Source organism: Nonomuraea harbinensis (assembly GCF_019396385.1).
Lineage (GTDB): Bacteria > Actinomycetota > Actinomycetes > Streptosporangiales > Streptosporangiaceae > Nonomuraea > Nonomuraea ferruginea.
The window spans coordinates 1-56,175 of sequence record NZ_JAHKRN010000028.1 but is presented as its reverse complement, the minus strand read 5'-3'; the positions used below and the strand labels follow the sequence as shown (position 1 = coordinate 56,175).

The 56,175-nt window shown below is 70.5% G+C and carries 54 protein-coding genes, 1 tRNA gene and 1 pseudogene (1 of these 56 only partly in view); 24 read left to right on the top strand and 32 right to left on the bottom strand.

What is annotated here, in order from left to right; genetic code table 11:
• Positions 1-7: the 5' end (the start) of an HAD family hydrolase gene (locus tag KME79_RS26490; RefSeq protein WP_219546800.1), read on the bottom strand. The gene continues 725 nt to the left of window position 1, outside the view; the window shows 7 of its 732 coding nt (coding positions 1-7); its start codon is at positions 5-7; the stop codon falls past the left edge of the window.
• A 15-nt stretch (positions 8-22) separates the two neighbouring features.
• Positions 23-142, bottom strand: a complete 120-nt coding sequence (locus KME79_RS26485) for a DLW-39 family protein (RefSeq protein ID WP_013130296.1) — start codon at positions 140-142, stop codon at positions 23-25.
• Positions 143-424: 282 nt separating this feature from the next.
• Between KME79_RS26485 and KME79_RS26480 the strand changes: the two genes are divergently transcribed.
• The 3 genes from KME79_RS26480 to KME79_RS26470 are packed head-to-tail and all read left to right on the top strand — an operon-like array spanning position 425 to position 3,794.
• Positions 425-637, top strand: coding sequence for a heavy-metal-associated domain-containing protein (locus KME79_RS26480; protein WP_148035899.1), 213 nt, complete (start codon positions 425-427; stop codon positions 635-637).
• Positions 634-1,572: a DUF8832 domain-containing protein gene (locus KME79_RS26475; protein ID WP_219546799.1), complete on the top strand. Its 939-nt coding sequence runs from the start codon at positions 634-636 to the stop codon at positions 1,570-1,572. The genes KME79_RS26480 and KME79_RS26475 overlap by 4 nt, the downstream gene beginning before the upstream one ends.
• A gap of 20 nt (positions 1,573-1,592) precedes the next feature.
• Positions 1,593-3,794, top strand: coding sequence for a heavy metal translocating P-type ATPase (locus tag KME79_RS26470; protein WP_219546798.1), 2,202 nt, complete (start codon positions 1,593-1,595; stop codon positions 3,792-3,794).
• A 51-nt stretch (positions 3,795-3,845) separates the two neighbouring features.
• Here the strand turns inward: KME79_RS26470 and KME79_RS26465 are convergent, their stop codons facing one another.
• Together KME79_RS26465 and KME79_RS26460 are read right to left on the bottom strand one after the other, a co-directional pair.
• Complete coding sequence (locus KME79_RS26465) at positions 3,846-4,367, bottom strand: universal stress protein (RefSeq protein WP_148035902.1); 522 nt, start codon at positions 4,365-4,367, stop codon at positions 3,846-3,848.
• A 74-nt stretch (positions 4,368-4,441) separates the two neighbouring features.
• Entirely contained in the window at positions 4,442-5,125 is a 684-nt protein-coding gene (locus tag KME79_RS26460) for a hypothetical protein (RefSeq protein ID WP_219546797.1), read from the bottom strand.
• An 86-nt stretch (positions 5,126-5,211) separates the two neighbouring features.
• Between KME79_RS26460 and KME79_RS26455 the strand changes: the two genes are divergently transcribed.
• The 3 genes from KME79_RS26455 to KME79_RS26445 are packed head-to-tail and all read left to right on the top strand — an operon-like array spanning position 5,212 to position 7,564.
• Positions 5,212-5,763 carry an MFS transporter gene (locus KME79_RS26455; RefSeq protein ID WP_219546796.1) on the top strand — a complete coding sequence of 184 codons (552 nt, stop codon included), beginning with the start codon at positions 5,212-5,214 and terminating at the stop codon, positions 5,761-5,763.
• 59 nt (positions 5,764-5,822) lie between these two features.
• Entirely contained in the window at positions 5,823-6,341 is a 519-nt protein-coding gene (locus KME79_RS26450) for a copper chaperone PCu(A)C (protein ID WP_219546795.1), read from the top strand.
• Positions 6,341-7,564 carry a Dyp-type peroxidase gene (locus KME79_RS26445; RefSeq protein ID WP_219546794.1) on the top strand — a complete coding sequence of 408 codons (1,224 nt, stop codon included), beginning with the start codon at positions 6,341-6,343 and terminating at the stop codon, positions 7,562-7,564. Before KME79_RS26450 ends, KME79_RS26445 begins: the two co-directional genes overlap by 1 nt.
• 56 nt (positions 7,565-7,620) lie before the next feature.
• On the opposite strand, the gene KME79_RS26440 is transcribed toward KME79_RS26445, so the two are convergent.
• Genes KME79_RS26440 through KME79_RS26425 form a run of 4 tightly spaced genes read right to left on the bottom strand, consistent with a single transcriptional unit; the run spans position 7,621 to position 11,112 of the window.
• The gene (locus tag KME79_RS26440) at positions 7,621-8,874 is read right to left on the bottom strand and encodes an ABC transporter permease (protein WP_219546793.1); all 1,254 of its coding nucleotides are present in this window, start codon (positions 8,872-8,874) and stop codon (positions 7,621-7,623) included.
• Complete coding sequence (locus KME79_RS26435) at positions 8,874-9,545, bottom strand: ABC transporter ATP-binding protein (protein ID WP_219546792.1); 672 nt, start codon at positions 9,543-9,545, stop codon at positions 8,874-8,876. The genes KME79_RS26440 and KME79_RS26435 overlap by 1 nt, the downstream gene beginning before the upstream one ends.
• Positions 9,542-10,642, bottom strand: a complete 1,101-nt coding sequence (locus KME79_RS26430; RefSeq protein WP_219546791.1) for an efflux RND transporter periplasmic adaptor subunit — start codon at positions 10,640-10,642, stop codon at positions 9,542-9,544. The genes KME79_RS26435 and KME79_RS26430 overlap by 4 nt, the downstream gene beginning before the upstream one ends.
• Positions 10,642-11,112 carry a hypothetical protein gene (locus KME79_RS26425; RefSeq protein ID WP_219546790.1) on the bottom strand — a complete coding sequence of 157 codons (471 nt, stop codon included), beginning with the start codon at positions 11,110-11,112 and terminating at the stop codon, positions 10,642-10,644. The genes KME79_RS26430 and KME79_RS26425 overlap by 1 nt, the downstream gene beginning before the upstream one ends.
• A 128-nt stretch (positions 11,113-11,240) precedes the next feature.
• Here KME79_RS26425 and KME79_RS26420 point away from each other — a divergent pair, with 128 nt between their 5' ends.
• The 4 genes from KME79_RS26420 (at position 11,241) to KME79_RS26405 (ending at position 14,657) form a co-directional block, all read left to right on the top strand.
• Entirely contained in the window at positions 11,241-11,897 is a 657-nt protein-coding gene (locus tag KME79_RS26420; RefSeq protein ID WP_219546789.1) for a response regulator transcription factor, read from the top strand.
• On the top strand, positions 11,894-13,081 hold the full coding sequence (locus tag KME79_RS26415; RefSeq protein WP_219546788.1) for a sensor histidine kinase: 1,188 nt from the start codon (positions 11,894-11,896) through the stop codon (positions 13,079-13,081). Before KME79_RS26420 ends, KME79_RS26415 begins: the two co-directional genes overlap by 4 nt.
• A gap of 281 nt (positions 13,082-13,362) precedes the next feature.
• Positions 13,363-14,370, top strand: a complete 1,008-nt coding sequence (locus tag KME79_RS26410) for a methyltransferase (RefSeq protein WP_219546787.1) — start codon at positions 13,363-13,365, stop codon at positions 14,368-14,370.
• Positions 14,371-14,417: 47 nt separating this feature from the next.
• Entirely contained in the window at positions 14,418-14,657 is a 240-nt protein-coding gene (locus KME79_RS26405; RefSeq protein WP_219546786.1) for a hypothetical protein, read from the top strand.
• On the opposite strand, the gene KME79_RS26400 is transcribed toward KME79_RS26405, so the two are convergent.
• Genes KME79_RS26400 through KME79_RS26385 form a run of 4 tightly spaced genes read right to left on the bottom strand, consistent with a single transcriptional unit; the run spans position 14,639 to position 17,866 of the window.
• On the bottom strand, positions 14,639-15,337 hold the full coding sequence (locus KME79_RS26400; protein ID WP_219546785.1) for a CPBP family intramembrane glutamic endopeptidase: 699 nt from the start codon (positions 15,335-15,337) through the stop codon (positions 14,639-14,641). The two genes, KME79_RS26405 and KME79_RS26400, sit on opposite strands and share 19 nt — an antisense overlap.
• A gap of 23 nt (positions 15,338-15,360) precedes the next feature.
• Entirely contained in the window at positions 15,361-16,362 is a 1,002-nt protein-coding gene (locus tag KME79_RS26395; RefSeq protein ID WP_219546784.1) for a glycoside hydrolase family 113 protein, read from the bottom strand.
• Positions 16,355-16,969 carry a TetR/AcrR family transcriptional regulator gene (locus KME79_RS26390; RefSeq protein ID WP_219546783.1) on the bottom strand — a complete coding sequence of 205 codons (615 nt, stop codon included), beginning with the start codon at positions 16,967-16,969 and terminating at the stop codon, positions 16,355-16,357. The genes KME79_RS26395 and KME79_RS26390 overlap by 8 nt, the downstream gene beginning before the upstream one ends.
• 27 nt (positions 16,970-16,996) lie before the next feature.
• Positions 16,997-17,866, bottom strand: coding sequence for a fumarylacetoacetate hydrolase family protein (locus tag KME79_RS26385; RefSeq protein WP_219546782.1), 870 nt, complete (start codon positions 17,864-17,866; stop codon positions 16,997-16,999).
• Positions 17,867-18,039: 173 nt separating this feature from the next.
• Between KME79_RS26385 and KME79_RS26380 the strand changes: the two genes are divergently transcribed.
• Positions 18,040-19,644 carry an RICIN domain-containing protein gene (locus tag KME79_RS26380; RefSeq protein ID WP_372452471.1) on the top strand — a complete coding sequence of 535 codons (1,605 nt, stop codon included), beginning with the start codon at positions 18,040-18,042 and terminating at the stop codon, positions 19,642-19,644.
• A 40-nt stretch (positions 19,645-19,684) separates the two neighbouring features.
• On the opposite strand, the gene KME79_RS26375 is transcribed toward KME79_RS26380, so the two are convergent.
• The gene (locus KME79_RS26375; RefSeq protein ID WP_219546781.1) at positions 19,685-20,773 is read right to left on the bottom strand and encodes a hypothetical protein; all 1,089 of its coding nucleotides are present in this window, start codon (positions 20,771-20,773) and stop codon (positions 19,685-19,687) included.
• Positions 20,774-21,158: 385 nt separating this feature from the next.
• On the opposite strand from KME79_RS26375, the gene KME79_RS26370 reads away from it, so the two are divergent.
• Positions 21,159-21,698 carry a dihydrofolate reductase family protein gene (locus tag KME79_RS26370; RefSeq protein WP_219546780.1) on the top strand — a complete coding sequence of 180 codons (540 nt, stop codon included), beginning with the start codon at positions 21,159-21,161 and terminating at the stop codon, positions 21,696-21,698.
• Positions 21,699-21,707: 9 nt separating this feature from the next.
• Here the strand turns inward: KME79_RS26370 and KME79_RS26365 are convergent, their stop codons facing one another.
• The 3 genes from KME79_RS26365 to KME79_RS26355 form a co-directional block, all read right to left on the bottom strand.
• Positions 21,708-22,280, bottom strand: coding sequence for an ABC transporter permease (locus KME79_RS26365; RefSeq protein WP_219546779.1), 573 nt, complete (start codon positions 22,278-22,280; stop codon positions 21,708-21,710).
• Complete coding sequence (locus tag KME79_RS26360; protein ID WP_219546778.1) at positions 22,277-23,563, bottom strand: ABC transporter ATP-binding protein; 1,287 nt, start codon at positions 23,561-23,563, stop codon at positions 22,277-22,279. Before KME79_RS26360 ends, KME79_RS26365 begins: the two co-directional genes overlap by 4 nt.
• A gap of 66 nt (positions 23,564-23,629) precedes the next feature.
• Positions 23,630-24,604, bottom strand: coding sequence for a helix-turn-helix transcriptional regulator (locus KME79_RS26355; RefSeq protein WP_219546777.1), 975 nt, complete (start codon positions 24,602-24,604; stop codon positions 23,630-23,632).
• A 111-nt stretch (positions 24,605-24,715) separates the two neighbouring features.
• Between KME79_RS26355 and KME79_RS26350 the strand changes: the two genes are divergently transcribed.
• Entirely contained in the window at positions 24,716-25,111 is a 396-nt protein-coding gene (locus KME79_RS26350) for a RidA family protein (RefSeq protein WP_148037189.1), read from the top strand.
• Positions 25,112-25,317: 206 nt separating this feature from the next.
• Here the strand turns inward: KME79_RS26350 and KME79_RS26345 are convergent.
• The 9 genes from KME79_RS26345 to dnaA all read right to left on the bottom strand — a co-directional run bounded on the left by KME79_RS26345 (position 25,318) and on the right by dnaA (position 37,140).
• Positions 25,318-25,391: transfer RNA gene (locus tag KME79_RS26345), tRNA-Ile, on the bottom strand.
• A gap of 126 nt (positions 25,392-25,517) precedes the next feature.
• On the bottom strand, positions 25,518-26,222 hold the full coding sequence (locus KME79_RS26340) for a DUF3566 domain-containing protein (RefSeq protein ID WP_148035922.1): 705 nt from the start codon (positions 26,220-26,222) through the stop codon (positions 25,518-25,520).
• Positions 26,223-26,225: 3 nt separating this feature from the next.
• A complete protein-coding gene (gene gyrA / locus KME79_RS26335; protein ID WP_219546776.1) occupies positions 26,226-28,727 on the bottom strand; it encodes a DNA gyrase subunit A in 2,502 nt (833 codons plus the stop codon).
• 36 nt (positions 28,728-28,763) lie between these two features.
• Complete coding sequence (gyrB, locus tag KME79_RS26330; protein ID WP_219546775.1) at positions 28,764-30,707, bottom strand: DNA topoisomerase (ATP-hydrolyzing) subunit B; 1,944 nt, start codon at positions 30,705-30,707, stop codon at positions 28,764-28,766.
• A gap of 390 nt (positions 30,708-31,097) precedes the next feature.
• Positions 31,098-31,598 carry a DciA family protein gene (locus tag KME79_RS26325; protein WP_261808987.1) on the bottom strand — a complete coding sequence of 167 codons (501 nt, stop codon included), beginning with the start codon at positions 31,596-31,598 and terminating at the stop codon, positions 31,098-31,100.
• The gene (gene recF / locus KME79_RS26320) at positions 31,588-32,820 is read right to left on the bottom strand and encodes a DNA replication/repair protein RecF (protein WP_148035925.1); all 1,233 of its coding nucleotides are present in this window, start codon (positions 32,818-32,820) and stop codon (positions 31,588-31,590) included. The genes KME79_RS26325 and recF overlap by 11 nt, the downstream gene beginning before the upstream one ends.
• 62 nt (positions 32,821-32,882) lie before the next feature.
• Positions 32,883-33,833 (bottom strand): phosphogluconate dehydrogenase (NAD(+)-dependent, decarboxylating), encoded by a 951-nt coding sequence (gnd, locus tag KME79_RS26315; RefSeq protein ID WP_148035926.1) that lies wholly within the window; start codon positions 33,831-33,833, stop codon positions 32,883-32,885.
• Positions 33,834-33,882: 49 nt separating this feature from the next.
• Positions 33,883-35,022 (bottom strand): DNA polymerase III subunit beta, encoded by a 1,140-nt coding sequence (gene dnaN / locus KME79_RS26310; protein WP_148035927.1) that lies wholly within the window; start codon positions 35,020-35,022, stop codon positions 33,883-33,885.
• Positions 35,023-35,544: 522 nt separating this feature from the next.
• Positions 35,545-37,140 (bottom strand): chromosomal replication initiator protein DnaA, encoded by a 1,596-nt coding sequence (dnaA, locus tag KME79_RS26305; RefSeq protein WP_148035928.1) that lies wholly within the window; start codon positions 37,138-37,140, stop codon positions 35,545-35,547.
• A 446-nt stretch (positions 37,141-37,586) separates the two neighbouring features.
• On the opposite strand from dnaA, the gene rpmH reads away from it, so the two are divergent.
• The 8 genes from rpmH (at position 37,587) to KME79_RS26265 (ending at position 43,140) form a co-directional block, all read left to right on the top strand.
• A complete protein-coding gene (gene rpmH, locus KME79_RS26300; protein WP_020547366.1) occupies positions 37,587-37,724 on the top strand; it encodes a 50S ribosomal protein L34 in 138 nt (45 codons plus the stop codon).
• A 63-nt stretch (positions 37,725-37,787) separates the two neighbouring features.
• Positions 37,788-38,153 carry a ribonuclease P protein component gene (gene rnpA / locus KME79_RS26295; protein WP_148035929.1) on the top strand — a complete coding sequence of 122 codons (366 nt, stop codon included), beginning with the start codon at positions 37,788-37,790 and terminating at the stop codon, positions 38,151-38,153.
• Positions 38,150-38,428, top strand: coding sequence for a membrane protein insertion efficiency factor YidD (gene yidD, locus KME79_RS26290; protein ID WP_148035930.1), 279 nt, complete (start codon positions 38,150-38,152; stop codon positions 38,426-38,428). Before rnpA ends, yidD begins: the two co-directional genes overlap by 4 nt.
• 4 nt (positions 38,429-38,432) lie before the next feature.
• Positions 38,433-39,383, top strand: a complete 951-nt coding sequence (gene yidC / locus KME79_RS26285) for a membrane protein insertase YidC (RefSeq protein ID WP_219546774.1) — start codon at positions 38,433-38,435, stop codon at positions 39,381-39,383.
• A gap of 20 nt (positions 39,384-39,403) precedes the next feature.
• On the top strand, positions 39,404-39,892 hold the full coding sequence (locus tag KME79_RS26280; RefSeq protein ID WP_148035932.1) for a Jag family protein: 489 nt from the start codon (positions 39,404-39,406) through the stop codon (positions 39,890-39,892).
• 250 nt (positions 39,893-40,142) lie between these two features.
• Complete coding sequence (gene rsmG, locus KME79_RS26275) at positions 40,143-40,835, top strand: 16S rRNA (guanine(527)-N(7))-methyltransferase RsmG (protein ID WP_148035933.1); 693 nt, start codon at positions 40,143-40,145, stop codon at positions 40,833-40,835.
• A 136-nt stretch (positions 40,836-40,971) separates the two neighbouring features.
• A complete protein-coding gene (locus KME79_RS26270; protein ID WP_219546773.1) occupies positions 40,972-41,904 on the top strand; it encodes a ParA family protein in 933 nt (310 codons plus the stop codon).
• Between the two features lie 270 nt (positions 41,905-42,174).
• Positions 42,175-43,140 (top strand): ParB/RepB/Spo0J family partition protein, encoded by a 966-nt coding sequence (locus KME79_RS26265; protein ID WP_219546772.1) that lies wholly within the window; start codon positions 42,175-42,177, stop codon positions 43,138-43,140.
• Between the two features lie 301 nt (positions 43,141-43,441).
• Here the strand turns inward: KME79_RS26265 and KME79_RS26260 are convergent, their stop codons facing one another.
• The 3 genes from KME79_RS26260 to KME79_RS26250 all read right to left on the bottom strand — a co-directional run bounded on the left by KME79_RS26260 (position 43,442) and on the right by KME79_RS26250 (position 48,479).
• Positions 43,442-44,485 carry a threonine aldolase family protein gene (locus KME79_RS26260; protein WP_219546771.1) on the bottom strand — a complete coding sequence of 348 codons (1,044 nt, stop codon included), beginning with the start codon at positions 44,483-44,485 and terminating at the stop codon, positions 43,442-43,444.
• 1,649 nt (positions 44,486-46,134) lie between these two features.
• Complete coding sequence (locus tag KME79_RS26255; protein WP_148035936.1) at positions 46,135-47,106, bottom strand: D-alanine--D-alanine ligase family protein; 972 nt, start codon at positions 47,104-47,106, stop codon at positions 46,135-46,137.
• 140 nt (positions 47,107-47,246) lie between these two features.
• Positions 47,247-48,479: an aminotransferase-like domain-containing protein gene (locus KME79_RS26250; protein ID WP_246640482.1), complete on the bottom strand. Its 1,233-nt coding sequence runs from the start codon at positions 48,477-48,479 to the stop codon at positions 47,247-47,249.
• Between the two features lie 267 nt (positions 48,480-48,746).
• Between KME79_RS26250 and KME79_RS26245 the strand changes: the two genes are divergently transcribed.
• Positions 48,747-49,364, top strand: a complete 618-nt coding sequence (locus tag KME79_RS26245) for a GNAT family N-acetyltransferase (protein WP_148035938.1) — start codon at positions 48,747-48,749, stop codon at positions 49,362-49,364.
• 36 nt (positions 49,365-49,400) lie between these two features.
• On the opposite strand, the gene KME79_RS26240 is transcribed toward KME79_RS26245, so the two are convergent.
• Complete coding sequence (locus KME79_RS26240; RefSeq protein WP_219546770.1) at positions 49,401-50,342, bottom strand: LysR family transcriptional regulator; 942 nt, start codon at positions 50,340-50,342, stop codon at positions 49,401-49,403.
• 100 nt (positions 50,343-50,442) lie between these two features.
• On the opposite strand from KME79_RS26240, the gene dnaE reads away from it, so the two are divergent.
• On the top strand, positions 50,443-53,967 hold the full coding sequence (gene dnaE, locus KME79_RS26235; protein ID WP_308249059.1) for a DNA polymerase III subunit alpha: 3,525 nt from the start codon (positions 50,443-50,445) through the stop codon (positions 53,965-53,967).
• Positions 53,964-54,251, top strand: coding sequence for a DUF6300 family protein (locus tag KME79_RS26230; RefSeq protein WP_148035941.1), 288 nt, complete (start codon positions 53,964-53,966; stop codon positions 54,249-54,251). Before dnaE ends, KME79_RS26230 begins: the two co-directional genes overlap by 4 nt.
• A gap of 48 nt (positions 54,252-54,299) precedes the next feature.
• Here KME79_RS26230 and trxA read toward each other — a convergent pair whose 3' ends face one another.
• From trxA to KME79_RS26215, 3 genes and pseudogenes are all read right to left on the bottom strand, one after another.
• On the bottom strand, positions 54,300-54,614 hold the full coding sequence (gene trxA, locus KME79_RS26225) for a thioredoxin (protein ID WP_148035942.1): 315 nt from the start codon (positions 54,612-54,614) through the stop codon (positions 54,300-54,302).
• A gap of 12 nt (positions 54,615-54,626) precedes the next feature.
• Positions 54,627-55,559: a thioredoxin-disulfide reductase gene (gene trxB / locus KME79_RS26220; RefSeq protein ID WP_148035943.1), complete on the bottom strand. Its 933-nt coding sequence runs from the start codon at positions 55,557-55,559 to the stop codon at positions 54,627-54,629.
• 125 nt (positions 55,560-55,684) lie between these two features.
• Positions 55,685-56,175: pseudogene (locus KME79_RS26215) on the bottom strand (hypothetical protein); the annotation flags it as partial.

Sequence of the window (56,175 nt, the reverse complement as noted above, 5' to 3'; positions counted from 1 at the left end):
CACTCATCGCCTCGCCGGTCGGTTAGTTCTCGCTACCGGTCGCCTCGGTCCAGAGATCGAGCTCTGCCCGATCGGCCTGCACCTTGCGCCAGATCAGCAACCCCCCAAGGGCGACCAGCGCCAGAACAAGCAGCTTCTTCACTGTGTGACCCCACTTCTTCGACGGTCTCGCCCGCTGGGCAAGACCCAACGGATGCTTTGCAGCCTAGCAAGGGATGGCGGCGGTCCCCGTGTTTGCGCGGACCAGATGTCGGATTGTTCAAGGAACACGCGGCGCCGAGGATTGACATACCCCCTAGCCGTATATATCGTCCTCCGCATACCCCCTCCAGGTATGCACAGCCAGGGTCACGACATACCCTAGGGGGGTACGGTGTTAGACTCGATACAAGGCATCACGTACGAGCATATGAAGGAGCATGCGATGAGCACCGCCACCTACACCGTCAAGGGCATGACCTGCGGCCACTGCGTGAGTTCCGTCAAGGAGGAGGTCGGCGAGGTGGCCGGCGTGACCTCCGTCGACGTGGACCTCAAGAGCGGCCGGTTGACCGTGGTCAGCGACGGTCCTGTCAATGAGGCGGAGATCAGCGGCGCGGTCAAGGAGGCCGGCTACGAACTGGTGGGGGTGTCATGAGAACGGCAGGCCGGTTGGGCCTCTACGGCGCCGGGCTCGCGGTGGTCTTCGCCGCGGCGCTGGGCGCCGGGAGCGCGGCGGGCCAGATCGGGCCCGCCCCCGGCCCGACCGGCCGTACGGCGGAGCAGGTGAAGCAGGGAGAGACGGCCATGGACCACGGAACGGGTGAGCAGGCCGAGGACGGCAGCACCGACAGCGCGGACGGCCACGCCGACAGCGGGCATTCAGGCGCTACGGATACCCCCGGGGGGCTCCAGGTCTCCCAAGACGGCTACACCTTCACCCGCCTCGCCACCGACGACCCCGACGACTTCCGCTTCACCGTCGACGGCCCCGGCGACAAGCCGGTGACGGAGTTCGACGTCGAGCACGACAAGAAGCTGCACCTCATCGTCGCCTCCCGCGACCTGACCATCTTCCGGCACCTCCACCCGGAGATGGCCGCCGACGGCACCTGGCGCGTGAAGCTCCCCCTGGACGAGCCCGGCCCGTACCGTGCCTTCGCCGACTTCAAGCCCACCGGCGCCGACAAGCTGACGCTCGGCCTCGACCTGCAGGTGCCGGGCGACTACCGCCCGCGCGAGCTCCCGCACGCGAGCACCGAGGCGCGGACCGGTGACTACACTGTGAGCCTCGCCGGGAGCCTGGAGCCCGGCCGGTCGAGCAAGCTGACGCTCAAGGTGAGCAAGGACGGCGAGCCGGTGACCGACCTGGAGCCCTACCTCGGCGCCTACGGACACCTGGTGGCCCTCAGGGCCGGCGATCTCGCCTATCTGCACGTCCATCCTGAGGAGACCGGCAAGGCGGGCCCGGAGATCACGTTCTTCGCCGAGGTGCCCAGCACCGGTTCCTACCGCCTGTTCCTGGACTTCAAGCACGACGGCAAGGTGCGCACCGCGGCCTTCACGGCCGAGACCGGACCGCACGGCCACTGACGCCTGAGAGGAGAAGGGTGATGACATCACTCACCGACGGCCGCGGGGGCGCGGTCGAGCTCTCGATCGGCGGCATGACGTGTGCTTCCTGCGCCAACCGGATCGAGCGCAAGCTCAACAAGCTCGACGGCGTCACGGCGACGGTCAACTACGCGACCGAGAAGGCCAAGGTCACCTTCCCCGCGGACCTGGACCCGCTGGCGCTGGTCCAGGAGGTGGAGAAGGCCGGCTACACGGCCGAGCTGCCCCACGAGGGGCCCAAGGAAGAAGCGGAGAAGCCGGACAACAGCCTGCGCGACCGGCTGATCGTCGCGGTGGTGCTGAGCGTCCCGGTGGTGGCCATGGCCATGATCCCGGCGCTGCAGTTCCGCTACTGGCAGTGGCTGTCGCTGGCGCTGGCCGGGCCGGTCGTGGTGTACGCGGGCTGGCCGTTCCACAAGGCGGCCTGGACGAACCTGCGTCACGGCACCGCCACCATGGACACGCTGGTCTCGATGGGCACGCTCGCGGCCTTCGGCTGGTCGCTGTGGGCGCTGTTCTTCGGCACGGCCGGGATGCCCGGCATGATCCACCCGTTCGAGCTGACGATCCAGCGCACCGACGGCGCCGGCAACATCTACCTGGAGGCGGCGGCCGGGGTGACGGCGTTCATCCTGGCCGGGCGCTACTTCGAGTCGCGGTCCAAGCGGAAGGCCGGGGCCGCGCTGCGGGCGCTGATGGAGCTGGGCGCCAAGGACGTGGAGCTGGCCGACGGCCGCCGCGTCCCGGCCGACCAGCTCAAGGCGGGTGACCTGTTCGTGGTCAGGCCGGGCGAGAAGATCGCGACCGACGGCGTGATCGAGGAAGGCACGTCCGCCGTCGACGCCTCGATGCTGACCGGCGAGTCCGTGCCGGTCGAGGTGCGGCCGGGCGACGCGGTGACGGGCGCGACGGTGAACGCGGGCGGCCGGCTCGTCGTCCGCGCCACCCGGGTCGGCGCCGACACCCAGCTGGCGCAGATGGCCAGGCTGGTGGAGGAGGCCCAGACGGGCAAGGCCGAGGTGCAGCGGCTCGCCGACCGCATCTCGGGCGTGTTCGTACCGATCGTGATCGCGCTCGCCGTAGGCACGCTCGGGTTCTGGCTCGGTACGGGCAACGGCGCGGGCGCGGCGTTCACCGCGGCGGTGGCGGTGCTGATCATCGCCTGCCCGTGCGCGCTGGGGCTGGCGACGCCGACGGCGCTGCTGGTCGGCACCGGCAGGGGCGCGCAGCTCGGCATCCTGATCAAGGGCCCGGAGGTGCTGGAGTCCACCCGCAAGGCGGACACGATCGTGCTCGACAAGACCGGCACGGTCACCGAGGGCCGGATGACGCTCACCGAGGTCCACGTCGCCGAGGGCGAGGACGAGGCCGAGGTGCTGCGCCTGGCCGGCGCGCTGGAGCACGCATCCGAGCACCCGATCGCGCAGGCCGTGGCCAGGGCCGCCCGGTCGGACGCCACGGTCGAGGACTTCGCGAACGTCGAAGGGCTCGGCGTGCAGGGCGTCGTCGACGGGCACGCGGTGCTGGTCGGCCGGCCCAGGCTGCTGGAGGAGTGGTCGCAGCACCTCACCCCCGAGCTCGTGGAGGCTCTGGAGCAGGCGCAGGCCGCGGGCCGCACCGCGGTCGCGGTCGGCTGGGACGGCCGGGCCCGTGCCGTGCTGGTGGTGTCCGACGTGGTCAAGGCCACCAGCGCGGAGGCGGTCACGGAGCTGAAGCGGCTCGGCCTCACCCCGGTGCTGCTGACCGGCGACAACGAGAAGGTCGCCCGCGCGGTGGCGGCCGAGGTGGGCATCGACGAGGTGATCGCCGAGGTGCTGCCCGCGGACAAGGTCGAGGTGGTCAAGCGCCTTCAGGCCGAGGGCAAGGTCGTGGCGATGGTGGGCGACGGCGTCAACGACGCGGCCGCGCTCGCCCAGGCCGACCTCGGGCTGGCCATGGGCACCGGCACCGACGCGGCCATCGAGGCGTCCGACCTGACGCTGGTCCGCGGCGACCTGCGGGTGACGGCCGACGCGCTGCGCCTGTCGCGCAGGACGCTCGCCACCATCAAGGGCAACCTGTTCTGGGCGTTCGCCTACAACGTGGCCGCGCTGCCCCTGGCCGCGATGGGGCTGCTCAACCCGATGATCGCGGGAGCCGCGATGGCGTTCTCCAGCGTGTTCGTGGTGAGCAACAGCCTGCGGCTGCGCGCTTTCAAGTGAGACCGTCCGTCGGGGGCCCGGCAGTGCCGGGCCCGCGGCGGGCTTCGCGCGTCAATCGTGCCTGCGGCTCCAGAACCGGCGGGAGCGGTCTTCTGACATCTCGGGTTCGTCGGGCGGGGTGGGCTGCTGCACGATCACTACCGTCGTCTTGGCGTGACGCGCGCAGTACATGCTGGTCGAGGGCAGGAACATGCGGCTGAGCAGGCCGCGGCGGCTGCGCCCGAGCACCAGCAGGTCGCCCTCGCGGGCCAGGTCGACGAGGTGGTAGCCGGGATCGCCGACCCTGGACACCATGACCGTGTGGAGGTCCTCCGGCAGGCCTCCCGCCACGTCCTCGAACACGCCGGCGATCACCTCGCCGCAGCGTGCCTCCTCACCCGATCTGATGGCGTGCTGCACGGGCAGCGCCTCCGGGAACGGGTGCACCGGAGCCCGGCTGACATGTACGGCGACGAGAGCCATGCGGCGCAGCCGCGCGGTCCCGATCGCCCAGGCGAGCGCCCAGCGCGCGGCCGGAGTCTCGTCGACGCCCACGATGAGCCGCACGCCGCCGGGCAGGTCCTGATCCACCACGCCCCTCCCTTACCGAGGTACGTACCATAGTGCGCCTTTCGGCTAGTTACCGGGAGGTGTGAGTTTCGGACCTCTCACACCAGTGCGAGCAAGCCGGTATAGAGGGTTTCGCGTTCCGGCTCGGAAAAGGCTTCGTACGGCACCGCCGCGCGGCGGTTGGTGCCCGCCTCGATGCGTTCGCGCAGCGGGCCGGGCTCCAGTGCGACGACCTCGGCCGCGGTCAGTCCCGCCGCCTGCCAGGCCGCCGCGTGCGCGTCGGCGCGGGCGTAGCGTAGCGCCGCCAGCCGGTTGAACAGCAGCAGCCCCGCCGGTGCCCCCTCGGGTTCGTACGGGGGAGCCATCACCGCGAGCGCGTCACCCGGCTCCGCCATGGCCTTGCCGAGCACCCGTCCCGCCAGCGCGGCGAGGGTCTCGACGTCGTGGTCCCGCCAGATCCGGCCCGCCACGGCCGCGTGCGTCTCGTACAGCCCGTGCACGAGGTCCAGGCCCCGCTCCGTCAGTCGCAGCGTGCCGTCGTCGTCGGCCAGTTCGCCGCGCCGGACGTGCTCCCGGATGCTCTCCTCCCGGTCGTCCCCGTACCGGTGGACGGCGGCCAGGTCGCGTCTGGTGAGGGTGCGCAGCGGGAGCGTGAACCGCAGGTCGTTCAGCAGTCCGAGGGCGCCGGGTCTGCGTGTGGCGGCGTGCAGGTTGACGTGGACCGCGTCGATGACCGGGGCGATCGCCGCCGCGTACGCGTGCGGGTCCGTGGGCGTCAGCATCCCGCGCCATTATGCCGGTCTCGCCGGAAATCTTGGGCTGTGTCGGGAGAAGGACCGAGGGGGTGGCGTGAAATCATGTCGGCATCGTGCCGTCCAGCCTTCCGTTCCGCCTCGCCCGCACCGCGGTGTTCGCCGTGGTGTGTCTCAGTCTTGGCATGGTGGCCCACTCCCTGGCGGGCGGGAGCGTGCCGGGGCCGGCCATGGTGGCCGGGTTCTTCGTGGCCGCCGGAGGCGCGTACCCGCTGGCCGGGCGGGAGCGGGGCCCGCGGGCGATCCTGGCGCTGCTGGGCGGTCTGCAGCTCGTCCTGCACGTGATGTTCTCGCTCTCCCACGCCGTCTCCCCCGCTGCCGGGGCCGCGCACGCCGCGCACGCCTCGGCCGGGCTGGCCCCCGACCTCGGGATGTTGGTCGCCCACGGGTGGGCGGTCGGGCTGACCGCGCTCTGGCTGGCGCGCGGGGAGGCCGCGCTGTGGGGGCTGCTGCGCCGCCTGGCCACGCGGCTCGTCACCGTGCTGCTGCCGGTGCCGGCGACGCCGTTCGTCGAGCTGCCCCACGCCGAGCCGCCGGTGCTGCGCTCGGCGATCCTCCGGCATGCCGTCAGCGGGCGCGGGCCGCCCGCGGTCATCGGAATCCGCTGACCTTTTTCCGATGACCGACGCCCCGGCGACTTCCGCCGCGGGCGCAGGAAGGCATGTCCATGAACACCCGTTCCGCCCTGCTCGTCACCGCCACGGCCGTGCTCCTCGCCGGCTGCGGCGCCGCCACCCCGGCCGCCGGGCCCGCGCCCACCACCAGCGTCGAGGCCGCCGCCCCGGCCCAGGCGCTCACCATCACCGACCCCTGGGTGAAGGCGGTGAAGGAGGGGATGACCGCCGCGTTCGGCACCCTCGTCAACCACACCGACAGCCCCATCACCGTCGTCGCGGGCGCCTCGCCGCTCTCGCCGGAGATCGAGCTGCACGAGGTGGTCGAGTCCGACAACAAGATGATCATGCGGCCGAAGGACGGCGGGTTCGTCGTCCCGGCGCGTGGCAGCCACGAGCTCAAGCCCGGCGGCGACCACATCATGCTGATGGGCGTCAAGGAGGAGGTGAAGCCCGGCGCGGAGATCCCGCTCACGCTGACGCTGCAGGAAGGTCCCCCGCTGGAGTTCACCGCCGTCGGCAAGGACTTCGCGGGCGCGAAGGAGGACTACCAGCCGGGCACGGACCACTGATGGCCGAGCAGAGGATCACCCGGCGCGGGCTGTTCGCGGCCGGGGCGGCGACGGCCGTGGGCACGGCGGCGGGCACGGTGGCGGGCACGGTGGCGGGCACGGTGGCCGGCACGATGGCAGGCACGTCCGCCGGCGCCTCGCCGAGCGGCGCTGCCACGGAGGTCCCGTCCGGTACGGCCACGGAACCGTTCCACGGCGTCCACCAGGCCGGGATCGCCACGTCCCCGCAGGCGCACGCCGTGTTCGTGGCGTTCGACCTCAAGCGCGGCACCGGACGGGAGCCGATCGCCCGGCTCATGCGGTTGCTGACCGACGACGCGCGCCGGCTCACCCTGGGCCGGGGCGCGCTCGCCGACACCGAGCCCGAACTGGCCGCCTCCCCCGCCAGGCTGACGGTCACGTTCGGGTTCGGCCCCGGCCTGTTCGAGGCGGCCGGGGTGGACTCGCCGGTCCGGCAGCTGCCGGAGTTCGAGACGGACAAGCTGGAGGACCGCTGGTCCGGCGGTGACCTGCTGGTGCAGATCTGCGCCGACGACCCGCTGACCGTCGCGCACGCGCTGCGGATGGTGGTCAAGGACGCGCGGGCGTTCGCGCGGGTGCGCTGGACGCAGCGTGGCTTCCGGCGCGGCGCGCACGTCCAGCCCGCCGGCGCCACCCAGCGCAACCTGATGGGCCAGCTCGACGGCACCGTCAACCCGGCCGACCTGGACCGGGCGGTCTGGCTCGGCCAGGGCCCGCTGCGCGGCGGCACCACGCTGGTGCTGCGCCGGATCCGCATGGACCTGGAGACCTGGGACGAGCTGGACAGGACCGGCAGGGAGTTCACGATCGGCCGCCGCCTCGCCGACGGCGCGCCGCTCACCGGCCGGGCCGAGCACGACGAGCCCGACTTCGGCAGGCTGAACCGGCTCGGCTTCCCCGTCATCTCCGAGTACGCGCACATCAGGCGGGCCCGGGTGGACGATCCCGGCGCCCGCATGCTGCGGCGGCCGTACAACTACGACGACGGGCTGGCCGAGGACGGCACCCCCGACTCCGGGCTGCTGTTCGCCGCCTACCAGGCGGACGTGGACAAGCAGTTCGTCCCGGTGCAGCGGCGGCTGGCCGAAGGCGACCTGCTCAACGAGTGGATCACCGCGATCGGCTCGGCGGTGTTCGCGATCCCGCCCGGGTGCGCCCCGGACGGCTGGATCGGGGAGACGCTGCTCGCGGACGGGCCTTGACCGCGCGTCCGTAGGCGCCGGGCCCGGTCGGTCAGGAACCGCCCGGGCCCGGTCGGTCAGGGACTGGCCAGGGCTTCCGTCGGAGAGAGGCGGGCGGCGCGGATCGCCGGGTAGAGCCCGGCGACCGCGCCGATGACCAGCGTCGCGGCCAGGCCGCCCACCGTCGCCTCGGCGGGGATCACGGACGGCCACTCCTCGTAGGCGGCGTAGCCGACGGTGACGGCGGCGCCGACGCACACGCCGCCGACCCCGCCGATCGCCGACAGCAGCAGCGACTCGGCCAGGAACTGGGTGCGGATCTGGCCGCGGGTGGCGCCCAGCGAGCGGCGCAGGCCGATCTCGCCCCGCCGCTCCAGCACCGAGATGACCATGGTGTTGGCGACCCCCACCCCGCCGACGATCAGCGCCACCGCGCCGACGCCCAGCAGCAGGCCGGTGAACGCCTGGTCGGTGGCCTGCTTGGCGGCCAGCGCGTCCGACGGGCGGGAGACGTCGACCTCGTTGGGCGCCTCCGGGTTGCCGGTTCCGGCCAGCACGTCCCGTACCGCGTCCATGTGCCGCTCGTCCACCCGCGTGTAGAGCACGGTGGGGTGGCCGTCGAAGCCCAGCCGCTCCTCCGCGACCGGCCAGCCGACCAGCGCCGCGGTGTCCAGCTCCACGGCGAGCGCCACCGGCTCCAGCACGCCGACGACGGTGAACCGCCGGCCGCCGACCAGCACCTGCGTGTCGGGCCCGACCGCGCCGACGCCGAGCCGTTCTGCCGTGGCCGAGCCGAGCACCACGGCCGGGTAGGCGTGCGTGGCCGCGTTGAGCCAGGTGCCGGCGCGCAGCGTAGCCCCCACGGAGTCGAGCAGGTCGAGCCGGGCCGCGTAGGCCGAGATGCCGCCGGTCCGCGCCTCGGGGATCTCCTCCGACCGGTACACCTTGGCGTCCTGGACCTGCCCGACCGACGACACCGACAGCACCGGGCCGATGCGCTCGATCATCGCCTCGGCCTCCACCGGCATCTTGGCCTCCTCGCCGCTGAGGGTCTGCCCGGACGAGACCGTGAGCAGGTTCGTGCCCAGCGCGGACAGCTGGCGGTCCAGCTCGGCGCCGGACGAGGAGGAGATGCCGAGCACGCCGATCATCGCCGCGATGCCGATGGCGATGCCCAGCGCCGACAGGAACGCCCGCAGCGGGCGGGTGCGCAGCCCGACCGCGCCGACCCTGAGCACGTCGCGCGGCCGCAACCGGGGCGGGGTGAGATCACGGCCGGCCTGGGGCGGTCCCGGGGCCCGGCGCGGTGTCACCTCTTCCCGGCCGGCCATCAGGCCGCCCCGGCGTGGTCGGCGACGATCCGGCCGTCGCGCATCCGCACCTGGCGGGGCAGCCTGCCGGCGATCTCCGGGTCGTGCGTGATGATCAGCACCGTCGTACCGGACGCGTGCAGCTCGCGCAGCAGCTCCATCACCCCCGCCCCGGACGCCGAGTCGAGCGCGCCGGTCGGCTCGTCGGCCAGCAGCAGCGGCGGATCGCCGGCCACCGCCCTGGCGATGGCCACCCGCTGCCGCTCGCCGCCGGACAGCTCGTGCGGCTCGTGGTCCATGCGGTGGGCGAGCCCCACCCGCTCCAGCGCGGCCCGCGCGCGGCGGCGGCGCTCGGCCCTCGGCAGGCCGCTGTAGAGCAGGCCGTCGGCCACGTTCTCCAGCGCCGGCACGTTCGCGGCCAGGTGGAACTGCTGGAACACGAACCCGATCCCGGTCCCCCGCAGCGCCGACAGCCGGTTGTCCGACAGCGTCGCGACGTCGTGCCCGTCGACGCGTACCGTGCCCGACGTGGGCCGGTCGAGCGTGCCGATGGTGTTGAGCATGGTCGACTTGCCGGACCCGGACGGGCCCGCGATGGCGACCATCTCGCCGCGCCGGATCTCCAGCGACACGTCGTCCAGCGCGGTGACGCCGCCGGGGTAGACCTTGCTCACGCGGGAAAGCTCGATCATTTCGCCATCCCCACCGTCATGCCCTCGGTGAGCCCGTCGCCGGTGATCTCCACCCGGCCGCCGGAGAACAGGCCGGTCTCGACCGGGACGTAACGGGTGGCGCCGCCTTCGACGACCTCCACGCCGAACCCGCCCTCGCGCAGCGCCACCAGGGCGGCGACCGGGACGGTGAGCACGTTCTCGCGCTCCTCGGCGGTGAACCTCACGTCCACCGCCGCCTGGTCGAGGTCAGCGGCCTTCTCGCCGGTGAGCGAGACAAGCGCCTCGACCTTGGTCTGCGGCTCCTCGTTCCCCTGCCCCGGGACGATCACGGTGGCGACCTCGGTGATCTTGCCCCTGACCTCCTGGCCGCTGGGCAGCGTGACCGTCACCTTGGCGCCCTCCTTCGCCAGCCGCCGGTCCTCGGAGTCGAGCTGGACGGTGACGACCTTGGCGGTGCCGGTGTAGCCGAGCACCTTCTGGCCGGGCGCGGCGGGCCGGCCGGTCTCGGCGTCCACCGTGTCCACCCGGACCCTGCCGTCGGCGAACACCACCCGGCCCAGCTCGACCACGCCGGTCTCCGGCAGGCCGCGGTCCTCCTGCCAGGCCATGACCGCCCGCGCCGTGGCCCAGGTGTACGTGTCGTCGACGGTGAAGCCGTCGTAGCCGAGCTTGCTCAGGTTGCGTTCCAGGCTCGCCACGTCACGGCCCTCGGCGCCGACCGCCAGGTCCCGGTACGCGGGCGTGCTCCCGTACATGAGCACCACCGGATCGTCGTCCACCTTGTAGAGCGGCTCGCCGCGGGTGATCACGTCGTCGCCGCCGGGCAGCCAGGTGACGGTGCCGCGCATGCGGTTGGTCACCGAGGCGGCCGGGCCGAAGCCAAGCTCGCCGTCGGCCTCCCGCGTGTCCCGCAGGGTCTCCTCGGCGATCGTCGCGGTGGCCGGCGGCAGCGCGGCGGCGGGCCGCCTGGCCGGGGCCCTGTCGAGCACGCCGAGACCGGCGGCGGCCACCGCGCCGGCCAGCACCGTCGCGGTGGCCAGCCAGGCCGCCCGACGGCCGCGGCGGCGTCGCGGGGCCGTCTCCAGCGCTTCCCCGTCGATCGTGGTCGTGCCCATCACTTGGGCCGGTCCATCCGGCACTTCTTCTGCGCGGCCTCGAAGTCGGGGTCGTCGCCGACGTCCTTGGTGATGCGAACCCTGCCGCCCTCGGGGTCGGGGAAGTTCTCCACGCCGTTCTCGCGCATGCAGGCAGCGATCTTGAGCAGTTCGTCGTTGCTCTCGCCGTCGGCACGCCCGCCGCCGGGCGGCTGCCACTCCTTGCACGCCTCACGGGCCTGCTCCATCTTCTCCTGGGTGCCGGGGCCCATCGTCATCCGTATGCCCTCGCCCGGCTTGGGGTCGGGGACGTCGACGCCGTTCTCGCGCATGCACTGCGCCCACTTCAGGCCCCGCTCCTCGCCGTCCAGACTCGGCGCGGCGCTCGCGGTGGGATCGCCGCCCGCGGAGGCCACGCCGGGGGCCTCCGCGGCGCATCCCGTCAGCGCCAGCGCGAGCGCCGCGGTCACGCCGAGCATCCGTACTCGCATCACGTTCTCCTCGTCGGGCCGGAACCGTTCCGGCCGCCTGAGAGGAGATGGAACCGACGAGCCGGTTTCCCGGCGGTTTCCATGAGCGCTAACGGGGAGTAAACAGCCGATCCGCCACGATTCCCGGCATGCGAGTGCTGGTAGTGGAGGACGAGCGGATCCTGGCCGACGCGATAGCCGAGTGGCTGCGCGACGAGACGCACGCCGTGGACACCGCCGGCGACGGCGAGGCCGCGCTGGAACGGCTCGCGGTCAACGACTACGACGTGGTCATCCTGGACCGGGACCTGCCGCGGGTGCACGGCGACGACGTGTGCAGGGAGCTGGTGGACTCGGAGTCGACGGCGCGGGTGCTGATGCTCACCGCGGCGGGCGAGATCGGCGACCGGGTGGCCGGGCTGTCCCTGGGGGCCGACGACTACCTGGCCAAGCCGTTCGCCTTCGCCGAGCTGTCGGCCCGGGTGCAGGCACTCGGCCGGCGCGCCCGGCCGGCCCTGCCGCCGGTGCTGCGCCGCGCGGGGATCACGCTCGACCCGGCCCGGCGCGAGGTGTACCGGAACGGGCGGTACGTGCCGCTGTCGAACAAGGAGTTCGCCGTGCTCGCCGAGCTGCTGCGGGCCGGCGGCGCCGTGATCTCCTCCGAGCAGCTCCTGGAGAAGGCGTGGGACGAGAACGCGGACCCGTTCACCGGCGTGGTCCGGCTGACCGTGCTCAAGCTGCGGCGCAAGCTGGGCGACCCGCCGGTGGTGCTGACCGTGACCGGCGCGGGCTACCGCATCCCATGAGGCTGTCGCTGCGCCTGCGGCTCACGGTCGTGTACGGCGCGCTGTTCCTGCTGGCCGGCCTGGTGCTCGTCGGTGTCACGTACCTGCTGTTCAACCAGGAGCTGGTACGGATGTTCGACGAGAAGTACGGCGACCCGGGCGGGGACCGGCACAAGTTCTTCTCCCTCATCCACAACGGGGTGCCGCTCAGCCCGGAGGAGTCGTTGCGGCTGATGGCGGAGCAGGAGGCCGCCCTGCGGGCCGCCGCCACCACCTCCCTGCTGACCCAGGGGGTGATCGCGGTGGTGGTGGTCGCCTTCGTGGCGACGGCGCTGGGCTGGGTGGTGGCCGGGCGGGTGCTGGCCCCGCTGCACAAGGTGACCGCGACCGCGCGCCGCATCGCCGCCGCCCCCGACGCCGACCGCGGCCTGCGCGAGCGGATCGACCTGGACGGGCCGATCGACGAGGTCAAGGAGCTGGCCGACACCTTCGACGCCATGGTGGCGCGGCTCGACCGGTCCTTCGACGGGCAGCGCAGGTTCGTCGCCAACGCCTCGCACGAGCTGCGCACCCCGCTGACGCTCAACCGCGCCCTGGTCGAGCTGGCCATGCACCGCCGCTCCGCCTCCGCCGACGTCAAGCGGCTCGGGGAGAGCCTGCTGGAGATCAACGTCCGGCACGAGCGGCTCATCTCCGGGCTGCTGCTGCTCGCGCGGACCGAGCACGAGGTGACCGACCGGTCGCCGGTCGACCTCGCCGACGTCGTGGCGCACGTGGTCGCCCAGACCGCCCCCGAGGCGGCGCAGGAGAAGGTCACCGTGTACGAGGAAGCGTTCCCCGCCCCCACGACCGGTGACGCGCTGCTGCTCGAACGGCTGGTGACGAACCTCGTCGAGAACGGCGTCCGGCACAACCTGCGCGACGGCACCGGCTGGGTCCGGATCGCCAGCCGGACGGCCACCGGCGGGCGGGTCACGGTGACGGTCACCAACACGGGCCCTGTCGTGCCGCCGTACGACGTGCCGGAGCTGTTCAAGCCGTTCCGCCGGCTCAACGGCGAGCGCACCGTCACGGGCAAGAGCGCGGGCCTGGGCCTGTCGATCGTCCGGTCGGTGGCCCGCGCCCACGGCGGCGACGTGACGGCCCATCCCCGGGAGGGCGGCGGCCTGGTGATGACGGCCACGCTCCCCCGCGCCGTTTCGTGATCATCTTCCCGGGACCGGCGCGGCGGGTCCGTCGAGCGAGTCCCCGCGCCCGGCGGACCCCGCCGCACCCGGCCGTCCACCCCCGGACGGCCGTCCCGCGTGAGGGTGCGGGTACCGGACACGATGGCGGTCACGGCCCGCCGTTCACCAGACCACTTTCTGCCCGGTTTCTGCTCACTCGCCCCTGCCGTACGTCACGACACGCGTCCTCGCGCGTACGGCGAACCCCGGCGAGCCGATGGACAATGACGGCGCGGCAACCGATCCAGCAGGAGGGTTCCATGCCACCCGACCCGGCCCAGCGGCTGCTGGGCTACATCGACGGCGCCTGGGTGGCGTCGGCGGTCTGCGCCGCGGCCGAGCTCGGGGTGGCCGACGCGCTGGCCGGTGGCGCACGCGACGCCGATCAGCTGGCGCGGGCCGTGGGCGCCCACCCCGGCGCGCTCTACCGGCTGCTGCGGGCGCTCGCCGACCTGGGCGTGCTCCGCGAGCTCGACGGCCGCGCCTTCGAGCTGACCGAGACGGGCGAACGGCTGCGCCGCGACCACCCGGAGTCGCAGCGCGGGTTCGCCGTGATGCTCGGCTCGTCGTGGCACCGGCGGGCCTGGTCGGGTTTCGCCGACAGCGTGCGGACCGGCGAGTCGGCGTTCGAGCGCGTCTTCGGCCCGGCCTTCGACCACTTCCGCGACCATCCCGACCACGGCGAGGTGCTGAACGACGCGATGACGTCAGTGTCCGCCGCGTTCGTGTGGCCGGCGGTGCGCGGCCACGACTTCACCCGGTACGGGACCGTCGTCGACGTGGGCGGAGGCCACGGCGCGATGCTCGCGGCCATCCTGTCGGCGCATCCGGCGGGGCGCGGCGTGCTGTTCGACCTGCCGCACGTCATCGAGGGAGCGGGCGGGCCGCTCGTGGAGGCGGGCGTGGCCGACCGGTGCGAGCTGGTGGGCGGCGACTTCTTCACGTCGGTGCCGCCCGGCGGCGACGCCTACCTGCTGTCCAACGTCGTCCACGACTGGGGCGACGACGACGCCGTCCGGATCCTGTCGAGCTGCCGGCGGGCGATGAACGACGGCGGTCGCGTGCTGCTCTGCGAGGCCGTCATCCCGGACCCGCCGCGCGAGCCGACCGCCTCGACCCTGATCGACCTGGAGATGCTGGTCATCGCGGGCGGCGCCAGGCAGCGCACGGTGAGCGAGTTCGCCGGGTTGTTCGAGCGGGCCGGTCTGCGGCTGACCGGCGTCACCGGTGAGGGCTTCTTCGACGTCGTGGCGGCAACCGCTGGTTGAGCCCCGGTCCGGTTTACCCGCCGCGCCCGCGGAGCACGATCCTGGCCATGAAGGTGACATCCGGACACGACCACACCAGATGCACACCGGCCGAGCTCTTCGAGATCACGGTCCTGGACACCACGGGTGAGGCCGCACGGTGGCACACCATAGGCTGGGGCATCGGCCGCCAGGACGCCGACACCCTCGCCCAGTCCTTCGTGACCCGCCCGCTCTGCCCGTACGAGCGAGCCCAGGTCCGCTACAACGGCCGCCTGCTCGCCGAGCATCACCGCCCGGCCGGCTGACGCGTCCTGGCCAGGAGGCGCGAGCGCATCAGCCGCTCCATGAGCACGATCCCGGCGGCGCACGGCACCGCCCCGAGCACGACCACGGCCCACGGGTGGGCGGGGAACACCTGCGTCATCGTGAGGAAGGCCGCGTGGAAGCCGGCACCCGCCCACACGCTCCCGGTGATCATGCGCAGGTAGCCGAGTCCGACGCCCAGCCCGAACATCAGCCACGGCTCCCCGTTCCCCAGGGCCAGGCCGAACCCGGTGTAGAGCGCCGCCTGCCCGAGGATGACCGCCCAGCCGCGTACCCGATCGGCGAGCACGGTGATCACGTACCCGCGGAAGACCAGCTCCTCGGCGAACCCGAACAGCACCGCGGCCACCAGGGCGGTGGCGACCGGCGCGGTGGCGACCGCCGGGACCCCGCACGCCGCCGCGACGGCGAGCGCGGCGGCGGCCGGCAGCAGCCACGCGAGCGCCCCGGCCACGAGCAGCGGCAGGCCGGTCAGCCCCAGGTCGGCGAGCCGTCGCCGATCCGCCAGCCAGGCCAGCGCGGCGACGGCGGCGGTCACCCAGGTCACCGCTGCGGCGGCCCCCCAGAGCCCGGCGTCCCGGCCGAGCAGGAACGCCGCCGTCGGCACGGCGAGCGCCACGCCGATCCGCCACACGGCCCCCACGACACTGACCTTCGCCACATCGCCCTTCACCGCATCGCCCCTCACGAGGTTGCTCCGTAGCGGGCGGCGACGGTGTGGAAGGCCTGCTTGGGGGTCCATCGCTCGGGGCCGTCGCCAGGCTCGACGGCGACGAGGCCGTAGCCGGCGAGGTCCAGATCGCGACCCGGCTCGTCGGAGCGGGTGAGCACCGGCTCGCTGAACGCCCAGACGAACACTCCGTCCACACCCGCCTCCGCGAAGATGTCGAACAGCTCTTCCAGGTAGCGCGCCTGCACCGACTCGTCCCGTTTCAGCCGGGCGGGCACCCGCCCTTCACCGCCGCGCCACCGCAGCACCCCGTACGCCTGCGAGGAGTTCTCCGCCGCCCCCGGATAGGCGCAGCAGCCGAACTCGAACACGATCACCGGCTTGCCCCGCGCCACGCGCGCCCGCACGTCGCCGGCGAACCGCCAGGCGTTGGCCGCCGTCCGGTAGAGGTCCAGCCCCACCACGTCGAAGATCGACCAGTCGGGGCGCTCCCAGTCGCCCGCGCCGTAGCTGATCCGGCCCGAGAACCGCTCGCGCGCGACCCGTGCCAGTTCCCCGAGCAGCCGCCGTAAGCGCAGGTTGGCCAGCGGCAGGATCGGCGCCAGCCACGGCAGCAACATGCCGCGGACGGCGAAGTTCGGCCCCGGCATGAGCCCCGACGCCGTCAGCGTCAGCTCGCAGCCGACGTTGAGCGACACTCCTCCGTACGCCGCCCGCAGGTCCTCGGCCCGGCCCGCAGCCTCGGCGAGGTTGGCGACCACGGCGTCGGGCCGCGCCTCGAAGAGGCGGGGCTGCAGCCACACCTCCAGCCCGAGCTCGCGGGCCATCGCGCCCGCCTCGGCCAGCCGGTCGAGGTCGGTGGCCATGATGAGCACGGCGTTGGCGCCGAGGTCCTCGCGGATGGCGCGCAGGTCGCGCCGCACGTCGTCGGGGCGCCAGACGGGCCGTGACAGGAAGTCCGCCGCGTAGTCGACGCCGGCGTCGTAGCCGACGCCCTTCCAGGTGAAGTCACGCATCGGACGCCCCCAGCGCGCGCAGCACCAACCGGACCAGCTCCTTCTCGTACGCCACCAGATCGGTCTCCGGATGGCTCTGGACGCGGGTGAGCGCGCCGTCGACCGCGTGGCTCACGGTGATCGCCGCCACCCGCACGTCGGTGTCGGCGAACTCGCCCGCGTGGCGGCCCTGCTCGATGATCGACTCCAGCAGCGCGATCGCCTCGTCACCGCCTCGCAGGTAGAGCGGCACCCCGTGCTCGTCGCGGTGGGAGATGAGGATTTCGCTGGCGGCCAGCATGGGCTCGCGGTGCTCTCTCAGGTACGCGAGCTCGGCGCGGACGTAGGCGGCCAGCTTGGCGGCGGCGGTCCGCTCGGCGTCGACGGCGTCGGCGACCCGCCGGCCGGCGTCTTCGAAGACGTGCCCGACGACCTGTTCGAGCAGCTCTTCCTTGCCGTCGAAGTGGTACGAGAGCACGCTCTTGGACGTGCCCGCCCGGCGGGCTATCTCGGCGAGCGAGGCGCGCGCGTAGCCGATCTCGTTGACGGTGCGGATGGCGGCCTCGATGATCTGGGCCCGCCGCGCGGCCTCGGTGAACGAACCACTCCTGGGTTTCTTCGTCCGCATGGCCCAATAGTAGGCCGATCGGCCTGATTATGGACCGGGCGGACTGGACACATCTCCGTAGCCGATCTCCCCCGCGGGCCGCACCTCGTTGGCGAGCGTGCCGACGCTCTCGATGACGATCTCCACCCGGTCACCGGGCAGCAGCGTGAAGTCCGACCCGGGGACCATGCAGGTGCCGGTCGACAGCACCACGCCCCGGGGGTGGCGCTCGGCCCTGAACAGGTAGCTCACCAGCTCGTCGAGGCGGCGGTGGAGCTGGCCGGTGCTCGCCCGGTCGGACCAGGCGACGCGGCCGTCGCGGGTGATGGTCACGGACATGGCCAGGGCGTACGGGTCGGGCACCTCCCAGGCGGGGCGGATGCCGGGGCCGAGCGCGGTCGCTCCCGCGTACATCTTGGCCTGGGGCAGGTAGAGCGGGTTGTCGCCCTCGATGGAGCGGCTGCTGACGTCGTCGCAGACGGTGTAGCCGGCGATCTCGCCGCTCGCGGTGACCACCACGGCCAGCTCGGGCTCGGGGACGTCCCAGGTGGAGTCCTCGCGCACGCCGATCGTCTCGCCGTCGCCGCGCACCCGCCAGCCCACTGACTTGAAGAACAGCTCGGGCCGCTCGGCGTCGTAGACCCGCTGGTAGATGTCGGGTTCGGTGCTCTCCTCGACCCGGGCCTCGCGGGAGCGGCGATAGGTGACGCCGGCCGCCCACACCTCGGTGCCGGCGTCGACCGGGGCGGCGGGGGTGACCGGGTCGACCGGCTCGGCGGCGCGGGCGAGCTGGTCGCGGAAGTGGGCGAGGTCGGCGGACAGCGCGTCGCTGAGGGAGAACCCGGCGGGCAGCGCCCGGTCGCCGTCCTCGGCGCGGACCACCCAGCGGGGCGATTGAGCGGACCTGACGAGGTGCATGCGCGCCCTTCTGCCGGAATGTCGGGGAGGACCAGCCTAAGACATCCGATGAAAGTTTCAACGGGTTTCGGCAGGCAGGCGTTCTGCCGGGTTCGCCGCACTTGACGAAGCGGTGCGTACTCGCTGATCTAGTCCTGAGGGAAAGCGCTTTCCTTCTCCGATGGGAGCAGACAGTGAGATCCGTTGCCCAAGCCTGGCGGTGCCTGCTCACCGTCCTGGCCGCCCTGGTCATGGCGCTGGCAGGCGCCCTCGTCGCGCAACCGCCGCCCGCGAGCGCGGCGACGGTCGACACGAACGCCTGGTACGTCCTCGTGAACCGGCACAGCGGCAAGGCGCTCGACCTGTACGAGTTCGCCACGAACGACGGCGCCCCGATCGTCCAGTGGGCCCGCAACGACGGCAACCAGCAGCAGTGGCAGTTCGTCAGCTCCGGCGACGGCTACTACCGGCTCAAGTCCCGCCACAGCGGCAAGGTCCTGGACGTCTACGAATGGAACGCCGACGGCGGCGCCCAGATCGTCCAATGGGCCGACACCAACGGCTGGAACCAGCAGTTCCGGCTGGCCGACTCCGACGGCGGCCACGTCCGCCTGATCAACCGCCACAGCGGCAAAGCCCTCGAAGCCTGGGAGTGGTCCACCGCCGACGGCGCCCGCATCTCCCAGTGGGACGACCTGAACGGCGCCAACCAGCAGTGGCAACTCGTCAAGATGGGCAGCGGTTCCGCCGACTGCGGCGGCGGCTCGTTCAACGCCGAGGCCGTGCTCAGCGGCAGCACCTGGACGGCCAGGAACGGCGGCAGCACCCTCTACACCGGCAGCAGCATGATCGAGGCCATGCGCCGCGCCGTCGGCAGCCTCACCTCCGGCCGCACGTCCAAGCAGAAGGTGGTCGTCCGCGGCTCCGGCAGCATGAACGCCAACCAGTCGCTCGACCTGCCCAGCTACACCGTCCTCGAAGTGTGCGGCACGATCAACGTGACCGGCACGATCAGCGCCAACAACGCCGCCGTGCGCGCCCAGAACGTCACCGACGTCGAGGTCACCCGGCTCGCCGTGACCGGCAACCCGTACTTCGCGGTGTTCGTCCGCAACGGCACCAACATCACCCTCGGCCAGCTCGACCTGCGGCTCGGCTCGGCCGGGCTGGGCGTGCGCATCGACAACCACGCCAACAGGAACGTCCGCACCAGGAACGTCCGCATCGACAGCGTGTACGCCTCCGGCGGCGGCAGTCACGGCGTCGAGACGTACGGCGTCGACGGCATCACGATCGGCACCGTCACCGCGCGGAACACCGGCGAGTCCGGCCTGCTGCTCAACGACACGATCAATGCGAGCATCGGCACCGTCGACGCCGAGGGCGCGGGCACCGGCACCGGCTACGCGGCCTTCCGGATGGCCAACCGCAACGGCCGCATCGGCAGCTCGTACCCGACCAACATCCGCGTCGGCACCGTCAAGGCCCGGGGCGGCGGCCGCGGCGTCTTCTGCGTGTCGGAGAGCGGCGGCGCGGTGATCGACCGGGTGGACATCGCCCAGACCGGCAGCAACTCGATCCTCATCGAGAACTGCTACAACGTCACGATCGCCGCCCAGAGCGGCACCGTGAACGGCTCCGACATCCGCATCGCGGCCCGCTCCGAGTTCCCCGTGACCTCCGACATCACGCTGCAGAACCTGACGCTGACGAACTCGGCGATCAACGAGAACCCGTGCGGCACCAACATCGTCATCCGCAACATCAACCTGGTGAACTCCCGCATCAACCGCTGCTGACCGGAACAGACCGTGATCCGGCCGGGCCCGCCCGGCCGGATCACTCGGACGGCGACGCGCACTCGGCCGCCGTCGCGGTGGGCCGGCAGACCCACGTCGCCTGGATCGGCCGGCCCGACTCGACGGTCATGAGCCACACCTCCCGGCCCTGGGCGTCGTGGTCGGTGGCGTGCTCGGAGAAGGAAACCTTGCCGGTCGCGCCGTCGAACGCCTGACCGCGCAGGTTGTAGTGGACGCCGCTGAGGATGTCGTCGGCCTCGCTCTGCGTGCGGTAGGCGCTGAACGCGATCGCCACGGCCTGGGCCGCGTCGAAGCCGAACGCGGCGTGCGCGAAGGAGACACCGACGCCGGACTCCGCTATCCACCGCCACAGGGTCTGCTGGCTCTGGTTGGTGAGCGAGGTGTCGCGGACGTCGGTCAGCGACACGAAGGACATGCTCTCCGCCAGGAACAGGTCTTTCAGATCCTGGCTGTAGAGCTCGCCGTCCTGCCGCTGCCAGACGACGGCCACCTTGGGCTTCCTGCCCACCCCCTCGGCGAGCCCGAGGGTTTCCAGCCAGTGGACCGTGGCCTTCATCTGCAAGCTGTTCACGACGGCCAGCCGGAACAGGAACGCCGACCGCCGGTCGTACGCCCCGATCCCGGCCAGTTCGCCGGCCACCGCCGTCATCTGGCCGTCCTTGAACTGCGCGCCCGGCTGTGTCGTCAGCGGGCCCAGATAGGCGATGGTGAACACCTTGTGACCGAGCGGGATCGCCGCGTTCTGCTCCTCTATCCGTCGCGCCACCGGCGCGACGAGCGGGTGCGGCGCCATCTTGCCGAGCGCGCCCAGGCCCACGCACTGCCCGTCCACCTCGCGCAGCTCGGCGCCGCAGCCCGCGGTGGCCGTCACGGTGGCCATGACGGGCACGACGAGCAGCGCCAGCACCACCGCCCAGAAGGCGAGCGGACGAGCGAGAAGCAGCCGGGCGGGGTCGTCGCTGCGCGACGCGCCGGCCTCCGTCAACCTGATCACGAGGTACGGGCTCGGCTCCGCCCGGTGGATCGCCGCCCGCCACGCGCGGTACTTGAACGCGTCCTTCTTCCGGCGCTGGGACAGCGACCGCCGCAGGGTGCCGCGGACGCCCACGGGATCCTTCGGCTCCCCGGCCGCGGTTCCCCCGCGAGCCGGTCGACGATCGTCGCGACGTCGGTCTCGTCCGCGTTGACCTCCGCGTACGGTACCCGCAGCTTGAAGCACTCCGCCGTCTCCACGGCCGTGCCGGTCGGCAGCGCGTCGCCGGTGAACACCAGGATGGGCAGCTTGCGCTCCCCGGCCAGGGGCGAGGGACAGCGCTGGGCCTCGTCGATCAGCTCGTACACGGGGATGGACGGCATGCGCGATCAAGCCTCCGGACTCGTCCCGTCGCGGCCCCCGCAGCGCTCGTCAAGAAGAGCGTACTGCCGGAACCACGATGACTTCCGCCGCCGTGCGTGGTCTTAACCGAGGTAAGGTCCGATCGCGGGAGGAACCCATGGCGAAAATGCTCTACTCGGTCTCCATGTCGCTCGACGGCTTCATCGCCGGGCCGGGCGGCGACATGTCCTGGCTGGCCGAGCACCTCGGACCCAACCCGACCGTGGACGACCTGCTCCCCCAGGTCGGCTCCCTCCTCGTGGGCAACCGCTCCTTCGGCGGCGACGACCCGTACAAGGACACCGAGCACGAAGGCGAGGCGTTCGGCGGAGGGTGGAGCGGGCCCCAGTTCGTGCTCACCCACAACCCCCCGGCCGATCCGGTGCCGGGCGTCACCTTCGTCACCGACCTAGACACCGCGATCACCGCGTCGAAGGCCGCGGCGGGCGGCAAGTACGTCAACGTCATCGGCGCCGACGTGGCCCGCCAGTGCCTGGCGGCGGGCGCGCTCGACGAGGTCCTGGTCTGCGTCGCCCCGGTCATGCTCGGCGACGGCGTCCGCCTCTTCGACCACCCGGGCGGCACGAACGTCAAGCTCGAACGTCTCAGCGTGACGCAGGTCCCCCAGGCGACCAACCTCTGGTTCCGGGTCCTGTGACGAAGGGCCTCAGCGCGGGTCGAAGGGCGCGGCTCTCACGGCCAGCCCGAGCAGCATGTCGGCGGCCTTGCCGAGGAGCGCCAGGAGCAGGATCGACAGCAGCAGGATGTCCGTGCGGCCGGTGTTCTGGCTGTCGATCAGCAGGAATCCCAGGCCCATGGACGAGGCGATCAGCTCGGCCGCGACCAGGACGATCTTCGGGCCCTCCGCTATGCCGAGCCAGAGCACCAGCAGCGGCACCCACGCCAGCGACGGCACCGCGCGCAGCGCGGCGATGCTGGGGGCGAGCAGGGTGCGGACCGGCGCGTACAGTCCGACGAGCGCGCCGAGCACCAGCCCCGCCGACGCTCCCCCGGCGAAGCCCAGCAGCACGCGCTGACCGCTGATCGCGACGTGCTGCCACAGCTCGCCGCGCCGGATCAGCTCGCCCACCGCCGCGAGGACCGCCGCGGGCGGAGGCAACTGGCTCGCGGTGAACCAGCCGGCGCCGGTGGCGACCTGCCAGGCGGCGAGCGCCGCCAGCGGCACCACCAGGCCCGCGGCGAAGCTCCACGGGCGCACCCACCGGCCGGGTGTCGTCACGAGGCCCCGGCCTTCTCGGCGAACTCCGGAGCGAACAGGGAGTCGAGCGCCGTCTTCGCCTCCTGCTCGGAGCGCACCTGGCTCTCCCGTACCAGCGTCGGCAGGATGCGTTCCAGCACCGCGCGCTGGTCGGGACCCGGGACCGGGCTGATCTCGACCTCGGTCCGCTCCTTGAGCACCACGCGGGCAACCTCGGGGCGAGCTTGGCCTCCGTGGCCAGCAGCCGGACCGCGTCGTCGGGGTGCTCGACGATCCACGCGCGGGCTCTCTCGTACGCGTCGAGCACTTTCTGGACGAGGTCCGGATGCTCGGTGAGGGACTCCCCGCGGGCGTTGAGGAAGCCGTAGGAGTTGAAGGACGCGTTCCGGTAGATCAGCTTCGTGCCCGAGTCCACCTGGCTCTCCGCCACGCAGGCGGTGACCAAAGGGACGAGCAGGGCGGCGGTGAGCAGGGAACGGCGGTGGATCACGGAGTGGGCTCCTCGGCGGGGGTGGGGCGGGGCACGCCGAGCCGCTCCAGCAGGTCGGCGCGGAGGGCTGCGAGTTCGGGGGGGCGCGGTCGCGGGGCCGGCGGTGGGGGACGTCGAGCACGGTCGCGATCGTGGCGCCCGGGCGCTCCGGTTCGGCGCCGAGCAGGACCACCCGGTCGGCCAGGTGCAACGCCTCGTCCACGTCGTGGGTGACGAGCAGGACGGTGGTTCCGGCGCCGCGCTGCACGTCGGCCAGGAGGTCCTGCATGCGCAGCCGGGTGAGGGCGTCCAGCGCGGCGAACGGCTCGTCGAGCAGCAGCACGCCGGGCTCCCTGGCCAGCGCCCTGGCGAGGGCCGCGCGCTGGGCCATGCCGCCGGACACCTGGCGGGGCCGGTGCTGGGGGAAGCCGTCGAGGCCGACGACGTCGAGCCAGTGCCGTACGATGCGCGCGCCGCTCTCCCTGCCGACGCCTCTGGGCAGGCCGAGGGCGACGTTGCCGGCGAGGTCGCGCCAGGGCAGCAGCCGGGGCTCCTGGAAGACCACCGCGCATCGGGCGTCAACCCCGCGGACCGGACGTCCGTCGACCGTGATCTCGCCGTCCGCGGGCGCCTCCAGCCCGGCCACGAGGCGGAGCAGGGTGGACTTGCCGCAGCCCGAAGGCCCCAGGATGGCGACGATCTCGCCGGGGAGGATGTCGAGCTCCAGGTCGCGCAGCACGGTGTGGCCGTTGCCGTAGGTGTGGCCTACCCCGCGCAACCCGACTCCCGCCGCGGCCCCCGCCCTGGCGGGGAACGTGGCCTGGCCGGTCGTCATACGCCTCTCCCATGCTCTCGGTCCTCGGTGCCTGGGTGGGACTTTCGTCGGCGAGGCGCCGAAAGCTCATGATGACACTGCGTAGCGGGTGGCGACCGCGGTGGCGCGGGCGCGCAGGGAGTCGCGCAACCACTGCGGGGCCAGGGCTTCAGCGTTCGTGCTGAGCTGCCACAGCGCCCATTCGGCGTGTCTCCGGTCCTGGAAGGTCACCTCCAGTCGCAGCCGGCCGTCCGGGTCGGTTTCCTCGGCGAGGACGGCCAGCGCGGTGCCCACCAGGTCCTCTCGACGCGCAGGGTCAAGTCGTACCACCACGGTGACCTGGTCGCCGCCGGCCCGGAACCGCGTGCTCCGTTCCTGCCAGGCCAGGTCCAGATCGACCCGGTCCGGTCGCTGTGCGGGTTCGGCGAGTTCCTGGGCGGCCAGGATGCGGGACAGGCGGTAGGTGCGGTCCGCGCCGGACCTCGTGGCCAGCAGGTAGCCCCGATCTCGTACGGTGACCAGGCCGATCGGGTCCACCGTGCGCCACTCCGGCGCCTGGTCCGCGGCCGCGTAGTGGATGCGCACTTTGTGCCCGGCGAACACCGCGCGCAGGACCTCGGCCGCGACGGCGTCGGGCACCTCCTCGGCGACCAGCCGGCGTGAGAGGAGGTCGGTCTCCGGGTCGATGAGCAACCGCTCGGCCGCTCCGGCCGCGGTGTCCCGATAGCTCTCGGGCAGCGCGTCGACCACCTTGAGCATCGCCGAGGCGAGCGCCGACCCGAGCCCGAACGCCTGCGCGCCGCGCCGCGACCCGGCGACCAGCAGGGCGAGGGCCTCGTCGGGGTTCAGCCCGGTGAGCTCGGTCCGGAAACCGGGCAACAACGCGAACCCGCCGTGCCGGCCGCGTTCGGCGTACACCGGGACGCCGGCCGCGGACAGCGCCTCGATGTCGCGCAGCACGGTCCGGGTGGACACCTCCAGCTCACGCGCCAGCGCGGTCGCGGACAGCCTGCCGTGCTGCCGCAGCAGCAGCACCAGCGAGACCAGCCGGTCGGCACGCATACGAAAAACGCTACCGGAATACATGACAGGGGATGTCGTGGTTTGTTTGCGAGGCTCATCGACGCGACCGGAAAGACGGTGGCAACCCATTCGAACGGAGCTGATGTGGCAATGGAACGAACGGCGGTCAACCCGTGGGCGTGGTCGACGGAGCTGGGCTACAACCAGGGCGAGGTCGTCTCCGGACACACCCGGACCCTGTACTGCTCAGGACAGACCGCGATGAGCGGCGAGGGCAAGCCGCAGCACGCCGATGACATGGCGGCGCAGCTGGCGCTGAGCCTCGACAACCTGGAGGCGGTGCTCGGCGAGGCCGGCATGTCCCTGGCGAACCTCGTCAGGCTCAACGTCTACACCACCGACGTCGACCGCCTCTTCGAGCACTACGGCGTGCTGGCCTCACGGTTGGGCGCCGCCGGGGTGGCGCCGTCCACCACGATGCTCGGGGTGACACGTCTGGCGATCCCCACCCTGATGGTCGAACTTGAGGGAACCGCCGTAGCGTGACGCGCCCCCGCCGCCTCCGGCAGGGCTGCCGGAGGCGGCACGCATCGTCTTCTTCACAGAACCCGAGGTAACCACGCATGCGCGAGGTCGGCCCGATCTTCCCGTCTGCTCTCAGGGCAGCTCTTCGGGGAGTGAGGTGGGGGCCGTTGCCGTGCCTATTACTGTCAAAGGCCCGTCCGGATCATCCGGCGGGCCTTCTAACTGGGTGGGGCTACCAGGACTTGAACCTGGGACCTCTTCCTTATCAGGGAAGCGCTCTAACCGTCTGAGCTATAGCCCCGCAACACATGGAACCGTATCGCATCCGCCGCGCGGAGGCGAACCGGTTCGGCTGAGGAAAAGCTTACCGCCTCCCGCACGCTGCTCGCGCCGCCGCGAGGGCGGCGCGAGCGTGCGTGGGACGGGACTACTCGGCCTCGCTGAAGGTCACCTCGACGCCGCCCACGAGGTCGCTGGAGACGTTGTAGATGACCGCGCCGAGGGTGGCGAGCGCGGTGATGAGAACGACGTTCACGGCGCCGATGAGAGCCGTGTAGCCCAGGATGCGCACCGGCTCGAACCAGGAGGCGATGTCGATCTGGAGCGACCCTTCACCCTGCTCGCCCTGGCTGAGCTGGTTGACCAGGTCGACGATCGAGTCGAACACGCCCAGGGCCGACAGCACCCCGTACAGGACGGCGACCGCGACGAAGAGCACCACGAAGCAGACCAGGGACACCACGAAGCTGAACTTCATGGCCGACCACGGCTCGATGCGGCGCAGCACCAGGTGGGCCTTGCGGGGGAGGCGCGAGCCTCCGCCGCCGGACGACTTCTTCTTCTTGCCGGGGAGCTCGACGGCCGGCGGGGGAGCCTCTGTCGCGAGTGACGGGCGCGAGCGCGCGGTGTCGTTGCCGTCGCGCTCCGACGGGGCCGGGGCCCGCGGGGGAGCTGACGGGGCGGGGCCCGACTGGGGTCGGGGCTGCTGTCCGTCCGGCTTGAGTGCCGGCTTCGTCGGGTTGCCTTCCTCCTCCTGTGCCTGGCGAGGCTCCTTGTCAGGGGCCTTGCCAGGCTGCTGCTGGCCGTTGTCCCGAGCCGCCTGGGTCCTGGCGGCGCCACCCTGGGCGCTCATCTATTACTCTCCTCCCCCGTCTGCTTCACTCTCCACCGAAGTCTCCATCGACTCGGCGTTCCGGGCGAGGGCCACCACGCTGTCGCCTTCGGCGAGGTTCATCAATCGGACTCCCATGGTCTGCCGGCCGGACTGCTTGATCTCACCGGCACTCGTCCGGATCACCCCGCCTGCGGACGTGATCGCGAAGACCTCGTCCTCCGGGTTGACCATGACGGCTCCGACCAGCTTGCCACGAGAGCTCACGATTTTTGCAGTCAGCACGCCCTTTCCGCCACGTCCTTGCACCGGGTACTGCTCAACGGGTGTCCGCTTCGCGTACCCAGCCTTTGTGGCGATAAGCACATCCTGCCCGTCGGAGATCCGGTTCATGGCCAGAAGTTCGTCACCTTCGAGGAAACGCATGCCGATGACGCCGCTGGTGGCGCGGCCCATCGGGCGCAGCGCCTCGTCGGAGGCGGTGAACCGGATCGACTGCGCGCCCCTGGAGACGAGCAGCAGATCGTCCTCCTCGGAGATCAGGCGGGCGCCGATGACCTCGTCGTCGTCGCGCAGGTTGATCGCGATCAGGCCGCCGGACCTGGGGGAGTCGTACTCGGACAGGCGGGTCTTCTTCACCAGGCCGCTGCGGGTGGCGAGCACGAGGTAGGGGGCCACCTCGTAGTCGCGCAGGTAGAGGACCTCCATGACCGTCTCGTCCGGCTGCATGGCCAGGAGGTTGGCCAGGTGCATGCCGCGGGCGTCGCGCCCCGCGTCGGGCAGTTCGTACGCCTTGACCCGGTAGACGCGGCCCTTGTTGGTGAAGAACAGCAGCCAGTGGTGGGTCGTCGTGACGAAGAAGTGGTCGACGATGTCGTCCTGACGCAGCTGCGCGCCGCGCACACCCTTGCCGCCGCGCTTCTGCGCGCGGTAGAGGTCGGTCCTGGTCCGCTTGGCGTAGCCGCCGCGGGTGATGGTGACGACGACGTCCTCTTCGGCGATGAGGTCCTCGATGGACATGTCGCCGTCGTGCGCGATGATCTCGGTGCGGCGTTCGTCGCCGTAACGCGAGACGACCTCGCCCAGCTCCTCGCCGATGATCTCCCGCTGACGGGCCTCGCTGGCCAGGATCGCGTTGTACTCGGCGATCTGTGTCATGAGGTGGTCGTACTCGTCCTGGATCGCCTGGCGCTCCAGGGCGGCGAGCTTGCGCAGCTGCATGTCGAGGATGGCCTGCGCCTGGATCTCGTCGATCTCCAGCAGCGTCATCAGGCCCTGCTGGGCGTGGGAGGCGGACTCCGACGCCCGGATGAGCGCGATGACCTCGTCGAGCCGGTCGAGCGCCTTGAGCAGCGCGCGCAGGATGTGGGCGCGCTCCTCCGCCTTGCGCAGCAGGTAGCGCGTACGGCGGACGATGACCTCGATCTGGTGTGCCACGTAGTGGCGGACGAACTGGTCGAGGCGGAGCGTGCGCGGCACGCCGTCCACCAGCGCCAGCATGTTGGCGCCGAAGGTGTCCTGCAGCTGGGTGTGCTTGTAGAGGTTGTTGAGCACGACCTTGGCGACCGCGTCGCGCTTGAGCACGATCACCAGCCGCTGCCCGACGCGGGAGGAGCTCTCGTCGCGGACGTCGGCGATGCCGGTCAGCCTGCCCTCGCGGACCAGCTCGGCGATCTTGAGGGCGAGGTTGTCGGGGTTGACCTGGTAGGGCAGCTCGGTGACGACGAGCGCCTGGCGGCCCTTGCCGTCTTCCTCGACCTCGACCACGGCCCGCATGGTGATCGAGCCGCGGCCGGTGCGGTAGGCGTCCTCGATGCCGCGGCGGCCGACGATCAGCGCGCGGGTGGGGAAGTCGGGCCCCTTGACCAGCTTGATCGCTGCTTCGAGCAGCTCCTCGTCGTCGGCCTCGGGGTTTTCCAGGCACCATTTGACCGCGGCGGCGACCTCGCGCAGGTTGTGCGGCGGGATGTTGGTGGCCATGCCGACCGCGATGCCGCCCGAGCCGTTGACCAGCAGCTGCGGGAACCGCGCGGGGAGGACGTCGGGCTCCTGCGACTTGCCGTCGTAGTTGGGCCGGAAGTCGACGGTCTCCTTGTCGATGTCGCGCAGCATCTCCATGGCGATGGGCGCGAGCTTGCACTCGGTGTAGCGCATCGCCGCCGCCGGGTCGTTGCCCGGCGAGCCGAAGTTGCCCTGCCCGTCGACCAGCGGGTAGCGCAGCGACCAGTGCTGCGCGAGGCGGACGAGCGCGTCGTAGATCGAGGTGTCGCCGTGGGGGTGGTAGGTGCCCATCACGTCACCGACGACGCGGGCGCACTTGAAGTAGCCGCGGTCGGGGCGGTAGCCGCCGTCGTACATCGCGTACAGCACCCGGCGGTGCACCGGCTTCAGTCCGTCGCGCACGTCCGGCAGCGCCCTGGACACGATGACGGACATCGCGTAGTCCATGTAGCTGCGCTGCATCTCGGACTGGATGTCCACCGGTTCGATGCGGTCAGCTGGGGGAGTGGTGTTCACTTCCGTCACAGGTTGTGGTCCTTTATCGAGATGCGGCTACGCCGCTCAGACGTCGAGGAAGCGGACATCGCGCGCGTTGCGGATGATGAAGTCGCGGCGCGCCTCCACGTCCTCGCCCATGAGCACGCTGAACAGGTCGTCGGCCTGGGCGGCGTCGTCAAGGGTGACCAGGCGCAGCAGCCGGGTCTCCGGGTTCATCGTGGTCTCCCAGAGCTGGGCGGCGTTCATCTCGCCCAGACCCTTGAACCGCTGGACGTTGTCGCGCGGGCGGGGGTCGGGCTTGCCGGCCTCGATGCCCGCCTGGATGACGGCGTCGCGCTCGGAGTCGGAGTAGGCGTAGGAGGCGTCCTCGCCCTTGCGGTCCCACTTGATCTTGTAGAGCGGCGGGCAGGACAGGTAGACGTGGCCGGCCTCGATGAGCGGTCGCATGAACCTGAACAGCAGCGTCAGCAGCAGGGTGTTGATGTGCTGGCCGTCGACGTCGGCGTCGGCCATCAGGATGACCTTGTGGTAGCGCAGCTTGGCGATGTCGAAGTCGTCGTGGACGCCGGTGCCGAGTGCGGTGATGAGCGCCTGGACCTCGTTGTTCTTCAGGACCTTGTCGATCCGCGCCTTCTCCACGTTGAGGATCTTGCCGCGGATGGGGAGGATCGCCTGGAAGCGCGAGTCGCGGCCGCCCTTGGCCGAGCCGCCGGCCGAGTCGCCCTCGACGATGAACAGCTCGCACTTCTCGGGGTCGTTCCACTGGCAGTCGGCCAGCTTGCCGGGCAGCCCGCTGCCGGACTCCAGCAGGGACTTGCGGCGCGTCAGGTCGCGGGCCTGGCGGGCGGCCATGCGGGCGCGTGAGGCCTGCAGGCACTTGTTGATGATGTCCTTGGCCTCGCCAGGGTTGCGCTCGAACCAGTCGCGCAGGTGGTCGTTGCAGGCCTTCTGGACGAACGACTTGGCCTCGGTGTTGCCCAGCTTGGTCTTGGTCTGGCCCTCGAACTGCGGGTCGGAGAGCTTGACCGAGATGATCGCGGTGAGGCCCTCGCGGACGTCCTCGCCGGACAGGTTGTCGTCCTTGCCCTCCTTGAGGAACTTCTGCTCGCGCGCGTAGCGGTTGACGATGGTCGTCAGCGCGGCGCGGAAGCCCTCCTCGTGGGTGCCGCCCTCGGCGGTGTTGATCGTGTTGGCGAAGGTGTAGACGGACTCCGCGTAGGAGTTGTTCCACTGCATCGCGATCTCGACCGCTATGCCGTCGCCCTCGGTCTCGAAGGAGATGATCGACGCGTGGGCCGGCTCCTTCTTGTCGTTGAGGTGCTTGACGAAGTCGGCCAGGCCGCCCTCGTACAGGTATTCGACCCGGTGCGGCTCGCCGTTGACGTGGTCGGGACGCTCGTCGGTGAAGACGATGGCGAGGCCCTTGTTGAGGAAGGCCATCTCCTGGAACCGGCGCGAGAGCGTCTCGAAGTTCCATGTCGTGGTCTCGAAGATGTTGGCGTCGGGCCAGAACGTCACGCTGGTGCCGGTCTCGTCGGTCTCCTCGCCCTTGGCCAGGGGAGCGGTCGGCTTGGAGTGGTCGAAGGAGATGCGCCAGTAGTGGCCGTTCTGCTTGATCTCGACGTCCATGGCCGTGGACAGCGCGTTGACGACGGCCGAGCCGACGCCGTGGAGGCCGCCGGAGACGGCGTAGGCCTGGCTGTCGAACTTGCCGCCGGCGTGCAGGGTCGTCAGCACGACCTCGACCGCGGAGCGCTTCTCGACGGGGTGTATGCCGGTGGGGATGCCCCGGCCGTTGTCGACCACGCGCACGCCGTTGTCGGAGAGCAGCGTGACCTCGATCCGGTCGGCGTAGCCCGCGAGCGCCTCGTCGACCGCGTTGTCGACGATCTCCTGGACGAGGTGGTGCAGGCCGCGCTCGCCGGTCGAGCCGATATACATACCCGGGCGCTTGCGTACGGCCTCAAGCCCCTCGAGTACGGTGATTGAGCTAGCGTCGTAGGACAACTGCGTAATCCTCCTGCCGCGGACACGCGGCGGGGACGCTCGAATGCGAAAAAGCTGCCCCTGCCGTGCCCGTCACCGTCGTGAGTGCCCCGATGCGCGGTCACCCAGGGGAGTCGGCTTGCCTGCCGGGGTGACACGCAAGCGGACGTGTCCGGAATCCGCTTTCATTCTACCGGGTCTGGAGCCCGAAGGTGGCATTGAACGCGCCTGTGATGCTCTCTGGCTCGTTTTCCCCCCGGATCAGCATCCCCCCTCCCGATCGGGGGGTCAGCGCGTCTGGGAGCCCTCTGATCGCCCAACAGCCTGCCCAGAGCCACGCGAGCGCCCGCTGCTGGAACACGGCCGGCCGCGGCGGCACGAAAGGCCTGCTGTGGACGGCCGGCGGACCGGCTATCCGTAGGTGTCGCCCGGACCCCGGCTTCCGGTCACCCGCAATCCGCCCGTGGGGCGTGGGGCGTTCATCGGGCCTCTGACCTTCACCTTCGTCACGGTGTTGTCGCCGAGCTCCTCGTTGAGGCGGCGGACGAGGGTGCGCGCCAGCAGCCTGACCTGCGTCGCCCACGCCGTCGAGTCGGCCGCCACCAGCACCTCGCCGTCTTCGAACGACTCGGGCTTGGTGTGGGCGGCCAGGTCGGGACCGACGATGTCGGCCCACCGGCCGAACACGCCGCCCACGGCCGCGGACTGCTCCCAGCCCCGGGCCGCCAGGAGGTCGGCGATGGCCCGGCCGAACAGCAGCGGGTCGCCGGCGTCCCGGCGCGGACCGGCCGCCCTGCGCCGGGGCTCGCTGCGCGGCAGCTGGCCCCGCTTGGCCGCGTCGGCCTTGGCCTGGGCGAGCTTCTCCCTGGCCAGGGCGGCGCCCCTGGCCGTGGCGTCGTGGTCAGCGGACACGTCGCACGCTCCCTTCAGCGACCTCGAACCTGGCTCCGGACAGCTCGGGCGGCACGTCGTCGTCCACAGCCGCCGTGATGAGGACCTGCTCGGCCGGGGCGACGATCTCGGCGAGACGGCGCCTGCGCTGCGCGTCGAGCTCGGCGAACACGTCGTCGAGGATCAGCACCGGGTCGCCGCCGTCGGCCCGCAGCAGGTCGTAGGCGGCCAGCCGCAGGGCCAGCGCGAACGACCAGGACTCGCCATGGCTGGCGTAACCCCTGGCGGGCAGCTCGCCGAGGCCGAGAACCAGGTCGTCGCGGTGGGGGCCGACGAGCGTCACGCCGCGTTCGAGCTCGGCGGGACGGACCTCCAGCAGCCGCTCCTTGAGCCGCTCCTCAAGAGTTTTCCCCAGGTCTGTGGATAACGTCGGCGCATCGGAAGATCCCCTCTCACCGGGGATTTCGTCCTCAGAGGCGTCGTCGCCTGTGGACAACGTGCTGCGATAGGCCAGCGTCGCGGGGGCGCTGGTGGGGGCCAGCGCGGCGTAGGCCCCGGCGACCAGCGGGCGCAGCGACTCGATCAGCTCAAGGCGGGCGCGCAACAGCTCGGCGCCGTGGCGCGCGAGATGGGCGTCCCACACCTCCAGCGTGCCCAGGACGTCGCCGGCGCCCGCCGCCGCGAACCCGGCCTCACTCTCGGCCTTCCGTCCGCTCCTGGCGCCTCTGCGGGCCTGCGCGGCCGTACGCAGGAGCGCGCCGCGCTGCTTCAGCACCCGGTCGTAGTCGGCGCGTACGCCGGCGAACCGCGGAGTCCTGGAGACCAGCAGGTCGTCGAGGAAGCGGCGGCGCTCGGACGGGTCGCCCTTGACCATGGCGAGGTCCTCGGGGGCGAACAGGACCGTGCGCAGCAGCCCGACCACGTCGCGCGCCCGGGACACGGGGGAGCGGTTGAGCCGGGCGCGGTTGGCCCTGCCGGGGTTGATCTCCAGCTCCACGAGGGCGCGCCGGTCGTCCCTGTGGACGGCGCAGCGGACGACCGCACGCGAGGCGCCGTGACGCACCAGCGGCGCGTCGCTCGCCACCCGGTGGCTGGAATGGGTCGCCACGTAGCCCAGCGCCTCGACGAGGTTGGTCTTGCCCTGGCCGTTGGGCCCCACGAAGGCCGTGACGCCCGGCTCCAGGCCGAGCTCCACGGACGTGTAGGACCGGAAATCGGTCAGCGACAGGTGGGCGACATGCACCCCACGAAGGTTAGTCGGCCGCGCCGACCTCTGCGGTCACCGGCTCACAGCCTGTGGAAAACTCACTCCCGCTCGCCGTCACGGGGCAGCGGGGGCACGTCCGCGCCCGGCGCGTCGGCGCCCTTCGCCGTCGAGCCCTCGGCCGAGGTGGTCGCGTGGCCGCCGAACTGGTTGCGCAGCGCGGCCACCACCTTCATCGCCGGAGGGTCGTCCTGCCGCGAGCCGAACCTGGCGAACAGCGCGGCGGTGATCACGGGCAGCGGCACCTCGTGGTCGACGGCGGCCTGCACGGTCCACCGGCCCTCCCCGGAGTCCTGCGCGTAGCCGCGCAGGCCCTCCAGGTGCTCGTCGTCATCGAGCGCCCGCACCATGAGGTCGAGCAGCCAGGAGCGGATCACAGTGCCGGTGCGCCAACTGCTGAAGCAGCCCCGCACGTCCTTGACCACGTCGGAGGCCTCGAGCAGCTCCCAGCCCTCGGCGAAGGACTGCATCATGCCGTATTCGATGCCGTTGTGGACCATCTTCGCGAAGTGGCCGGCGCCCACGTCGCCGGCGTGCACGAAACCGTCCTCGCCCTCGGGCTTGAGCGTCTCGAAGATCGGCATGAGGCGCTCGACGTGCGGCCGGTCGCCGCCGCACATGAGGGCGTAGCCGTTGTCGAGACCCCAGACGCCGCCGCTCACGCCGCAGTCGACGAAGCCGACGCCCTTGCCGGCCAGCTCGGCGGCGTGCTTCTGGTCGTCCACATAGTGGGAGTTGCCGCCGTCGACGACCACGTCGCCCGCTGACAGCAGCTCGCCGAGGTCGTCGATCGTCTGCTGGGTGGGCGCGCCCGCCGGCACCATCACCCAGACCGTACGGGGGGTCTGCAGCCGACTGACCAGCTCCTTCAGGCTCGCCACGTCGCTGAGGGAGGGGTCGCGGTCGAAACCGACCACGTCGTGACCGCCGCGGCGCAACCGCTCGGCCATGTTGCCGCCCATCTTGCCGAGTCCAACCATGCCGATCTGCATGTTGCCCCACTACCCCCTCGTCCGGATTCCACCATCTCCGACCGATTATTCAGCTAGACAGGCGAATCGGCATGATCAGGTAGCGGTAATCGGGAGTGCCGCCCTCGTCCACAGGCTTTCCACCGGTGAGGATGGCGGGCTTGGTCGAGGTGGTCATCTGCAGGCGGGCCACGTCGGAGTCGATCGCGCCCAGCCCTTCGAGCAGGAACTGGTGGTTGAAGGCGATGTTCATCTCCTCGCCCTCGTACTCGACGGGCAGGGCCTCGACGGCCTGGGCCTCGTCGCCGCTGCCCGCCTCCAGCACGACCTCGCCGCTCCTGAAGGCCAGCCGCACCGGGGTGTTGCGCTCGGCGACCAGGGCGACGCGCTTGACCGCTTCGACGAACGGGCCTGTGGACAGGTCGGCGCGCGCGGAGAACTCGGTGGGCAGCAGCGAGCGGTACTTGGGGAACTCCGGGTCGAGCAGGCGCGTGGTGGTGCGCCGGCCCGCGCTGGAGAAGCCGATCATGCCCTCGCCGGTGCCGCCGGCGGAGCTGAGCGCGATCTCCACCTCGGCGCCAGTGGCGCCCAGGGCCTTGGCCGTGTCGGCCAGGGTCTTGCCGGGGATCATCGCGATGGCGGAGAAGTCGGGCTGGCCAGGCTGCCACTTCAGCTCGCGCACGGCCAGGCGGTAGCGGTCGGTCGCGGCGAGGGTGACGGTGTCGCCCTCGATCTCCATGCGCACGCCGGTCAGCATCGGCAGCGTGTCGTCACGTCCGGCGGCGACGGCCACCTGGCTGACTGCGGAGGCGAAGACGTCGCTGCCCACCCGGCCGGCCGCGGGCGGCATGGCGGGGAGCGTCGGGTAGTCCTCCACAGGCATGGTGAGGAGGGTGAACCGGGCGCTGCCGCACGTGACGACCGCCTTGGCGCCCTCCACCACGAAGTCCACAGGCTGTGCGGGAAGCGAGCGGGTGATCTCGGCCAGCAGCTTGCCGGAGACCAGGACCATGCCGGGCTCGCCGGTGTGCAGTTCGAGCGTCACCTCCGCCGAGACCTCGTAGTCGAAGCCGGACAGCTTCAACTGCTGCTCCTCGGTGACCTCCAGGCGCATGCCCGCGAGGACGGGCACGGACGGCCGTGCCGGGAGACTGCGTGCCGTCCATGCCACCGCCTCAGCGAGGACGTCTCGCTCGATTCGGAACATCACGGTGATCAGCCTCCTGCTTCGTCGTTGATTCCAAGTGTCTCGCCTCCGGCAGACGCGAACAGCGAGAACCCCTCTATGGGTCTTGAGTTTCTTCTTAAGAGATAAGTGGAGTCATCACACTAGGGGCGGTGGATACTGTGGAAAACCTGCGTCTCCGCAGCTCGACGGCCCGATTTTCATCCACTGCGGGTGTGGGTGACGCCTGGGGGTAACTTCGGCGGCTGGGGATGAAGCCGCGTCGCCCACAGGCCGTCCCCAGATCTTGGTGCCTTCGTCCACCGGTCATCCACCGGGTTTCCACCGGTTGTCCACGGGGTAAACGGGTCTTCCGTTCCGCCCTCGGAGACTGTTCACAGGCCGTCCCCAAGTCATCCACCGGTAGTCCCCAGGTTCTCCTCAGGATGTCCCCATTGTTATCCCCAGCCTCTGTGCAGGAAATTTCCGGGCATAGCGGGGCGTACGAACGGCGGCTTGGCGCGTTTCCCCTGATCCACAGCGTTTTCCACAGGGTGTGCATGACGGCTAGGACCCGCGCGACGTCTGTTTGATGCGCATTGTCAGCTCGTTGACCTGGTTGTACATCGAGCGGCGCTCCGCGATGAGCGAGCGGATCTTGCGTTCGGCGTGCATCACGGTCGTGTGGTCGCGGCCGCCGAACTGCTGCCCGATCTTCGGCAGCGACAGCTCCGTCAGCTCCCTCGCCAGATACATCGCGATCTGCCGCGCGTTCACCAGAGCCCTGCTGCGCGAGCTGCCACACAGGTCGTCGATGCTGATGCCGAAGTATTCGGACGTCTTCGCCATGATCGTGGCGATGGTGATCTCCGGCCCCGACTCCGAGGTGATCAGGTCCTTCAGCACCACCTCGGCCAGCTGGAGATCCACACCCTGCCGGTTGAGGCTGGCGAACGCGGTGACCCTGATCAGCGCCCCCTCCAGCTCGCGGATGTTGGTGGAGATGCGGCTGGCGATGTACTCCAGCACCTCCGGCGGCGCCGCCAGGCCCTCCTGTATGGCCTTCTTCCTGAGGATCGCGATCCGCGTCTCCAGCTCGGGCGGCTGCACGTCGGTGATCAGGCCCCACTCGAACCGGTTGCGCAGCCGGTCTTCCAGCGTGATCAGCTGCTTCGGCGCCCGGTCGCTGGAGATCACGATCTGCTTGTTGGCGTTGTGGAGCGTGTTGAAGGTGTGGAAGAACTCCTCCTGCGTCTGCTCCTTGCCCTCCAGGAACTGGATGTCGTCCACGAGCAGGATGTCGATCGCGCGGTAGCGGCCCCGGAAACCGTCGGCCTTGTGGTCGCGGATGCTGTTGATGAAGTCGTTGGTGAACTCCTCGGAGCTCACGTAACGCACCCGGGCGCCGTCGTACAGGCTCTGCGCGTAATGCCCGATCGCGTGGAGCAGGTGAGTTTTCCCCAGCCCCGAGTCGCCGTAGATGAACAGCGGGTTGTACGCCTTGGCCGGCGATTCGGCGACGGCCACGGCCGCGGCGTGCGCGAAGCGGTTGCTGGCGCCGATGACGAAGGTCTCGAAGGTGTATTTCTGGTTGAGCCGGGCCGGCTCGCTGGGCTTGCTGCTCTTGGCTTCCCACCGGTTCGGCGCCGGTTCCGGCGCCTTCTCCACAGGCGGTGTGTACGACGGAGCCTGGTCGAACGTGCCCGGGTCGAAAGAGAACGAAGGCTGTGGATATTCGGTGGACGGCTGGCCGGATTCCGGCTGTGGAGAATAGAACTGCGGGGGCTCGGAAACCTGGAAATGCTGGGGTGGCGCACCCTGTGGAAAACGCGGCTGGGGGTCCTGCCCCTGGGGATAACCATTACCCCCAGGCTGGGGATGAAGATCCTGCTTGGGCGGCTCGGGGGCGGTGGTGTCGATCATCACGGCCAGCCGCATGGCGCGGCCCAGCTCCTGGGAGAGCGCGTGAGCCACGAGCGGGCGCAGCTTGCCCTCGATGAGGTCCTTCAGGAAGTCGTTGGGGACGCCGAGCACGATCGTGTCGTCCGCGAGAGCGATGGGGCGCACCATCCCGAGCCAGGTGCGCTGCTGTATGGGCACGTTCTCGTTGAGAAAGTTGCCCAGAGCCCTGGCCCATACCGCGCCGAGGTCGACGTTGGTCATCGGGCGTTTCCCCCTCCTTCCTATCGCGGCCCCCCGCGAGTGTTATCCACACCCAGAGGGCCACCGCCTCGCGATCAGCCCTGCCGTCCACAGCGTCGAGCCCGGGTGGGAACCCCCAGGGTCTCCACAGGAGATCCACAAGTTGTGCACAGCCCTGCTAGTGGGTCTGGAAGGGCCGACAGTATCTATGTGCACAGCTGTGTTCAAGGCGTTGTCCACAGCCTAGTGGTACCTGAGTGCACAACATGTGGACGCCGGCGGGCCGGTGGAAAAGTCGCCTGTGGATCCGTGGATGACGGTTCCGGTTTGACCTGGGGCGCTCCTGACCCGTAACGTACGACGGTCGGCTTGTCACGCGTCGGCTATTTCGCGTGCCCTCGCCTTAATGACAGGCCAGCCATGTGTGTTCAGCGCCTCGTGCGCACCCTCAAGCCTGGAGCCCACTCGTGAGCAAGCGTACTTTCCAGCCGAACAACCGTCGCCGCGCGAAGACCCACGGCTTCCGGCTGCGGATGCGCACCCGGGCCGGTCGTGCCATCCTCGCCTCTCGCCGCCGCAAGGGCCGCGAGAAGCTGTCGGCCTGATCGACCCGCGCCCGACTTTCCGCCCGCCGGTGACTTGTGCCGGCGGGCGATAGGCGTATTCCCATGCTTTCCCGGCCATCCCGCATGCGGCGGGGCGACGACTTCCAGAAGGCGATCAAGCGCGGAAATCGCGCCGGTCGCCCTACTTTGGTGATACATCTCGCCGTTTCTGGGGAAGAGACGCCTCTGGTGGGTTTCGTGGTGAGCCGGGCCGTCGGAGGCGCGGTGGTGCGCAACAAGGTCAAGCGGCGGCTCCGACACCTGATGCGCGAGCGTCTCGACCGGCTTCCGAGAGGTAGCCTGCTTGTGGTACGCGCCAACCCCCCGGCCGCGTCAGCGCGATACGAGCACCTCGCCGCCGAGCTCGACTCCACCCTGGACCGATTGCTCAGGCGGCACGAGTCCGCGATGGATGGGCAGCAGAGATGACGGAGCAGCCGCAAGGGACGCCGAGCCTCGCCGCTCGCGTGCTGATCGTCCCCATCCGGTTCTATCGGGCGTTCATCAGCCCGCTGCTCGGTCCACGCTGCCGCTTCTACCCATCGTGCAGCGCGTACGGGCTTGAGGCGATGTCCGTACACGGAGCCCTGCGCGGCACATGGTTGACTGTCCGGCGCATCGGGCGGTGCCACCCATTCCACCCCGGAGGTATAGACCCGGTGCCCCCACGCCCGGTTCGGTCTCACGAATTGCAAGGGAGATAGCTCAGTGGAGCTGTCCTGGCTGAGCTGGCTCTATGAAGCCGTAGCCTTCGTCATCACCTGGATCCATACGGGATACGCCACCTTCCTCAACCCGGACAGTGGCCTGACGTGGGCGTTGACCATCATCACGTTGACCGTGCTGATGCGGATCTGCATCTTCCCGCTCTTCCTCAAGCAGATGCGCTCGTCGAAGAAGATGCAGGAGCTCGCCCCCAAGGTGGCGGACATCCGCAAGCGCTACAAGAACGACAAACAGCGCATGAACCAAGAGGTCATGGCGCTGTACCAGGGCGCGGGCGCGAACCCGCTGGGCGGGTGCCTTCCCGTTCTGGCGCAGTTCCCGATCTTCATCGGCATGTTCACCGTGCTGCAGGCGATGGCCAGCGGCGAGCCGAAGTTCGGCATGACCCAGGAACTGGTCGACAGCGCCGGCAAGGCGCACATCTTCGGCGCCCCGCTGCCGGCCTACTTCTTCATGCCCGAAGCGGACATGATCGCCCTGGACGCGAGCCCCGTGCAGACGCGGGTCGTGATGGCGATCTTCGTCGCGCTGAGCTCGCTGACCACGTTCCTCACCGTCCGGCAGAGCGTCACGCGATCCATGGCGCAGATGCCCGACAACCCGATGGCCCAGCAGCAGAAGATCCTCATGTGGATCTCGCCGCTGTTCGCGTTCTTCAGCCTGAACTTCCCGCTCGGCCTGATCCTCTACTGGGTCACCACCAACGTGTGGACGCTCGGCCAGCAGCACTGGTTCTACAGCCGCAACCCGATGCCGCAGTTCGACGCCAAGGGCAACGTGATCCCGGTCAAGCCCAAGCCGAGCCTGGCCCAGCGGCTGCGCGGGACGACTCCGGAAGAAGAGGCCCCCGCCCCGCCTCCTGAGCCTAAGATCGTCAGGAACCAGCCCAGCCGCCAGAGCCGCAGCAAGCGCACCGGCAGCAAGAAGTCGTGATTACGAAGGAGAGGCCGGTCATGACCGAGGCCGAGCAGGAGAAAGCTCCTGATCTCAACGCGCTGGAGCAGGAAGGCGAGATCGCGGCCGACTACGTCGAAGGCCTTCTCGACATCGCCGACATCGACGGCGACATCGACATGGACGTCGAGGGAGACCGCGCGATGGTCTCCGTCGTCGGCATCAAGAGCAACGAGCTGGTCGGCCCGGACGGCGAGGTGCTGGAGGCGCTGCAGGAGCTCACCCGGCTGGCCGTCCACAGGCAGACGGGGGAGCGGTCGCGCCTCATGCTCGACGTCGCCGGCTACCGCGAGCGCCGCCGCGCGGAGCTCACCAAGCTCGGCACCGAGGTCGCCGACCAGGTCAAGGATCACGGTGAGCCCAGGGCTCTGGAGCCGATGACCCCCTTCGAACGCAAGATCGTCCACGACGCGGTGGCGGCCGCCGGCCTCCGTAGCGAGTCCGAGGGCGAGGAGCCCAACCGCTACGTCGTGGTCATGCCCGCCTGACCACTCTTCTGGCATCCCGGCCGCCGGCCCGCCTTCGGGCGCCGGCGGCCGCTCGCGTTTCCGGGCCTCTCCCAGGAGCTTTCAGGGGTACGAGCGAGCATCCGTTCTATCCACAGCCTTATCCACAGACCCCCTCTCCAGCTGCGCTTCCGCATTGTGGAAAAGTCGGCGCGGCGCGCTCTGGGGTTCCGTTCAGGCAGGGCCGATAGTCTTCGGTGAGATCGCCTGCCCAGCCTAGAAACCGTCACCCATGAGAAAGGGCCACCAAGCAGTGAGCGACGAGCTGCCGCCTCCGCCGGACATCGCGCGGGACGTGTTCACCGGCGACGCCTGGGACCGCGCCCAGGAGTTCGCCGGACTGCTCGCCGGCCCCGGGGTGGTGCGAGGGCTGCTCGGCCCGCGCGAGGTGCCGCGGATCTGGGACCGTCACCTGCTCAACTGCGCTGTCGTCGCGGAGGCCGTGCCTCATGACGCCCGCCTGGTCGACATCGGCTCCGGTGCGGGCCTGCCCGGGCTGGTGCTGGCCATCGTCCGGCCGGATCTCACGGTCACCCTGCTGGAGCCGCTGCTCCGCCGTACCGTGTTCCTGGAGGAGTGCGTCGAGGCGCTCAAGCTCGACAACGTCGAGGTGCTGCGCGGCCGCGCCGAGGAGCTGAAGGGCAAGCGGGAGTTCGACGTCGCGAGCGCCCGCGCCGTCGCGCCGCTCGACCGGCTGCTCACCTGGGCGATGCCGCTGCTCCGTGAGGGCGGCGAGCTCATCGCCATGAAGGGGGAGCGGGCCGCCGAGGAGCTCGCCGAGGCGGAGCCGCGGCTCAAGGCCGTCGGCGCCCTCACGGCCGAGCTTGTGACCGTGGGGCACGGTAAGGTCGAGCCGCCTGCAACACTGGTGCGAGTCGTAGCGGGTCGCGCGCCGGAGCAGAAAAGGCGGCGACGAAGGAGGTGACGGCATGCCAGTCGCGCAATGCGGTCTGGGCTGGCCGGACAGGCCTCTGTCCGAGAATCCCACCGGGGTTGGCTGGCCCGAAACGGGCGTGTCCCGACAGCGAATCCCCGTCACCGATACGCCACGGGTTGAAAGGATGGCCATCGTGACCCAGACCCCCCTGAACCCAGGTGATTCGCCGTTGGTACGAGAGGCGCTCAACTCAGTGGTTTCACGTGAAACACCGGCCGCACAGTTGCCCGCCCAGGCGGGTGATCTCCCCCTGGGCGACAGTGACGCCTGGCCCAAGCCGGCGAAGACCCGGGTGATCGCGGTGGCGAACCAGAAGGGTGGCGTCGGCAAGACCACGACCTCGGTGAACATCGCGGCCGCGCTGTCGATGAAGGGCGAGCGTGTGCTGGTCGTCGACCTGGACCCCCAGGGCAACGCATCCACCGGGCTGGCCACCGAGCACCGCGGTGACGTGCCGGATGTCTATCAGGTGCTGGTCGACGACCTGCCGATGGCGGACATCGTCAAGCAGGTCCCCGACATGCCCAACCTCTACTGCGCCCCCGCCACCATCGACCTGGCCGGCGCGGAGATCGAGCTCGTCTCCCTGGTGGCTCGGGAGGCGCGGCTGCGCCGGGCGCTGGCCGCGTACGACTCCATGGACTTCGACTACATCATCATCGACTGCCCGCCGTCGCTCGGCCTGCTCACGGTCAACGCCCTGGTCGCGGCGGACGAGGTGATGATCCCGATCCAGTGCGAGTACTACGCGCTGGAAGGTCTCGGGCAGCTCCTCAGGAACGTCGACCTCATCAAGGTCCACCTCAACCCGACGCTCCGCCTGTCCACGATCGTCCTCACCATGTACGACGGCCGCACCCGGCTGGCTTCACAGGTGGCGGAGGAGGTCCGGGCGCACTTCGGGGACACGGTGCTCAACACGCTGATCCCGCGTAGCGTCCGCCTCTCGGAGGCGCCCAGCTACGGGCAGTCGGTGATGACGTACGATCCGGGCTCCAGTGGTGCGATGGCCTACATGGACGCCGCTCGGGAGATCGCCCACCGCGCGTTGGTGTGATCTCTCTGGGTCACGACGGGACGGTGCCCTTTCGACGGCAGTGGCCAGCGGCCCAGCAGCCGCCGAGCATCTGGTGACGGTCGGCCGCCTGAGCTGATCGAGTCGTGCATGCCCGCTGTGCCCCCTCTCGGGGGTTCTGGCATCGGGTGTGTTCAGGGCATGGTGGTGTAAATCCGGTGGGACGGTGTGTAGAGGCGGCCCTGGCCGGGGCAGGCAACGGTAACCTCTCCTGGAGTGACCGGAATCGGTTCGGGTGGATGAGGAGACGCAGTGAGCCAGCAGCGGCGGGGATTGGGCAAGGGGCTGGGGGCGCTCATTCCGACCGGTCCCATTGTCGACGGTGCGGGGACGGTGCCCCCTGCCAACGGTTCGGTGGCGCCGGAGGCCGGGCCGAAACCCGTCGCCGGGGCGTACTTCAAGGAAGTCGCCGTCTCCGCGATCGTGCCGAACCCGCGCCAGCCGCGTGAGGTGTTCGACGACGAACGCCTTCTGGAGTTGGAGGCGTCGATCCGCGAGGTCGGCCTCCTGCAGCCCGTGGTGGTGCGCCCGGTGGGTGGCGGACAGTACGAGCTCATCATGGGGGAGCGGCGGCTGCGGGCGTGCAAGATGGCGGGCCTGCAGGAGATTCCGGCGATCGTCCGCAACACCCGTGACACCGACCTCCTCCGCGACGCCCTGATCGAGAACCTCCAGCGTGAGCAGCTCAACCCGCTGGAAGAGGCCGCCGCCTACCAGCAACTCCTCGACGACTTCGATGCGACCCACGACCAGCTCGCCCAGAAGGTCGGCCGCTCCCGCTCACACATCACCAACACCCTCCGCCTGCTCAACCTCCCGCCGGAAGTTCAGCTCAAGGTCGCGGCCGGCTCCATCACGGCCGGTCACGGGCGCGCTCTGCTCGGCCTCTCCACGCCGGAGGAGATGATCCTGCTCGCCAAGCGCATCAGCGCCGAGTTGCTCCCGGTGCGCGCGGTGGAGGAGATCGTCGCCCTCGGCAGCGCCCAGGCCGCTCCGGCCAAGCCTGTCCGTGAACGTCAGGCCGGCAAGCCCACCGCTCCTGGCCTCTCCCACCTCGCGGACCGGCTCTCCGATCACTTCGAGACCAAGGTGAAGGTCGACCTCGGGCGCCGGAAGGGGCGCATCGTGGTGGAGTTCGCCACGATCGACGACCTTGAGCGCATCATCGGCACCATGGCGCCTGAGGCGGCTCGTGCCATGCGGGAGGCCGGGGAGTAGTTCCGGTTCAAGTCCTCGGTTTCACGTGAAACGTCCGCCGACTGCCCACGCCCCGTGTTTCACGTGAAACACGGGGCTTCTTGTTGGCGGCCTCGTGCCGTGGTGATGGTCTCTGCCTATGGCTCGTAGCTCTGCCCATCGGGGGAGGGCGCTCGCCGCGTGTTTCACGTGAAACACACGGCTTCGTGTTTCCAGCGCTGTGAGACCGCCTGTCTCGTGGCTGTCCTTTCCCATGGCTCGTGAACTCACCCCGCCTTGTGAGGCGCCCAGGACGTGTTTCACGTGAAACACGGGTGGGGCGTTAGGCGGTGGCTGCCTTGCGGATGTCGTCGAGGAAGTCGTCGACATGTTCCGGTGTCGTGTCGAAGGCGGTCATCCAGCGGACGACGCCTGCCGTCTCGTCCCAGAAGTGGAAGAGATAGCGGCGCTTGAGCGCGGCGGCGACGTGGATGGGGAGCCGCGCGAAGACGGCGTTGGACTCGACGGGATACTCCAGGGCGACGCCGGGGACGTCGGCGAGGCCGTTCGCCAGGCGGAGGGCCATGGCGTTGGCGTGGGCCGCGTTCTGCCGCCACAGGTCGTCGGTGAGAAGCGCGCTGATCTGAGCCGAGATGAAGCGCATCTTCGAAGCGAGCTGGAGCGACTGGCGGCGGAGGAACGGGACCGAGTCGGCGAGGGACGGATCCAGGACGACGACCGCTTCGGCGGCCAGCGCGCCGTTCTTGGTGCCGCCGAAGCTGAAGACGTCCACGCCCACCGCCGTGGTGATCGCGTCGAGGCCGCACCCGCGATGGGCCGCCGCGTTGGCCAGCCGGGCGCCGTCGACGTGCAGGCGCATGCCGGCGGCGTGAGCGGTCTCGGCCAGGGCGGCGATCTCGTCGGGGGAGTAGCAGGTGCCGAGTTCGGTGACCTGGGAGATGGAGACGACGCGCGGCTGGGGCTGGTGGTGGTCTCCCAGCACGGACAGGCGGGAGGTGATGTCACCAGGGCGGAGCTTGCCGTCGGGAGTCGGGACGGTCATGAGCTTCACGCCGAGGACGCGTTCCGTGGCGCCGGTCTCGTGGGTGGCGATGTGGGCGGTGTCGGGGCAGATGATCGCGTCATAGCGGCCGAGCATGAGGGCCAGGCCCACCATGTTCGCGCCCGCGCCGTTGAGCACGGCGAAACCCTCGGCATGAGAGCCGAACACGTCCTTGACGCGCTGCTCGAACGCCCCCGTCCAGGTGTCGCCGCCGTACGCGGGTGCGTCGCCCTGATTGGCGGCGGCCATGGCTTCGAGGATGGCTGGATGGACGCCGGCGTGGTTGTCGCTGGCGAAGCTCTTCGGGTAGGTCGGCTCGATCACACGCCAAGGCTACTTACGAAAGAGACGCCCCTTCGTACGAGGTCCGTCGCATCCGATCGAGGATGGCCGCGCCGGCATCCAGGAACGAGCACGCCGACGACCGGCGACCTGAGCGACATCCAGAAAGCCGCCCAACGCGCTACCCCGGACCACGGCAACCGGCGATTCCCACAGGCGTGACCCCAGCACCTCGGCGGACAGCGAATCAGAAGGGACACACTCCCACGCCCTCGACGCGAGTTCCGGCTTCGATAGGAGGCGAGTCTCAGGCAGGAGAGCCACCACGGTCGGGTCGGTGGCAGGCGCTGTACCTGGACTTCGGCGAGGGCGAGTCCAGTAGAAGGCGGTGGCGCGTACGACGGGGAGCATTCCCACAGACCTTGGTGGAGGACGCTACTCCCGCTCTCGGAGAGGACGAGTCCAGTGGAAGGCGCTGTGCCTCAACCCCGGTGGGTGGGCGCGTATGACGAGGCGCCACCACGCCCTTCAGCGGGGGCGTCCCAGCTCGGCGTGGCGCATCGGGCGGGAGAGTCCCACGGCCCCTGTGTGGCGGGGGCGACGCTAGGAGCTGCTCCCGGCCTTGGCGGGTGGTGCGTCCGGCGGGAGGCATTCCTACGGACCTCGGCGGAGGGCGCTGCCCCCGGCTCTCGGAGAGGGCGGCGAGTTCCGTGGGAGGCGCTTCCCTCGACCTTGACGCGTGCGATGGGAAGCGCTCCGACGCTCCTCCGGGCAAGCCGCCGCTTCGGCGGGTGGCGAGTCCATGAGACCCGGCGTGGTCAGGGTAGGGCAGGAGTTGTTCTCGACCTCGGCGAGCGCGAGCCTCGCACGAGGCGCTCCTACGCCTCTCGACGGGAGGCAAGGACCGGCTTCGGTGAGTGACGACTCCCGAGAGGGAGATGCTTGCTGAGGCTGCGTGGGAGAACAGCGGGAGGCGCTGCTTTCGACCTCGGCGTGTGGCGCATCGGAGGGGAGGGTCCCAGGGACGTCGGCGTGGCCACCTCGGCGGGTAGCCCGTACGACGGGAGGCACTTCCACGGACCTCGGCGGAGGGCGCTGCTCCCGACTTCGGTTGGCGTGTGCGATGGGACGCTCCGACGCTTCTCGGGGCGGCTCCCAGCCTCGGCAGATGGCGGATCCTCTGATATCCCGGCGTGGTCGGGTTGATGGGAGGAGTTGCTCTCGACCTCGGCAGGGCGAGTCCCGTAGAAGGCGCTCCTACGCCTCTCGGTGGAAGGCAAGTTCCGGCTTCAGTGGGTGGCGACTCCGAGGAGGCGATGCTTCCTGAGACATCGGCGTGGAAGGCATCGGTAGGTGCTGCTCTCGATCTCGGCGTGTGGCACGTCCGGCGGGAGGCATCCCCCCGAACCCCGGCGGAGGGCGCTGCTCTCGACCTCAGCGGGCGTGTGCGATGGGACGCTCCTGCGTCCCTCGGGGCGGCTCCCCAGCTTCGGCGGACGGCGAGTCCCCCTGCGGGAGGGCTCCATGGATTCCGACGTGGCTGGGCTGACAGGAGGCGCTGCTCTCGACCTCGGCGGGATGCGCTCCTGCACCCCTCAGGACGAGTCCGAGCTCGGCTGAGAACCTCGCGTGGCCGGTGGAGACAGTCCTCCCGACCTCAGAGGAAAGGCGCGTCCTCGGGGGGAGGGTGGTCAGAGGGTGGAGAGGTTGGGGCGGGGGCGGGAGGCGGCGTTCTGGAGGAGGGCGCGGCAGAGGTCGCCGAGGTCCTGGCCCGCCGCTTCCGCCGCCATAGGCAGGAGGGAGGTCTCCGTCATGCCCGGCGCGACGTTCACCTCCAGGAAGTGGGGGGTGTCGGTGGCGTCGACGATGAGGTCGGTGCGGGAGATGTCGCGCAGGCCGAGCGCCGTGTGGGCCGTCACGGCGGTTTCGGCGCAGGCCGCCGCCGCGGCGGGGGACAGGCGGGCGGGGGCGAAGAACTCCGTGTGGCCGGCCGTGTAGCGGGCGGCGTAGTCGTACACGCCCTCGTCGGGGACGATCTCCACGGCCGGGAGGGCGACGGGGCCCTCGCCCAGGTCGACGACCGAGACCGCGACCTCGATGCCCTCGACGTACCGCTCGATCAGCGCGGTGTCGCCGTAGGCGAAGCAGCCGACCATCGCGGCCGGGAGCTCCTCGGCGGTGCGGACGATGGAGGCGCCCAGGGCGGAGCCGCCGCGGGCGGGCTTGACGAACAGGGGGAGGCCGAGCTGGTCGACGATGCGGCCGAGCACGGCCGTCGCGCCGAGGTCGTGGAACGTCTCCTTGGGCAGCGTGATCGAGGCGGGCGTGCGCAGGCCGACCGAGCGGACGACGGCCTTGGCCGTGGGCTTGTCGAAGGCGACCCGGCACGCGTCGGGGTCGGCTCCCACGTACGGCACGTTGAGGAGCTCCAGCACCGAGCGGATCGCGCCGTCTTCGCCGGCTCCGCCGTGGAGCGTCACGAACACGGCGTCGGGCGGGTCGGCCAGGATCGACGGCACCAGCGACGCGTCCGTGTCGCGGGCCTCCACGTCGATGCCCGCCGCCCTGAGCACCTCGCTCACCCGGCGGCCGGAGCGCAGGGAGACCTCACGCTCGTAGGAAAGGCCGCCGGCCAGCACGAGCACGTGGCCCAGGTCGCTCATCTCTTCTCCTCGCTGATCGCCCGAGGTCCAACCGTACCGGCGGAGAAGGGGCGGTGGCGTACGACGGGCGTGGTTCACGCCGGCCGGGTGGAACGGCGAACGACCGGCGTCCGCGCGGACGCCGGTCGTTCGTGAGGTGGTCAGGCCAGGTCGGGGCCGGGCGTGTCCACGCCGGGGTGGTCCCGGGTGGAGCCGGTGCCGAACGTGTCGCGCAGCTGCATCTCCTGCTCGATGACGCCCGCCAGACGGCGGACGCCCTCCCGGATGCGGTGCGGCTCCGGGTAGCAGAACGACAGCCGCATGTGGCGGGCGCCGCTGCCGTCGGAGAAGAACCCGGTGCCCGGGACGAACGCCACCCGCTCGGCCACCGCGCGGGGCAGGATCGCCTTCGAGTCGAGCCCTTCGGGAAGCGTCGCCCAGACGAAGAACCCGCCCGCGGGCCGTGTCCAGGTGACCTCCGGAGGCATCAGCGACTCCAGGGCGTCGAGCATGGCGTCGCGGCGCTCGCGGTAGAGCTCCTTGAACGTCTTGATCTGCTCGCGCCACGGCTGTGTGGCGAGGTACTGGCCGACGGCCAGCTGGGTGAACGACGAGTGGGACAGCACGGCCGACTCCATGGCGAGCACGAGCTTGTCGCGGACGGCGTGCGGGGCGAGCGCCCAGCCGACGCGGAAGCCCGGGGCGAGCGTCTTGGAGAACGACCCGAGGTAGACCACCCCGTCGGGGTTGTCCGCGCGCAGCGCGCGCATCGGCTCGCCGTCGAAACCGAGCAGCCCGTACGGGTTGTCCTCGACGATGAGCACCCCGGCGCGCTGGCAGATGTCGAGCACCTGCTGGCGCCGCGCGGTGTTGAGCGTGACGCCGCCGGGGTTGTGGAAGGTCGGGATCGTGTACAGGAACTTGATCGGAGCTCCCGCCGTTTCCAGGGCGTAGATGGTCTGGGCGAGGGATTCGGGCAGGATGCCCTGATCGTCCATGGCGATATGCACCACTTTGGCCTGATATGCGGCGAAGGTGCCGAGGGCGCCCACGTACGAGGGGCCCTCCGCCAGGACCACATCACCCGGATCGATGAAGATCCGGGTGATCAGGTCGAGTGCCTGCTGTGAGCCGACGGTGACGACCACGTCGTTGCCGCCGGCCTGAATCCCTTCCAGCGCCATGACCTCGCAGATCTGCTCGCGCAGATGCGGGTCGCCCTGGCCGGAGCCGTACTGGAGCGCTACGGGCCCGCGCCTGGTCACGAGATCCGAGACCAGCTCGCCGACCATGTCGAGGGGAAGCGCCGTGACGTACGGCATGCCGCCCGCGAGCGAGACCACCTCGGGCCTCGACGCGACGGCGAAGAGAGCTCGGATCTCGGAGGCGACCATCCCGGTAGCTCGCGCGGCGTACCGGTCGACGTAGGCGTCGATGCGCGACCCTTGGGTCGCGGGCGTCTGACCGTGATCCTGCTCTTCTGTCACGGCCCACCTCCTAGGTGTATATCGATCCGAGACTCCAGGTTACGCCAGCCGGACATGTCGCCCATGACGGGGCGGTACGGCCGTGGTGCCCGCTGGCGAGACCGTCACTGGGCTACGATGCCAGGTGGGGACGCGGTTTTCCGCGCTTTTCCGGGTCTACGATTGGGGCCGTAGTTGTCGCGTCGGCTGGTCAATATCACCCTGGACAATCTGGAAGATCTTCCAAGGCGCTGCCGCCAGTGTGTTTTCTGGGAGCTCGACCCTGTCAGCGGAGAGCGGGCGGTGAAGTCGGGTGACCCGGGGCTGGAGAAGGAGGCCTGGATCTCCGGCACGCTCCTCGAATGGGGGAGCTGCGGGAAGATCGTCTATGTCGACGGGGTGCCCGCGGGGTTCGTGCTCTACAGCCCTCCGCTCTACAGCCCGCGTTCGGTGGCCTTTCCCACGTCCCCGGTCAGCGCCGACGCCGTGCTGTTGATGACGGCCCATATCGTGCAGGAGTTCTCCGGCGGCGGGCTGGGGCGGATGCTCATCCAGGGCGTGGCCAAAGATCTCACGCGCCGGGGGGTCAAGGCGATCGAGGCATTCGGGGATCTCAAATGGGAGGAGCCGAGTTGCGTGGTTCCTGCTGAATATTTGCTTTCCGTAGGCTTTAAAACTGTTCGTCCACATTTGCGATTTCCGCGGCTGCGGCTGGAGCTGAAAACCGCCGTCTCGTGGCGCGAGGACGTCGAGGTCGCCCTGGAACGTCTCCTGGGCTCCATGAGCCCCGAACGCGCCCTTCGCCCGGTCTGACCCCAGTCTGCCCTCGCCCGCCCTCGTACGGGCCCGTCAGCGCCCTCCTGCGGCCAGGGCGGCGCGATCGGCGTCCGGCACCCACTGGCGCCGTGGGTCGAGCGGCCGGAACCTCTCGGACACGAAGTCGACGAGCGAGGCCAGCACCGGGTGGTGGTTCTGCCGGTGGTAGAGCAGCGAGCACGGGTAGACGGGGACGGGGTCGACGACCGGGATCTGCACGACACCGGCGTGCCAGGGCAGGCGGCAGCCCTCGCCGACGAACCCGAGGCGTTCGCCCGAGGCGATGTCGGCCACGAAGTGCTCCCAGCCGAAGTCCGGCCCCGTCGCGTCGATCCGGAGGTCGAACGCGGCGCCCAGGAGGCCGTAGAACTCGGCCCACTCGCTGCCGGGGGCGTTGCCGGGCATCCACACGGTCGATCCCGCGAGCCGTGACACCTCCACCGCGCGCCGGTCGGCCAGCGGGTGGTCGCGGCTGATCAGCAGGTGCACCGGGTCGAAGTAGGCCGGCACGTACCGGAGGTCCTCCTCCAGCGTCCCGCTGACGCGGACGAAGGCGGCGTCGACGGATCCCCTGGCGAGCGTGCCGCGGGCCGACCTGAGGCCGTTCGAGGTGGTGACGTCGATGTGCAGGTCCTCGGCCGTACTGTGGAACGCCCTGACCAGCTCGACCGAGGCCAGCCTGGTGTCCAGGACGTCGACCCGGAGCGGGCGGAAACGGCCGCGCAGCACCCCGAGCGCCTGGTCCGCGAGGCCGACGAGGCTGCGCGCGTAGTGCAGGAACGCCCGGCCGTCCTCGGTGAGGGCGGCCCCGTTGCGTGAGCGGTAGAACAACCGCATGCCGAGGTCGGACTCCAGCTTGGCGATCCGCTTGGAGACGGCCTGCTGGCTGATCTCCAGCCGGGTGGCGGCCTCGCTGAAGGAGTGGTCCTCGGTGACGGCGACGAAGGCCCGGACCGTGCCGAGGTCCAGGTCCACAACCGGTGGATGTGGGGGATCGGCGTGTCGATTGTTGGACAACCGGGCCGCCTCTCGGGTCGAATGCTCGGGTTCGCGAGCGAGCCTACAACCGGGAGACGTGGTGTCCTTCGTCCATCTGCATGTGCATACGGAGTACAGCATGCTCGACGGCGCCGCCAAGGTCGGCCTGCTGATGGACGAGGTCGCCCGCCAGGAGATGCCCGCCGTGGCGATGAGCGACCACGGCAACGTGCACGGGGCGTACGAGTTCTTCCGGACGGCGCGCAAGGCCGGAGTAAAGCCCATCATCGGCATCGAGGCCTACGTCGCCCCGGAGTCGCGGCTCCACCGGAAGCCGGTGTACTACAGCGACAACCTCGCCCTGCGCCGGTCCGACGACGAGACCGGCGAGGGCGGCGACGTCTCCGGGCGCGGCCTCTACACGCACATGACCATGTGGGCGACCGGCGCCCAGGGGCTGCGTAATCTGTTCCGCCTCCAGTCACGGGCCTGGCTGGAGGGGCATGTCCAGAAATATCCGCGCATGGATGATGAACTGCTGGCCGAACACGCCCCCGGCATCATCGCCACCACCGGCTGCCCCTCCGGCCAGGTGCAGACCAGGCTCCGCCTGGGCCAGTACGACCAGGCCGTCGAGGCCGCCGCGCGCTACCGCGACCTCTTCGGCCCCGGCAACTACTTCCTGGAGCTGATGGACCACGGCCTGGCCATCGAGCGCCGGGTCAGGGACGACCTGCTGCGCCTCGGCAAGCGGCTCGGACTGCCGCCCCTGGCCACCAACGACTCCCACTACGTCACGGAGGACCAGGCTGGAGCCCATGACGCGCTCCTGTGCGTGGGCACGGGCAAGCGCCTGGCCGACGCCGACCGCTTCCGGTTCTCCGGCAGCGGCTACTTCATCAAGTCTCCCGCCCGGATGCGCGCGCTCTGGGACGCCGAGGTGCCCGGCGCCTGCGACAACACCCTGCTGATCGCCGAGCGGGTCGGCGACTACGACGAGGTGTTCGCGCACCGCGATCTGACGCCGCGCTTCCCCGTACCCGAAGGCGAGACCGAGTCGAGCTGGCTGCGCGCGGAGACGCTCGACGGGGCCCGCCGCCGCTACGGCGGCGATCCGCCCCGGGAGGTGCTCGACCGCATCGACTACGAGCTGTCCGTCATCGACGCGATGGGGTTCCCCGGCTACTTCCTGGTCGTGGCCGACATCTGCCGGTACGCGCGCGAGAACGGCATCGGCCTGGGCCCCGGCCGCGGCTCCGCCACGGGCTCGATGGTGGCCTACTGCACGGGCATCACCCAGCTCGACCCGATCGAGCACCGGCTCATCTTCGAACGCTTCCTCAACCCCGAACGCGTCACCATGCCGGACGTCGACCTGGACTTCGACGACCGGCGGCGGGACGAGATGATCGACTACGTCACGCGCAGGTACGGCGACGACCGGGTCTGCCAGATCGTCACCTTCAGCACCATCAAGGCCAAGGCCGCCATCAAGGACTCCTGCCGGGTGCTCGGCCTGCCCTACGCGCTGGGCGACCGCATCACCAAGGCGTTCCCCGCGGCGGACGGCGGCAAGGAGATCCCGCTGGCCGCCATCCACGACGCCGCCCACCCCAGGCACGGCGAGGCGAGCGAGCTGCGTCAAATGTACGAGCGGGACCCCGACGTCAAGCGGGTGATCGACACCGCGGCCGGCATCGAGGGCCTCACCCGGGGCACCGGCGTGCACGCCGCGGGCGTGATCCTCTCCAGCGAGCCGCTGATCGACGTGCTCCCGCTGGTCAAACCCAAGGCCGGCGGCCCGGTCATCACCGGTTTCCCGTTCACCCAGGCCGAGGACATGGGCCTGCTGAAGATGGACTTCCTCGGCCTGCGCAACCTCACCGTCATCGGCGACGCCATCGCGGGCGTCCGCGCCAACAAGGGCGTCGACCTCGACATCCTGGACATCCCGCTCGACGACCCGACCACGTACGAGCTGCTGGCGCGCGGCGACACGCTTGGGGTCTTCCAGCTCGACAGCGGCGGCATGCGGGTCCTGCTGAGGCTGATGCGGCCCACCACGTTCACCGACATCGCCGCGGTGAACGCGCTCTACCGGCCCGGCCCGATGGAGATGAACGCCCACACCAACTACGCGCTGCGCAAGACCGGCAGGCAGCCCGTCGAGCCCATCCACCCGGAACTGGAACACGCGCTGGAGCCCATCCTGGGCGATACCTACCACCTGGTCGTCTTCCAGGAACAGGTGATGGCCATCGCCCAGCAGCTGGCTGGTTACTCCCTCGGCGCCGCCGACATGCTGCGCCGGGCCATGGGTAAGAAGAAGAAGGAGGTCCTGGACGCCGAGTGGGACCGCTTCTCCGCCGGGATGCGCGAGCGCGGCTTCTCCGCCGAGGCGATCGGCGCGGTCTGGGACGTGCTGGTCCCGTTCAGCGGCTACGGCTTCAACAAGTCGCACACCGCCGGATACGGCCTGGTCTCCTACTGGACCGCCTACCTCAAGGCCAACCACCCGCAGGAGTATCTGGCGGCGCTGCTCACCTCGGTCGGCGACGACAAGGACAAGATGGCCGTCTATCTGGCCGACTGCCGCCGCCTGGGCATCAGGGTGCTGCCCCCGGACGTCAACGCCAGCCGGCTGGACTTCGCCGCCGTCGGCTCCGACATCCGCTTCGGCCTGGGCGCCGTCCGCAACGTCGGCGCCGGCGCCGTGGACGCCATCGTCACCACCAGGGAGACCGCGGGCCGCTACGCCTGCTTCAACGACTTCCTCGCCAAGGTCCCCTCTGTGGTCTGCAACAAGCGGGTCATCGAGTCACTGGCCAAGGCGGGGGCCTTCGACAGCCTGGGCCATCACCGTAAGGCCCTGGTCGCGGTGCACGAGCAGGCCGTCGACCTGGTCGCCGACGTCAAGCGGAACGAGGCGCGCGGTCAGGACTCGCTCTTCGGCGAGCACAGCGAGCACGGCGAGGGGTTCTCCGTCGTGATCCCCGAAGGCGAGTGGGACCAGGCCACGCTGCTGGCCTTCGAGCGCGAGATGCTCGGGCTGTACGTCTCCAGCCACCCGCTCGACGGCGCCGAGCACATCCTCGACGCCAACCGCGACACCACGATCGCCGACCTGCTGGCCTCCGGACGGCAGGACGCCGCGGCCCGGGTCAGCGGCATCGTCTCCGGCCTCCAGCGCAAGGTCACCAAGCAGGGCAGCCCGTGGGCGATCGTCACCCTGGAGGACCACGACGCCTCCGTGGAGTGCCTCGTCTTCCCCAAGACCTACATCCTGTACGGGGAGGCGCTGGCCCAGGACCGGGTGATCTCCGTACGCGGACGGGTCAACGTGCGCGACGAGACGACGAGCTTCTACGCCGAGGAGATCGCCGTCCTGGACGTCACCCGGGCGGACGCCGAGCCGCCCGTGGTGATCTCGATCAGGGAGAACCAGCTGAACCCGCGACTCGTCCGGGAGTTCAAGCACATCCTGACCACCCATCCCGGCAGGGCGCCCGTGCACGTGCGGGTCGGGGCCGTGCTGCTGGACCTCCGCCCGTTCCGGGTCGCCGCCGAGCCGGCGTTCTACGGCGACGTCAAGGCGCTGCTCGGCGCCGGCGCGTTCGCATGACCCCGGCGTGCCCGAGGTGCCGCACCGGCGACGTCCTCGCCGTCCTGCGCCTGCCCCACATCTGGACGAACGCCTCGGGGAACGAGGTCCGGGGCATCAGCGAGGTGCTCCTGTGCGCCCGCTGCGACGCGGGCGACCCCCTCGTCGCGTCCTTCACTCCTCCGTACGATCCGGACCGGTTCGTACGGGCACTGCTGGGGAAGGCCGCCGGAGCGCGGCCGCCGGAACCGGACGAGCACGCGCTGAGAGCCGAGGCCGAGGCCTGGTATCGAGGCGAGCTGTGAACGCGAGAGCCCTCCGCCACGCGGCGGAGGGCTCTCGGGTGGACGGACCTAGATGATGCCGTCGAGCTCGCGGAGCAGCATGGCCTTCGGCTTGGCGCCGATGATCTGCTTGACGAGCTCGCCGCCCTTGTAGACGTTCATCGTCGGGATCTGGAGGACACCCGCCTGCCGGGGAACCTCGGGGTTCTCGTCGATGTTGAGCTTGACGATCTCGAGCTTGTCGCCGTGCTCGTTGGCGATCTCCTGGAGGATGGGCGCGACCTGACGGCACGGGCCGCACCACTCGGCCCAGAAGTCGACCAGAACGGGCTTCTCGCTCTTGAGGACCTCGGCCTCGAACGTGGCGTCGGTAACTGCCTTCACGGATGCGCTCCCTTACTTCTCGTTGTTGGCGAGCCAGCGCTCGGAGTCGAGGGACGCCGAGCAGCCGGTGCCCGCCGCGGTGATCGCCTGGCGGTAGATGTGGTCGACGACGTCCCCCGCGGCGAACACGCCGTCGATGTTGGTGGCGGTGGTCGGGTGGGCGACCTTGATGTAGCCGTCGTCGTCGAGGTCAACCTGGCCCTTGACGAGCTCGGTGCGCGGGTCGTGGCCGATCGCCAGGAACAGCGCGTCGGTGGCCAGGTCGCACTCCTCGCCCGTCTTGACGTTGCGCAGCTTGACGGACTCCACCCTGGTGTCGCCGAGGACGTCGACGACCTCGGTGTCCCAGATGAAGCGGATCTTGTCGTTGGCGAACGCCCGATCCTGCATGATCTTGCTGGCGCGCAGCTGGTCGCGGCGGTGCACCACGGTCACCATGCGGCCGAAGCGGGTCAGGAACGTCGCCTCTTCCATGGCGGTGTCGCCGCCGCCCACGACCACGATGTCCTTGTTGCGGAAGAAGAAGCCGTCGCAGGTCGCGCACCAGGAGACGCCGCGGCCGGACAGCCGCTTCTCGTTCTCCAGACCGAGCTCGCGGTAGCCGGAGCCCATCGCGAGGATGACCGACTTGGCGTAGTAGGTCTGGTCGTAGGTCTTGACGACCTTGGGATCGGCCTTGAGGTCGACCTCCACCACGTCGTCGGCGATCAGCTCGGCGCCGAACCGCTCGGCCTGCTTGCGCAGGTTGCCCATGAGGTCGGGGCCCATGATGCCGTCGGGGAACCCGGGGAAGTTCTCCACGTCGGTGGTGTTCATGAGCGCGCCGCCGGCGGTGACGGAGCCTTCGAAGACCAGAGGCTGGAGTTCGGCGCGTGCGGAGTAGACGGCCGCGGTGTATCCGGCGGGACCGGATCCGATGATGATCACGTTACGAACGTCGTCCAACGCTCCCACGCCTCTCTAGTCTGATGTTGCCTTTGGCCTCAACAGATCCTAAGCCGTCGCCATTCCCGGCCCCCGGGCGCACACGCGAAAGAGCCCGCCGAGGCGGGCTCTTCACAGGTCAGGGACTACCAGCGGCCCAGAGCGGGCTTGCGCAGGTTCTTGCAGTTGAACGGGTCGACGACGTCGATGCGCAGCCGCTTGGTCTCCTTGTTCTTCCAGGACGCCATGATGATGGCCTCCTGGCCGTTGTACTGGCCCTGGTCGACGGCGAAGACCTCGAGCTTGGCCCGGCTGGAAACCGTGCCGACGCAGTGGTCGACCTGGTTGCCGCCGGACTCGCCGCCGACGATCGGGGCGGGCGCGAGGAAGTCGCCGAGCGCCTGGGCCAGCTCCTGGTCGCTGTAGTTGTGGCCGCTGTCGGTGAGCGCGTAGGCGCGGGCCTTGGCCTCTTCCCTGGACGGCTGGCTCTGGGCCACGACCGGTGGCGGCTGGACCGTGGTCTCGCTTCCTCCGGAGGCGAGCAGGCTCGCCGACACCGCGGCGGTGCCCACCACCGCGGCCGCGGCGGCCGCCGCCACCGCAGGCATCGCCCACCGGCGCCGCCGGGCGGGGGGCG

What these genes read in the sequence shown, in the direction of transcription:
- KME79_RS26270 (WP_219546773.1), top strand. Translation starts at nt 40,972, where the DNA reads ATGGCCATCGTGACCCAGACCCCCCTGAACCCAGGTGATTCGCCGTTG.
- KME79_RS26390 (WP_219546783.1), bottom strand. Translation starts at nt 16,969, where the DNA reads ATGCGGACGAAGAAACCCAGGAGTGGTTCGTTCACCGAGGCCGCGCGG.
- KME79_RS26430 (WP_219546791.1), bottom strand. Translation starts at nt 10,642, where the DNA reads ATGGGCACGACCACGATCGACGGGGAAGCGCTGGAGACGGCCCCGCGA.
- KME79_RS26425 (WP_219546790.1), bottom strand. Translation starts at nt 11,112, where the DNA reads ATGCGAGTACGGATGCTCGGCGTGACCGCGGCGCTCGCGCTGGCGCTG.
- KME79_RS26470 (WP_219546798.1), top strand. Translation starts at nt 1,593, where the DNA reads ATGACATCACTCACCGACGGCCGCGGGGGCGCGGTCGAGCTCTCGATC.
- KME79_RS26370 (WP_219546780.1), top strand. Translation starts at nt 21,159, where the DNA reads ATGGCGAAAATGCTCTACTCGGTCTCCATGTCGCTCGACGGCTTCATC.
- KME79_RS26280 (WP_148035932.1), top strand. Translation starts at nt 39,404, where the DNA reads ATGACCGAGGCCGAGCAGGAGAAAGCTCCTGATCTCAACGCGCTGGAG.
- KME79_RS26250 (WP_246640482.1), bottom strand. Translation starts at nt 48,479, where the DNA reads ATGGTCGCCTCCGAGATCCGAGCTCTCTTCGCCGTCGCGTCGAGGCCC.
- KME79_RS26355 (WP_219546777.1), bottom strand. Translation starts at nt 24,604, where the DNA reads ATGCGTGCCGACCGGCTGGTCTCGCTGGTGCTGCTGCTGCGGCAGCAC.
- yidD (WP_148035930.1), top strand. Translation starts at nt 38,150, where the DNA reads ATGACGGAGCAGCCGCAAGGGACGCCGAGCCTCGCCGCTCGCGTGCTG.
- KME79_RS26415 (WP_219546788.1), top strand. Translation starts at nt 11,894, where the DNA reads ATGAGGCTGTCGCTGCGCCTGCGGCTCACGGTCGTGTACGGCGCGCTG.
- KME79_RS26255 (WP_148035936.1), bottom strand. Translation starts at nt 47,106, where the DNA reads ATGAGCGACCTGGGCCACGTGCTCGTGCTGGCCGGCGGCCTTTCCTAC.
- KME79_RS26420 (WP_219546789.1), top strand. Translation starts at nt 11,241, where the DNA reads ATGCGAGTGCTGGTAGTGGAGGACGAGCGGATCCTGGCCGACGCGATA.
- KME79_RS26460 (WP_219546797.1), bottom strand. Translation starts at nt 5,125, where the DNA reads ATGCTGACGCCCACGGACCCGCACGCGTACGCGGCGGCGATCGCCCCG.
- dnaA (WP_148035928.1), bottom strand. Translation starts at nt 37,140, where the DNA reads ATGACCAACGTCGACCTCGGCGCGGTATGGGCCAGGGCTCTGGGCAAC.
- KME79_RS26410 (WP_219546787.1), top strand. Translation starts at nt 13,363, where the DNA reads ATGCCACCCGACCCGGCCCAGCGGCTGCTGGGCTACATCGACGGCGCC.
- KME79_RS26395 (WP_219546784.1), bottom strand. Translation starts at nt 16,362, where the DNA reads ATGCGTGACTTCACCTGGAAGGGCGTCGGCTACGACGCCGGCGTCGAC.
- KME79_RS26435 (WP_219546792.1), bottom strand. Translation starts at nt 9,545, where the DNA reads ATGATCGAGCTTTCCCGCGTGAGCAAGGTCTACCCCGGCGGCGTCACC.
- rsmG (WP_148035933.1), top strand. Translation starts at nt 40,143, where the DNA reads ATGAGAAAGGGCCACCAAGCAGTGAGCGACGAGCTGCCGCCTCCGCCG.
- gnd (WP_148035926.1), bottom strand. Translation starts at nt 33,833, where the DNA reads ATGCAGATCGGCATGGTTGGACTCGGCAAGATGGGCGGCAACATGGCC.
- KME79_RS26445 (WP_219546794.1), top strand. Translation starts at nt 6,341, where the DNA reads ATGGCCGAGCAGAGGATCACCCGGCGCGGGCTGTTCGCGGCCGGGGCG.
- KME79_RS26230 (WP_148035941.1), top strand. Translation starts at nt 53,964, where the DNA reads ATGACCCCGGCGTGCCCGAGGTGCCGCACCGGCGACGTCCTCGCCGTC.
- KME79_RS26450 (WP_219546795.1), top strand. Translation starts at nt 5,823, where the DNA reads ATGAACACCCGTTCCGCCCTGCTCGTCACCGCCACGGCCGTGCTCCTC.
- KME79_RS26350 (WP_148037189.1), top strand. Translation starts at nt 24,716, where the DNA reads ATGGAACGAACGGCGGTCAACCCGTGGGCGTGGTCGACGGAGCTGGGC.
- KME79_RS26385 (WP_219546782.1), bottom strand. Translation starts at nt 17,866, where the DNA reads ATGCACCTCGTCAGGTCCGCTCAATCGCCCCGCTGGGTGGTCCGCGCC.
- KME79_RS26405 (WP_219546786.1), top strand. Translation starts at nt 14,418, where the DNA reads ATGAAGGTGACATCCGGACACGACCACACCAGATGCACACCGGCCGAG.
- KME79_RS26360 (WP_219546778.1), bottom strand. Translation starts at nt 23,563, where the DNA reads ATGACGACCGGCCAGGCCACGTTCCCCGCCAGGGCGGGGGCCGCGGCG.
- rnpA (WP_148035929.1), top strand. Translation starts at nt 37,788, where the DNA reads ATGCTTTCCCGGCCATCCCGCATGCGGCGGGGCGACGACTTCCAGAAG.
- KME79_RS26480 (WP_148035899.1), top strand. Translation starts at nt 425, where the DNA reads ATGAGCACCGCCACCTACACCGTCAAGGGCATGACCTGCGGCCACTGC.
- KME79_RS26340 (WP_148035922.1), bottom strand. Translation starts at nt 26,222, where the DNA reads ATGAGCGCCCAGGGTGGCGCCGCCAGGACCCAGGCGGCTCGGGACAAC.
- KME79_RS26440 (WP_219546793.1), bottom strand. Translation starts at nt 8,874, where the DNA reads ATGGCCGGCCGGGAAGAGGTGACACCGCGCCGGGCCCCGGGACCGCCC.
- KME79_RS26475 (WP_219546799.1), top strand. Translation starts at nt 634, where the DNA reads ATGAGAACGGCAGGCCGGTTGGGCCTCTACGGCGCCGGGCTCGCGGTG.